Source organism: Dactylosporangium sp. CA-233914, from assembly GCF_050942935.1.
Taxonomy (GTDB): domain Bacteria; phylum Actinomycetota; class Actinomycetes; order Mycobacteriales; family Micromonosporaceae; genus Dactylosporangium.
In genome coordinates this window covers 4,154,391-4,209,821 of the sequence record NZ_CP192030.1, presented here as the reverse complement: position 1 = coordinate 4,209,821, position 55,431 = coordinate 4,154,391, and the positions used below count along the sequence as shown (strand labels likewise).

The following is a 55,431-nucleotide window of genomic DNA, read 5'->3' as shown; positions in this document are numbered from 1 at the left end:
CGCCCTGGGCAGGCCGCCGCCACTGCTGCGGTCCTCCTCACTGCGACGCCGTCGCCGTCGCGGCAGGCGGCGGTCGAGCCACGGACCTTGTTGAAGCCGCGAGGCGGGCACTCACCGACACGACCACCCCGAGCAGCCGCCTGCCGGTGACCCGTTGCCTGTCGCAGCGCGAATGCTCCGTGATGCCATCGCCGTGGCGACCTCCCAGGAGGTCGTCACGCCCTTCGTCATCGCGACCTTCTCAACCCTCGCCGACACCGACAAGGACATCGTCGCCAGAGCAGTACTTACCTACTTCACCCGGCCGTTCGGCAGCGAGCGACGCCTTGGTACACGACCTTGGACAGTGACGAGGTGAAATGCGGCGCGATCAGTCCTGACTGGCACCTCAGAGGCAACCCGTTCTCCCGGGACCTGGCACGACTCGTTCCTAGCGCAGGCAGATCTCGCCGCACAACTGCGACGGTCCGAGTTGACCAAGACACTCCTGCGGCCGAGTGGAGCCGCACGCCCCGGATCGATGAGCACCCGATCATGGGCGGAGCATTGTGGCTGCATCCCGGAAGATCGCCATCGCATCGGCAAGTAGCCCGTCGAGCGTCATGCGTAGGTCCGGGTCGCCGGGTTCAAACGGCACGAATCTGGTGAGCAGGGTGTGCTGCCGCTGCTCAGTCATCACCGCAATCATCAGCGTGACTGCGAGAGCCTCAACGTTCTTGGCCGGCCAGGCCCGATGACTGATGCCGATCCGGCTTCCAGCCAGACTTCGTCGTTGTCGCGGCGCTGCCATCGCGGGCAGCTCGCGCCTCCGCTGTATCCGGGCGGCGGCGCCCCGGCGAGTGATCGCTGCGCTCGCTCGGTTGAAAGTTCGAGTCCGAGGACCTTCGCCCGATCGTGGAGCGGCTCGCCGAGTCGTTCGTACAGCAACCGGGACGCCTCGTTGATCGCCTCCGATGCCTGTTCCTCTGTCAAGCGCGGTGTGGGAACCGACCGGTCGGCGAGTTTCAGGACTTCGGTCCGGTAGCCGGCCAGGTCACCCGAATCGCTCTTGATGAAGGTACGCGCAATGAACTCCTCGGCGGTCGGCTCGATGTCGATAGCCAGAATGGCCGTGCTGTTCGTTTCCAGGGCAACGGTAAGGACACCTGCACCGTCGGTCGCCTGGGCCAACCCGCCTACCGGAAGCCGCGATGTCAGTGCGCCGGCATCAGCAGTTCTGCCGGTTACTGCATCACAGAGCCAGAACGCTCCGCGGTTGCTGACGGTCATCATCGTAGAACCGTCGAGCGGCACCAGCCCGACGCAACCGCCGGCGTTGAACCGGCGATAGCCCACGATGCCGTCGCCTAGGCTAGACCCTGTCGACGAAGGTCGCAACGTGCTCTGGTAGGCCGCGAGGGCTCCCGCCAGGTCACTGGGATTGCGGTTGATCTCGCCCGCGAGGACATAGGCGCCGACCAGGGCGGCGGAGGTTCCCATCCCGAAGTAGGGCGTGGAGCAGTGCGCAGCGTCGCCGAGCAGTACCACGCGGCCCCGGTACCAGGTGTCCGTGATCACCTGGAGGCTTCCTGGGAGTAGAAGAAGTCTGCGTCCTGCATCCCCTGGATGAACCGGTCGCTCTGCCAGCCGGCATCGTGGTAGCGCCGGGACCAGAACGTCTTCTGCTGCTCGATCGGTTGCCGGTGCACGGCGGTGGCCTCTGCGGAGTTTTCCCGCAACGCGAAATAGACCTGAGTCTGGCTCGGGTTGTGGCTACGCCGCATGATCACACGGCCGCCGGGGGCACAGTAGGTTTCGCGCAGGCTGCTGTCGGAGGCGATCCGTGGAACGAACCAATACGCCAGATGGATCCCGACCGGACGATACGGATTCTCGGCTGGGGGTAGCAGGGATGTACGGATGTGCGAGCCTTGGCCGTCGGCAGCGATCAAAAGGTCGAATGCTCCGGTGGTACCGTCGCAGAAGCGTGCCCTGACCCGGTGCGCGTCCTGCTCGAAGCCGTCGACGCCGGCGCCGAACTGGAAACGTGCATGGTGCCGGGTCGCCTCGTACAGCACACGTACCAGGTCACCACGCATGATCTCGTATTCCGAGGTCATGGTCTGCCGGCCTTTGCCGGAGGTGTTGGCCATGACTGTGCCCCATCGTCGGCCGCGCGCGTCCACGAACGCGACGCCGGGCCCGTCGACACGGATGCCGCGCACGGCGTCGAGCAGGCCCATCCGGTCGATGGCGTCGATGCCCTGCCCGCGCAGATCGATCTGGGCACCGGCGGCTCGCAGGTGTGGCGTGTGTTCGGCGACCAGGACCTCGTGTCCGCCGTATTGCAGCCAGTAGGCCGCGGCGAGACCGGCGATCCCGCCGCCGCAGATGAGAATCTTCATCGCCGTGGTTTCCTTTCGATCGTTCGGCGGGTTCAGGAGACGGAGAGGGATTCGCGATCCGGGGCCGCCGGCTCGTTCGTCAGTGGTGACGGCTCGACGCGCAGCAGCCGTGCCACGTTCGCCGGGAGCCACCAGTTGTACTTGCCAAGCAGCGACACCAGGGCGGGGACGAGTAGCGCGCGCACGATGGTCGCGTCGAGCAGGATGCCGGCGCCGAGGGCCGTCGCGAGGATCTTGATGTCGGCGCCGGGGGCGGAGGCCAGCGCGGTGAAGGCGAAGAACAGGATCAGGGCGGCCGAGGTGACCAGTCGTCCCGTGCGGCCGAGTCCCTGTTCGATGGCGGTGGTGGTGGAACCGGTGCGGTCGTACTCCTCTCGTAGCCGGGCGAGGATGAACACCTCGTAGTCCATGGACAGGCCGAACAGGAACGCGAAGATCAGCACCGGAAGCCAGAAGGTGATCGCCCTGGTGGCCTGGATGTCGAACAGCAACGCCGAGCCGTGTCCGTCCTGCCAGAACCAGGTGGTGAGGCCGAAGACCGCGGCGACGCTGAGCAGGTTGAGCAGGACGGCTTTGAGCGGCAGCAGCAGTGACCGGAAGGTGCGGACCAGCAGGATGTAGGTGACCGCGGCGATGAGCACCAGGACCCAGGGGAAGATCTTGTAGACGGCGTTCTGCCAGTCGAGCACGGCCGCGCCGGTACCGGTCACGCCTCCGTATCCCGGCAGTTCGCGGGTCGCGTCGCGTACGGCGGTCACCACCTGGATGCTGGTGATGTCGACGGTTTCCCGCTCGGGAACAACGATGATCTGGCGTACCCCGCCGTCACCGGGCGGCATGACCACCGCCATCCGCACCCCCTCCGCCTGGCTCGCCGCGGTGGCGAGGGCCTGGACGTCCCTACCGGGATCGACCAGCAGTGACATGGGGGTGAGCACGCCGCTGCCGATACCGCCGTCGGTCAATGTGGTCAGGGCGTCGTGAGCGGCTCCGCGGCTGGCGAGAGCGCTGGAATCGGGTTGGCCGACCTGGATGCCGAAGACGGGTGCGACGGCCAGCGCCAGTGCCGTGAGGGCGACGCCGGCGGCGATCCAGCGGAAGCGTACGACGCCGCGCGCCCAGGCCGTCCAGCCGCGGGACGCGGTCGCCTCCTTGCGCAGCGTGGGCCAGTCGAGCCGGGGTCCGGCCAGGCTGAGCAGTGCCGGCAGCAGGGTCAGGACGACGAGGGTGCTGACCAGCGGGATCAGCATGCCGCCGTAGCCGATGCTGCGCACGGCGGGCATGTCGACCACGAGCAGGGCGAGCAGGCTGATTGCGACGGTGGCGCCCGAGGTGACGACGGCGTGCCCGGCGGTGCGGACGGCCGTGGCCACGGCTTCGTCGTTGGTGGCGCCGTGGGCGCGTTCCTCGCGCCAGCGGGTCACCACCAGCAGGGAGTAGTCGATGGCGACGCCGAGACCGACCAGGGCGATCAGGAAGTCCACCACGAAGGACACGTCGGCGAACGTGGTGACGGCGAGCACGGCCAGGAAGGTGGCCAGGATCGCCACCGCCGCGACCATCAGGGGTACGAGGGCGAGGAGCGACGCGAACACGAACAGCAGGACCAGCAGCGCGCCGCCCGCGCCGAGCAGGGTTTCGGTCAGCAGGTTGAGGCCTTCGCCGTCGTCTGCGTTGCCGGCGGCGAGCTGGTTCATCCCGGTGATCGAGGAGGTGAGACCGTGTTCGGCGGCGGCCTCGCGCACGGCGGTGGCGATCACGGGGTCGGCCCCTTCCTCGCCGGGTGCGGCTTCCGGGGCGTAGACGAGCAGAAAGGTGCTGCGCCCGTCGGTGGTCAGGAACCCGGCGTCACCGGTGCTGGCGTAGTCGACGACGTGGGTGCCGGGCACGGCACGGATCCGGTCGGCGACTGCGGCGATGTCCGCGCGGTGATCGGCGATCCGCTGCCCGGCCGGAGCGGTGAGCACGGGTACGGATTGCGGTTCGGGGCCGACGCCGTAGGTTTCGATGAGTTTCGTCTCGGCTCGCGAACCTTCCTGTCCGGGCAGGGAGAAGTCGCTGGAGAGGCGGTCCTGGACCAGCGCTGCGGCGACGCCACCGGCCATCATGACGACGATCCAGAAGCCGATGATCAATTTGCGATGTTTCAGCACGAATCGTGCGATGGTGTCCATCATCAATCCTTGACGGCAGAGGGGGAGAACGACACCGATCACGATGGCGTTCAGGGTCGGCCCGGGGCATCGGGCCGGGGAATGCCGTTCCGCTACGGCTCGGGAATGAGCGACACGGTCCTCGGATACTTCGCCAGCACGACGCGGGCCGCCGGAGCACGTCCGTAGGCTCATGGTCATGAATCTGGGGCGGGTGCGGGCCGGGGTACGCGACTTCGCGCGCGGTCATCCGGTACTGGCCGATGCAGGCTTGGCGGTGGTCAGCCTGATCGCGGTGGTGGCCGCCGACGCGGTGCTCGAGTTCGGCGATCCGCCGTTGCGTCAGGCGGGTCTGCCGGGCCTGGCCGCGATCGTGCTCGCCGTTGCCGCGATCGTCGTTCGTCGTCGGTTCACGACGGCCGCCGTGGTCACCTGCGTCGCCGCGGGTCACCTTTCGCTGGTCCTCGGTTTCGGTCAGCAGCCGGTACTGGTGGCGGCGTTGGGGGTGTTGTTCTACACCTTCGCGATGCGCACCGACCGGCGTCGGGCCTGGCTCGTCGCGCTCGCTGCCATGGCCGTGCTCGTGGCGGGTGGGTTGATCGGGCATGCGACACCCCCGGAGGCGTTCGGCGCGGTCTCCTGGATCGTGATCGGGGCCGCGATCGGAGACGCCACCCGCAACCGGCAGGCGTACGCCGCCGAGGCCGAGCGGCGGCTGCGGCAGGCCGAGCAGGCACACGACGAGGAGATCCGGCTGCGTATCGCCCGGGAACGGCTGGGCATCGCCCGCGACCTGCATGATCTGATCGCGCATCACATAGCCGCCGTCAAGGTCCAGGCGACCGGCGCCCAGCACGTCCTGCGTACCTTCCCGGAGCAGGTCGAACCCGCACTGGAGCACATCGTCCGGTCCACGGACACGATCCTGCGGGAGATGGGCGCGGTCGTCGCGCTGCTGCGGACCGATGACGGCGGGAACCGGGCGCCGTCTCCCGGCCTGGCGCAGTTGACGGGGCTCCTCGACGATGTCGAGGCGACCGGGCTGCACATCGAGCGCCGGCAGATCGGCGCGGCTCGTCAGCTACCCGAGCTGATCGACCTGGCGGCCTACCGGATCGTGCAGGAAGGGCTCACCAACGCCCGCAAACACGGTGACGGCTCTGCCGCGCTGACACTGACGTTCAGCCCCGACGCCCTGCGCATCGATGTCGTGAACCGTCCGGGCGTCAAGCCATCGCCGACCGGCACCGGCTACGGCATCATCGGCATGGGGGAACGGGTGGCCGCACACGGCGGCCGGTTCGAGGCGGGCACCACCCCGGACGGGCGGTTCGCCGTGCATGTCATGCTGCCGGTGCCCGCCGCCGAGGTGACGCGATGACCGTACGCGTCGTGCTCGCTGACGACCAGGAGCTGATCCGCGCCGGGTTCCGGATGTTCCTGCTGACCGAGCCCGACATCGAGGTCGTCGGCGAGGCGAGCACCGGCCGGGAGGCCGTCGAGCAGGCCCGGAAGCTGCGCGCCGATGTCGTCCTGATGGACCTGCGCATGCCCGGCATGGACGGCATCGAGGCCACCCGCGTGATTGCGGGATCCGAGGACCTGCGCAACGTGCGGGTGCTGGTGCTCACCACCTTCGAAAGCGATGAGAACGTCGTGTTCGCGCTGCGTGCCGGCGCCAGCGGCTTTCTCGGCAAACACGTCTCGCCCGCCCAACTGACCCACGCCGTGCGGGTGGTGGCCACGGGTGACGCCCTGCTGTCGCCCAGGGCCACGCGTGGCCTGATCACCCAGTTTCTCGGCCAGCCGGCATCCGCCGAGCTTCCGGCCGCTCCGGGCCTCGACGAACTCACCACCCGCGAGCGGGAGATCCTCGTGCTGGTCGCGCACGGGCTGTCCAACGACGAACTGGCCGCCCGGCTGCAGCTGTCACCGTTCACGGTGAAGACCCACATCAGTCGTACCCTGACCAAACTCGGTGCCCGCGACCGCACCCAGCTGGTGGTCATCGCGTACCAGAGTGGCGTCGTCCGACCACATGATCATCTTCTCTGAGGGCTGTCTGCAGTCCCCGGAGGCGGGTGAAGCTGTCGCTGAAGCGGGACCGGTAGGTGGAGGCGCTCAGGCCGTAGTGCGCCTTGAAGCGGCGGGCGAAGTTGTTCGCGTCGGGCCAGCCGACCGTCTCGCCGATGTGGGTCACCAAATCGCCGGTGCGCAGCAGCATGCCGGCCGCCATCTCGATCCGGAACCGTGACAGGTACGCCATCGGCTGCATGCCCGTCGCGGCCTTGAACAGCCGCACCAGGTAGCCGCGGGTCAGGTGCAGCCCGGCGGCCAGGTCGGCCAGCGTCCAGGCGCGGGCCGGCGCGGCCTCCAGCAACTGCATCGCACGCAGGACGGCCGGATGGCTGACGCCGTTGGTGAGGCCGGCCGGATCGGCGTCGTCGGACGCGAGCGCACGGGCCAGGCAGCCCAGGAACAGCGTCAGGCGGCCGATCACGTCGCCGCGGTGCAGCTCCAGCGGCTCGGCGCGCAGGCGGTCGAGCGCGTCCAGGTGCTCGCTGCACTCGGCCAGCGCCGCCGGTGTGAGGGAGGTGGTCAGGATGCCGCGGCGCTACAGGGAGTGCGGGCCGGTCCACAGCAGGTAGCTCGGCAGCGGGTCCTCGCGGGTCCAGGCCAGCTCGCGCTGCAGGAGCTCAACGGAGAAGCAGCAGTTGTACAGGTCGAGGCCCTGGCAGTCCTCGTAGCCGTGCCACACGCCGGGGCGCAGCAGCAGCACGTCACCCACCGACAGCTGCCGGCGGCCGGCGTAGGACAACGGCCTAGTCATGACCCTCCGAGCGCCCGGGGCGGGGACCGCCAGGTGCGTTTCGTGCTAGCGCCCGCGCATCACGGCCTATCCGCGGGCGCCGGTCGAGGCAAAAGATCACCGTCGATCGCTCCGCACACCCCGGCGTCAGACCCGGATCCGTGGATAGCGGCGGCGTGATTGACGCATATCGCTGATGGGCGATGGGTGATGCGGTGTTTCTGCCGGTGGGTATGGTTGTGGCCCGGTGGCGCCGGGTTCGCTGGTCTCGGTGGGGTGTTCGGGCCGGTCGGGCCTGGTGGTCAGGTCCAGATCGGTAGTCGGCGCAGTCGGGGCAGAACTTCGGCGAGACCTTGTTGGTCTGGGGGTAGTCGCAGGGTGAGCTGCCCGGCGTGGCGGACCAGCCGGGCCGGGACCGTCAGCAGCCGATGCCGCAGGGTGCCCAGATGGGCCCGGCCGCGTCCGTCACCGCCGTCCAGACCGGCCAGTTCCTGCAGCCAGGCGGACAGGTTCACGGCCAGCAGCGCACCCCACATCCACACCGTGTTCGCTGCCCGGCTGGCTGAGGGCAGGTGCCGCAGCGCGGCGCCGTGCTTGGCGTCGCGGATGCGGTCTTCGATGTCGGTGCGCATCCGGTGCCACGCCTCGACCGCGACCGCCCTGGCTGGGGTGGACACGTCCAGGTTGGTGGCGATGAACGAGTACGCGTACACGTGGCCGACGAGGCCGTCCAGAGCCAGGGCGAGTTGGTCCTTGGGGATGGTGCGCCGGCGACGGGCCCGTGGATCGGTCGAGACGTCGGCGGCGCGGACCTTGACCCGCCGCACCACGCACGTGGTGCCCGGTGGCCACCCGGCCGGCGCGTAGTCGCAGACGGCAACCTGGGCACCCTTCATCCGCTTTGCCGTGTGCCACGCCGTGTCCGGGACCGCGGCGGCGGCCCGCCAGACCGCCGGGTTGCGGGTCACCCCCAGGGAGAAGTCGCAACCAGCCGCCACTGCGGCGGCCGCGATGTCCTTGGCGAAGTAGCCCACATCGCCGCGCACCTTCGGCCGCACGCTGACCCCGGCCACGCGCAGGGTGGCCACGCTGCGTTCGATCAGCGATCCCGCCCCCGGGCGCGGGTCCTCGTCCCCTGCGAGCAGGTCCGCCGCGGTGACCAGGCCGGCCTCCGCCCACGTGGCCACGTGCGGACGCCCGGCCCGGGCACCCTTGTAGCTGTAGGCGATCCCTTCCTTCTTGGCCCCGTAGCACTCCACATCGGTGCCGTCCAGGTCGATGGTGGCCCCACCCGTACGCAGCACCGCGCGCCGTCTGGCCGGCAGCAGTCCCACCACCCGGCCCACGATCTCCCCGATGCCTTCCTCTACCCCGGCCACCTGGGCCGGGCCGAACCGGTCAGCAAGCTGCACCGCGGTGGTCGAGGCCGGTGTGGCCACCGCCGACAGCGCCTCCCCGGCCGGATCGGCACGGCGGCGGTCCAGCCCGGTCCAGAACTGCGCACCGCACATCTGCGCCTGCGCCACCGCGACCAGGAATTGCCCCGCGGACAGGCCCCGGTCCCGCTGCTTGATCGCACCGACTGCGTCGTCCAACGCGGCGGTCACGCCCAACCGGCCGACCAACTCGGCCACCGCGACCACACCCGACACCGGCGTCAACGACGCGTCCGGTGCGCCGACACGCACCCGACCTGCCAAACCAGGTATCCTCTGCACCGAACGGGTGTCCTTCTCACAGCGACGGATTGGTCCCTAGACAAGTCCAATCATCCCTGCTGACAAGGCATCCGTTCATCTATGCCACGCCGTGTTGTATCCCTATCCACGGATCCGGGTCAGAGGAGTCGTTCATGCGCCCCGTAGTGCAACGTTCGTTACTCGCCTCGGCGATCGTCGCCGCCACGCTCGCCGCCGGGTCGGCGGCGGTCGCGGTCGCGCCGGCCGACGCCAGCGGGTTTCCCGCCGGATGCCCCTGGATGGACACCGGCAAGAGCCCCGACCAGCACGCCCGCCTCCTGCTCGACGCCAGCTCGCTGCAGCAGAAGCCGCGCTGGCTCGACGAGTAGGCCGCCAACTCACCCACCCAGACCACGTTCGGCAACGTGACGTACCCGGTCCAGGTGCCGTGCACGCCCACGGTCGTCTACACCGACGGGCCCGACTACGTGCGCGGCTCGGCCGGCGTCACCGTCTTCCCGGCGCAGCTCGCGCCGGCCGCCACCTGGAGCCCGAGCACCGCCTTCGCCAAGGGCAAGGCCGAGGCCGACGAGGCGTTCAGCGCCCGCAAGAACGTCATTCTCGGCCCGGGTGTGGCCAGCGGCCGCACACCGCTGTCCGGGCGTACGCCCGAGTACCTCGGCGAGGACTCGCTGCTGAGCGGTTCGATGGCCGCCGCCCACATCAACGGCATCCAGAAGGGCGACCCGGCCCGGCCGGTGATGGCCGCGCTTAAGCACTACGTCGCCAACGAGCAGGAGCTCGACCGGCAGACCAGCTCGTCCAATGTGGACGGCCGCACACTACGGGAGGTCTACGACCTGCCGAACGCGATCGCCGTGGCCGACGGCAAGCCGGGCAGCGTGATGTGCTCCTTCAACCAGATCAACGGGGTGTTCGGCTGCGAGCACGCGATCCTGCGCAACCTGCTCAAGGACGCCGGCGCGTTCGACCGGTACGTCATGAGCGACTTCGGCGCCGTGCACTCCACCGGCCCGGTGCTGACCGCCGGGCTCGACCAGGAACTCAACCGGCCTCGGTTCTTCAGTCCGGCCAACCTGGAGGCCGCCATCGACGCCGGCGCGGTCAGCGTCACGCAGGTCGACGAGGCCGCCCTGCGGGTCGTGCGGGCCTACATCCGGACCGACCTGTTCGACCACCCGCTGCCGGCCACCGCCGGTGTGAGCCCCAACGCCGCCGCCAACCGGGCGGTCGCCCAGACGATCGCCGAACAGGGCTCGGCACTGCTCAAGCAGCAGGGCGCCGCCCTGGCCCGGCTGCTCTACGGCGACACCAACTTCACCGGCAAACTGCCGATGACGTTCCCGGTCTCGCTGGCCGACACCCCGACCGCCACCGCGGCCCAGTACCCCGGCGTCTTCGCCGACGGCAGCACGACCCGCCCGGCCGGCAGCACCGCCATCCGCCAGCTCAACTACAGCGAGTCCCTGAAGGTCGGGTACAAGTGGTACGACAGCCAGAACATCCAGCCGCGGTACCCCTTCGGCTTCGGCCTGTCCTACACCACCTTCGCCTACAGCAACCTGCGCATCGAGGTCGACGGCAGCCGTGACCGCACGAACGCCAGCATCAGCTTCGACGTCCGCAACACCGGCTCCGTGGCCGGCACCAAGACGCCGCAGGTGTACCTGACGCTGCCGGCCACGACCGGCGAGCCCGGCAAACGCCTGGTCGGCTACGACCAGGTCAGCCTCCGGCCCGGCCAGAGCCGCACAGTGAGGATCACGGCCAGTCGGCCGCGAGCGACCACCCGCTCGGCTACTGGAGCACCGCGAACCACGCCTGGACGATCGATCCCGGCACCTACGCGGTGCAGGCCGGCGGCTCGTCCCGCGACCTACCGGTGAGCGGCTCGTTCAGCCTCTCGTAATCCGGGGCCTCGCCCCGCGCGCCGCTCCGAGCCTCGGCTCGGAGCGCCGCGCGGGCAGGGCCTGAGGGCCGCGGGGCGGGAGTCCTGTCCCTCGGTGGTGGGAGACTGAGGCCGACTACGCGCCACCGCGGGCCGGTCCGCCTGCCGATCACCACCTGAGCGCGGCGCCCAGTACACCTCGGCCGAGTTCCGCACCACCCTGTCCAGACTGCGGATGCGGGCGTCGATGGGTAGGGTCGGGTCGTGTTACGACGACGCCGTCGCCGAGTCGTTCTTCGCCAGTCTGAAGGCTGAGATCGGCACCAAGGTGTGGGCCACCCGCGCCGAGGCCCGCCGGGCTGTGTTCGCCCACATCAACTACTACAACGGCAACCGTCTACATTCGACAGTCAGGCTGCGGACCCCATACGAGGCCCGTGTCTGCTACCGTCCACCTGTCGCCCTCGCGGCATGAAACCCCGGTGTCCGATCCTGGGGTGGAACCCAACCGATCCCATAGACGGCAGGATCCCGTTGTCTGACAAGCGTTGCACGAACTTGAACGACGTGTAGTTCGAACCGCGGTCGCTGTGATGGACGGGTTGCTGGTCGCGGACGTCGCGGGCCGAGGTGGGCTACCGGCAGGTATGGCACAAGCTGACCGCCGGCCTGGCGGGACTGGCGGTGGCCGACCCGAGCGAGAACGCGCTGTGGCAGGCTCGCGCCCGTCTCGGTGTGGCGCCGCTGCGGTGGCTGTTCGGCCTGCTGCGCGGTCCGGCCGCGACGAAGCCTGCGGGTGGGGTGCGCTGGTGCGGGTTGCTGGTGTGCGCCATCGACGGCACCACCATGGCCATCCCGGACGGGGCCCGCAACCTCGCGGTCTACACCAAGCAGGCCGGCAATCACGGCAGATCCGGGTACCCGCTGCTGCGCCTCGTCGCCCTGGTCGCCTGCGGCACCCGCACCGTCATCGACGTGGTGTTCGGCCCCACCAGCCGCGGCGAACTGGACTACACCCACCGGCTGGCCCGCAGCCTGCACGCCGGGATGCTGGTCCTGCTGGACCGGCACTTCGACGCCGCCGCGCTCATCAGCCACCTCGCCGCGACCGACGCGCACCTGCTGGTCCGGGTCAAAGCCAACCGCAGACTGCGGGTGCTGCGCCGCTACCCCGACGGCTCATACCTGTCCCAGATCGGCACCACCCGGGTGCGGGTGGTCGAGTGCGAGATCACCATCGCCACCACCGTAGGCCGGCACACCGGCGTCTACCGCCTCGCGGGCCGATCGCGGTGGTGGCCCGGTCGTCGTCACGCGGCCCTTTCGCGGCTTCGCTGGCGGGCATCTGCAATCATGCTCGGCCATGGACTATCACGGACAATTTCGTCGTGCCGCAATGGAGCGGGGCATTCCGGCGGATGCGGTGGACGGGTTCGCCGAGCAGCTACGGTTCTCGATCTGGGCCTCCGCCGGCGGTGACGGCGAACTCGTCGGGCGCAGCGGTGGCCTGCCCCGGCTGCCGGTGGGCATGGACTGGCCGTCCACCACCGCGTGCCGCAGTGCCGACGCCCCGCCGATGCCCCTACCGTTCATCGCCTCGTTCGACTGCGCGGCGCTGCCGCGGATCGGCGGGTTCGATCTGCCGGCCGAGGGCTCGCTGCTGTTCTTCCTGGACCACGAGGCCGATTTCGACGACTGCGACTGCAGTGACGAGGAGCAGCCGTTCGCGCGGGTCCTGTACGTGCCGGCGGGCACCGACACAACGCCGCCGGACGGGCCGCCGGAGGAGACGCTCGCCTACGAGGAACCGTTCCTGCGCCCCGAGCAGGACCTCTTCGCCACGGTCCGACCGGTCGTGCCACCCTGGCTCACGTGCGACGAGGAGTCGATGGGGTACGTGTCCGCGATCCAGGAGTGGATCAGCCCGCTGACCCACACCGACGAACTCGTCGCCGTCGTCGAGGAACTCTGGCCGTCGCCGGGCAGCGACACCGGCTTCTGCCGGGTTGGCTACCCGACATCGTTGGGCTCCGTCGACACGCCCGACTTCCTGATCGGCGGCTACTCGCTGGAGTTGGACAGCGGCGTCACTCCCGAGTACCACATCGCGGCCGATGACGTGACGGCCCGGCAGGAGTCCGGCGAACTCGACGTCACGCCGGCCGAACGGGACCAGCTGGTGGCGACGGAGAACCCACGGATCATCCGCGAGTGGGTGCCGCTCGCCCAGTTCGCGACGAGTCACGACCTCTACTACGGCTGCTTCATGATCCGCTGGGACGACCTCGCGGCGGGGCGCTTCGATCGTGCGCTCTCGTTCACCATGTTCTCCGGGTAGCCGGTTGACCTCAAACCCCGGTGACACTTGGTGATCCACCTGTGCTGTGAAGCGGGTCGGCGCCGTGGGCGATCATGTATCGGCATGGCGCCACGGTACGCCTCATCGCCGTGTGCGTCCGTGTTGGTGCTACCCGGACTTGGCTGTAAGCCGGAATCGGTCAATGATTGCAGGCACGCCGGGGATGAGGGTCAGGAGTTGAAAGAGCCCGTATCCGAGTGCTCCACCGACGGTGTTGAAGGTGAGATCGTTGATGTCCGCGATGTGGCCGCCTGCCGACAGGCCCTGCACGGCGACTCGGGGCGCGGCGGTGCCACGCTCCGATCGACGATCAGCAGCCCGAAAGCCGCCAACATGACCAGCGCGTCTTCACACATGCGGACCGTGCAGTCACGCCAAGAGGAGCGAGGGAGAGCGAGGCACCTGGTTGGCGTGTTGAGGGTTGCAGCTTGCTCGATGCGCGGCCGGGCCTTCTCGGCGAGGGTCTGCTGTGCTGCGAACAGGGGTCGGGTCAGCGCCCCGTGCACAGGGCTCTTGCGCTCCCCCGGCTCGGCGATGACCGCCACGTTGACCGGCTCCCGCCATCCGGGCTTGGCCTCCACGTCGAGGCGCCCGCCCGCGCACGCAGACAACACGGCCAGAGCGACCGTGCCCGCCATCGCCGTGTCGGTCTGAGTGAACTCGGCGATGCCCGACACCATCGCGGCCAGCCACCCGGGGTACACGTCGACCGGGAACGGCGGCGGCGCCGCCCGGCCGCCGAGCGGCACGGGCACGTCCCACAGCGCCGGGGACAGCTCGGGCGGCGGCGCGTCGCCGGTGATGAGGTGCAGGCGAGGTGCGGTCATGCGGCGATTCCTTCCGTGTGGGGCGCAACCGTGGTTGTCGCCGTGCGCGCCAGCTCGGCCAGCGCGCGCATCTGCGGGCCGATGCCCCGGGTCGTGTCGAGCGGGCGGCGGGCGTGTGGCCAGACCGCCGAGGCGGCGTCGGCGTACTCCCTGCCGCCGAGCACCGTCACCGTTGCGGCCGTGTCGAGGCCCAGGCGGCGTGCTTGCGCGCGCAGCGTCGCCACGGTGACCGCACCGGGCTGGCCCATGCGCTGCTCGTACGGTGCGATCACCGTGTGCGGCATGAGGAGCCCGTAGCGGGCGGAGAGGAGACCAACCGCCCGCCGAGGCGCTCGGCCGCGCGGCGGCACGCCTGGTGGTAGCTGCCGACGTACAGGTCAGCTGCCGGGGCGGGCCGGTCGAGCTTGGCGCCGCCGCACGCCACGATGACCAGGGCGGTATCGCGGCGGCGGATGTTGTGGCGCATACGCTGCTCCACCGGGGCGGCGTAGGCCTTGCTCGCGGCCTGCCGGGTGACGCCCAGGGCGCGGCCTAGCTCGGCGAACGACCAGCCGTCGTTGAGGACCAGTTCGTCCGGCGCGGCGCGGTCGACGGGTTCAACATCTCGCCGTACCTCGTGCCGCACGGCCTTGACGACATCGTCGAAGTGCTCGTGCCCGTACTGCAGGAGCGCGGCGTCTACCGGACGGAGTAAACGGGCACGACGCTGCGAGAGTACCTCGCCTGTCGGGCGGCCGCGCGGCGTCTGACCCAGCAGCGCCGGCTTCCGGTGCGGACCGGATCGGCAGCCCGCTGCGTCAGGCAGCTACCTGCTCCAGCGTGGCGCGTTGGAGCATGCCTACCACCCTATCAATTTAATATGAATAGGCCCGGCGGTCACCGGGTGGTGTCGGCGCCGCCGTTTACGTGCAAGGTCTGCCGGTGATGTGGCGGGCGCCGCGCGAGGCGAGGAACCAGCGATGGATCGATGCGTCCAGAACGGGGCTAACCAGCGCTCGACGATGACGGGACGATCGCTCACGGTGGGTTTCCCGGAAGCGCGTCGGCGAGGAGTTCCGCCAGGTGCCGGCCGCGCGTGGCCGCCAGGTCGGCCAGCTGGGTGCGGCACGAGAAGCCGTCGGCGAGCACGGCCGTGCCCGGGACTGCGGCGCGGACCGCAGGCAGCAGGTGCTGCTCGGCGACCGCTGTCGAGACCTCTCGGTGCTCCTCGACGACTCCGAAATTTCCGGCGAGGCCGCAGCACCCACCGAGCACAGTGGCGTCCACGCCGGCCCGGCGGAGCAGCTCACGGTCAGCGTCGAAGCCCAGCACGGCATGGTGGTGGCAGTGCGGCTGGACGACGGCCGGCTCAGTCAGTGTCGGCGGCTCCCACCCCGGCGTGCCCAGCAGGAGCTCGGCGAGCGTCCGGACCCCGCCGGCGACCCGGCGGGCGGCATCGGACGCGAGCAGCTCAGGGGCGTCGCTGCGGAGGGTCGCCGTGCACGACGGCTCCAGGCCGACCACCGGTACGCCCGCGGTGACTGCGGCGTCGAGCACGGCGATCGTCCTGCCGAGGATGCGGCGGGCGGCATCGAGCTGGCCGGTGGAGATCCAGGTGAGGCCGCAGCACACGGCCCTGTCCGGCAGGGTCGGCCGGTAGCCGGCCGCCTCGAGGACCCGTACGGTTGCGCGGCCTACCTGGGGCGCGAAGTACTCGGTGAACGAATCGACGAAGATGACGACGGGACGCCCGTTTGCCGGTCGTTGCGGTGCCGTGCGCCGGAACCACTGGGTGAAGGTCTCGTCGGCGAACGTCGGCAGTGATCGCTGCGGGTCGACGCCGGCCAGTCGCAGAGCCCACCGTCCGACCCGCGGGCGGGCCAGCAGGCGGTTGGCCACCCCGGCGACCGGCTGCGCAAGCCGTGCCCAGCGGGGCAGCCAGCCGAGCGTGTAGTGCGTCCGCGGCCGGAGCCGGCGCCGGTAGGTCTGGTGCAGGACCTCGGCCTTGTAGGTCGCCATGTCGATGCCGGTGGGGCAGTCGGAGGCGCACCCTTTGCAGGCGAGGCAGAGGTCCAAGGCGTCGTGCACCTCCGGCGCGTCCCAGCCGCGCACGCTGGACTCGCCGTTGACCATCTCCTGCAGCACCCGGGCCCGTCCTCGGGTGGAGTCTTTCTCGGCCCGGGTGGCCGCAAAGGACGGGCACATGACCCCGCCCGTCGTGCGGGTGTCGGCCCGGCACTTGCCGACGCCGGTGCAGCGGTGGATCGCTTGGCCGAAGTCACCACCGTCGGCCTCGTAGGCGAACGCGAGCGATCGGCGCTGTGGCGCAGCGCCGGCAACCCGGACCCGGGCAACGGCCGGCTCCGGATCGACGAGGACGCCCGGGTTCAGCAGGTTGTCCGGGTCGAAGAGGTGCTTGACTGCTGCGAAGGTGGCGAGCACCTCTGGTCCGTACATCAACGGCAGCAGCTCACTGCGGGCTCGCCCGTCCCCGTGCTCGCCGGAGAGCGACCCGCCGTACCGGGCGACCAGCCGGGCCGCGTCCAGCAGGAAGCGGTGCATCACGTCGGTCCCGCCGGGACGGTCCAGGGGGAAGTCGAGGCGGACGTGCACGCAGCCGTCGCCGAAGTGCCCGAACGGCATCCCGGTCAGCCCGTACTGGTCGGTGAGCTCGTCGAAGTCGCGCAGGTAGTCGCCGAGGCGCTCCGGCGGTACCGCCGCGTCCTCCCACCCGGCGTGCGTCGGCAGACCCGACGGGGTGCGACCGGCGAGTCCGGCACCGTCCTCGCGGATCCGCCACAGCGGCGCGATCTCGTCCGGGTCGGTGACCAGACGGTGGTCGACCGGCTCCACCGCGGCAGCGAGCCGTCGGGCGCGCGCGGCGAGCTCGGCGGGGTGTGTACCACTGAGCTCCACGAAGAGCCATGCCGCACCTCCCGGCAGCGCGGGCACGGCAGCTGGCCCTTTGCGCCGCACGATGGTGTCGACGATCCGGCGGTCGAGACCCTCGCAGGCCGTCGGGTGGTGCTCGAGCACGGCGGGCGCGGCGTCGCCCGCCATGCCCATGTCGGGGAAGCCGAGGACCAGCAGCACGCGGTGCGCGGGGTCCTCGACGAGCCGGACCGTCGCCTCGGTGACCACAGCCAGGGTGCCCTCGCTGCCGACGAGTGCCCGGGTGAGGTCGAAGCCGCGTTCGGGCAGCAGGTGCTCGAGCGCGTAGCCGGAGACCTGCCGGCCGAACCGGCCGAGCTCGGTGCGGAGCACGGCCAGGTGATCGCCGACCAGAGCCCGCAGGTCGTCCACGAGTCGGCGGGCCGGATCCGCTGGGACCAGCGCGTCCAGGCCGCCGGTGTCGAGGCTCGTCCCGGCGGCGGTGAGCACCCGCAGGCTGGTGACGTTGTCGCTGGTCCGTCCGTAGGCGAGGCTCCGGGAGCCGCACGCGTTGTTGCCGATCATCCCGCCGATCGTGCACCGCGAGTGCGTCGACGGGTCGGGGCCGAAGCGCAGTCCGTAGCGCCGGGTCTGGCCCTGCAGCGTTGCGTGTACGACTCCCGGCTGCACCGTGGCGGTCTTCGCTTCGGGGTCGATCTCGAGCACGTTGTCCAGGTGTCTGCTGAGGTCGAGCACCACGCCGTCCCCAACGGCGTTTCCGGCCACCGAGGTGCCCGCGCCGCGTGGAGTCAGCGGGACGCCCTCGGCGCGGCAGGCGTCCAGGACCGCGTGCACCTCGTCGGTGTGCCGGGGCTGAACGACGAGCAGCGGCGGCACCCGGTAGACAGACGCGTCGGAGGAGTACGCCGCCCGCGTCGTCGGGTCGTCCAGGACGTGCCGGACGCCCGCCGCACGCAGGCGCGCCGCGATGGGATGGTGAGGCACGCCGCTACCGGCCGAGGAACGGCATGGCAAGCGGGCGCATCGGTGCGGCCGTCGCGCCTCGCAGCTTGATACCGGCCCCGATGAAGCAGAACTCGTACATCTTCTCGGCGGCGATCTGCTCCATGTCGACCACCTCCATGATCGGCACACCGGCCTCGGCGAAGAGGTAGGTGTGCACCGGCAGCCAGTTGCCCTCCTCGGTGGACGGGATCTGCTCGAAGGACAGGTTGTCGGCGCATACGAGGGCCGCCCCGCTCCTGGCCAGGAACTCCGCGCCGTCGCGGGTCACGCCGGCCTCGTTGGTGATGTAGGCCCGCGGGTCGTCCCACAGCGTCATCTGGCCGCTGCGGACCAGGACCACGTCGCCCGGCCGGAGCTCGACCTGCTGACGTCGTCCCGCCTCAGCGAGATCGTCCCCGGTGATGCCGTAGCTCTGCGGGAGCACGTCCACGCCCTTGAGGGCGGCGACGTCGAGCAGGATCCCGCGAGCGATGATCGGTGGCTGCTTCTCGGCGCCGGCGCACATCCAGTGCCGTGCGCCGAGGTACTCGTCGGCGTCGAAGTTGTTCCAGATCTTGCGCCCGTAGCCGAAGTGGTTGAGGGTGTCGATGTGCGTCCCACAATGGGTGTACATCGAGATGGCATCCCCGGAGTAGCCGACCAGCTGGTTCTGCTCACCGAAGCCGGTGGAGTCGTCGAGCGCGGTCCCGCGCGGGGTGTTGGTCATCCAGATCTGGTAGGGCGGCTGGCCGGCGGCCGTGAATGACGGCATACCCAGGAAGTAGTCGACGCTCAGGTCGATGGTGTGCCCCGCATCGGCGCGCGAGAGAACGGACCGCATCGACTCCGGGGTGATGAGGTTGAGCATGCCGATCTCGTCGTCGTCACCGAAGGGGCTCGTCGTGATCTGGCGGAAGGTGGCCGCCGCGGCGGCGATCTTGGCCGCGGTGGCCTCGTCGACAAAGTTGGTTCCACACATGGCTCAGACCTTTCCGTTCGGGTGGAGCTCGGTGCTCGCGGGGACGGGCGCAGCGGGGACGTCGTCGTCGGTCGCGACCCGCGTCAGGGCGTCGTACAGATGCGGGCGCCGCCCACCGAACAGCGAGATCGCGAAGTCGGCCTCGGGCACGCTGATGTCCTTGTTCCGGGCCGTCAGCGGGTCGATGTCGGCGACCACGAGGGCGTCGCCGCGCTCGCTGCTCGCCAGGACGGTGCCGACCGGGTCGATGATCTGGCTGCGGCCGATGAACGGGACCCCGCGCTCCTCGTCCCCGCGGTTGGCTGCGATGACGAAGACGTGGTTCTCGGCGGCGCGTACCCGGGTGTAGAGCTCCGCGACCCGCTGCGCCGGCTCGGGCCAGTTGGTCGGGTTGACGATGATGTCGGCACCGCCGAGCGCCAGGCAACGTGCCCACTCCGGAAACCGGAGGTCGTAGCAGATGCTGAGGCCGACGACCCCGAAGCTGGTCTCTACCAGCACCGGCTCGTTCTCCCCCGGGGTGACGAACCGGTCGGCGCCGAGCGACGGCAGGTGCGTCTTGCGGTAGTCGGCCCGCCGGCCGCCGGGCTGGAGGAGCGTCGCCGTGTTGAACACGTCGTCGCCGGCCGCTTCGAGGAAGCCGAGCACGACGATGAGGTCCAGGTCGTCGGCGAGCGCCGCCACCCGCGCGATCTCCGGCGCGTCACGATCGAGCGCGACCTTCCGTACTTCCTCCCGCGTGTGGAAGACGTAGCCGGTCAGGCCGCACTCAGGCAGCACCAGGAGATCGATGCCGCGGGCACGTGCGGTGCGCATCGCCTCCATTGTGCTCTCGACGTTGGCGGTGACGTCACCGAGGACGCTGCCGAACTGTCCCGCGGCCACGCGGAGGGTGGCCGGGACGGGCGTGGGACTACTCATCGGGCCTTTCGCTTTCGGTCCCAGGCGCCGTTCGCCACGATGGCGGCGATCAGCACGATCCCGTAGGCCACCTGCAGCACGAACGACGATGCCTCTGTCAGGGTCAGGTAGTTCTGGATCAGGAAGAGGAGCGCGGCGCCCGCTGTGGCCCCCACGAGCCCGCCCCGGCCGCCGGCGAGGCTGATACCACCGAGAGCCACCGCGGCGACCGCCTTGAGGGTGTACGTAGGCCCGACCGTGGCGTCCGCACCGCCGAGCACCGCGGTCAGCACGAGACCGGCGATCCCCGTCATGATGCCGGTCACCACATAGGCGAGGAACCGGACCGCGGTGACGTTCACGCCGGCGGTGAACGCCGCCCGGTCGTTGGAGCCCACGAGCATCAGGTTGCGGCCGTAGGCGGTCCGGGTCAGCAGCCACCACAGGCCCCCCACGCCGACCAGCACCCACAGCACGTTGGGCACCGGCCCGTCGGTGCCTGTGAACCAGGACATCCAGGCCGGCAGGAAGCCGGTCGGCGCGCCGAGGATCTGCGTCGCGAGACCGGCGAACACAAGGTACGTCGCCAGGGTCGCGATGATCGGAGGGATTCGGACCAAGGTCACCAGGGTCCCGTTCAGTGCGCCGATCGCGGCGCCGAGCAGCACGGTGCTCGCCACCACGAACCAGGCGACCGAGAGCTGGTGCGGCACCAGGACGGCCGCGATCACCACGCTCACCAGACCGGCCGCCGGTCCGACCGAGAGGTCGAGCCCACCGCCCCCGCTCAGGACCACGGGGGTCTGGGCCATGGCGAGCAAGAGGAGCGGCGAGGCGTAGACCAGGACGAGCTTCCACCCACTGTGGAGGAAGTCGGTGCTCTCGCCGACCGTCAGCACGAGCATGACGACGACGGCGAGGGTCGCCGGGACGTAGTACGGCACGCGTCGCGCGAGCGTCTGCAGCGCCGAGCCGGCATCGAGCCGGGGCACGGGTTGGGTCGGGATGCTCACAGCGTCACCTCCTCCGGGGTCGTGGTCGCGGCCGGCTCAGGGTCACGGCCGAACATGGCGGCGAGTACGCCGTCGTAGGTGAACTCGTCGCCCTCGAGCACCCGGTGGACCCGGTGCGCGTGGCAGACGGCCACGCGGTCGCACGACACGAGCAGCTCCTCGATCTCCGTGGAGAGCATCACCACCGTCATGCCGTCAGCGGTAAGCTCACGCAGCAGCTGGTAGAAGTCCTGCTTGGTCCCGATGTCGACCCCGCGCAGCGGGTCGTTGAGCACGAGGACGTCGGGGCGGGTCGCGAGCCAACGGCCGATCAGCACCTTCTGGGCGTTGCCACCACTGAGCCCGGTGATCGGATACGTCGGGTCGTTCGGCACCACGCCAAGCTTCCGCATCTCGGCGATGACCGTCTCCAGCACGCTGCCGCTGCGGAAGAAACCGAGGCGCGAGTGCCGTCCGAACGTCGCCATCGCGAGGTTGTCGCGTACGGGCAGGGTGCGGAACAGGCCCTCCTCCTGCCGCTTCCCCGGGACGTAGGCGATGCCGGCGCGAGCGGCGTCGCGGTAGCCGGAAACGCGCCGCCACTGCTGATCCCGGCGCAGCTCGAGCCGGCCACGGGCCGGCGGCGTCCGGCCGGCCAGCAGCTCGACGAGGCCGCCGCCGCCCTGTCCGTCCAGAGCCGCGACGCCGAGGATCTCGCCCTGGCGCACCGCGAGCTCGTACCCGGGCGCGGCCTTGCCGCCGGCCAGGTCGCGAGCGCGGAGGATCGGCGCTCCGTCGCGGGCACGGTCAGCGACATGCCGGGTAGCGGCCACCGCGGTCTCGACGTCGCGGTCACTCATCATCGACAGCAGCCGGGACGGCGTGGCTTCCTCGCGCGAGACCGTTCCCACCGTCCGCCCGGACCGCTGCACGGTCGCGCGGTCGATGAGGATCGCGAGCTCGTCCATGCGGTGGGACACGAACAGGACACTGCGCCCCTGCTCCCGCGCCGCGATGAGCAGCTCGAACAGCCGGTCGCGGGTCGCCAGGTCGAGCGCGGAGGTCGCCTCGTCCAGGATGAGCACCCGCCAGGGGCGTACGAGTGCGCGGGTCAGCGTCAGGACCTGTCGATCCGCGAGGGAGAGCTGGTACGGCGACGCGCCCAGGATCATCGAGTCCGCACCGAGCGCCTCGAGGACCTCCTCGGCAGCCTTCCGCTCCGCCTTGGCCGTGCGGGCACGGCGCAGCAGGCCGTCACCGCCGCCGAAGACGTTGTCGATGCCGGTGCACTCGTCGGCCACCAGGGTTTCCTGGAAGACCGTGACGATGCCGTGGCGCTGTGCGTGTGACGGGCTGCGCAGGTCGACCTGCCGGCCGTCCACCAGTACCCGCCCCGCGGTCGGCAGCATGATGCCGCTGAGCAGCTTGACCACGGTGCTCTTGCCGGAGCCGTTCTCTCCGACGAGGCCGTGGATCTCTCCCGGTGCGATCTCGAGTCCGCAGCCTTGGAGCGCGACCGTCGGGCCGTAACGGTGTGTGATGTGGTCGAGCTCGACCACGTTCGTCTCGGTCATCACAGCCTCTGGGCGACGTGACGGTCACGGCCGTAGACCGTGATGAGGACGAGGATCGCCACGCCGAGCATCACCTGCTGCATGTTCGCACCGACCTTCAGGCCGACCAGCAGGGTGGTGAACATCGTGGTGACGAGGACGCCGGCGACGGTGCGGCTGTAGCTGCCCGCGCCCCCGAGGAGCGAGGTCCCTCCCACCACGACCGCCGTGATCGTCGAGAACAGGTACGGGTTGCCGATGTCCATCGACGCCCCACCGCTGAAGCCCGCAAGAAGGAGGCCCGACAAGGCGGCGAACACGGCGCTGGCGCCGTACACGGTGACCCGTACCAGCAGGGGGCGCACCAACGCCAGACGCGCCGCGGTCTCGTTGGCGCCGACTGCGAACAGGTGGCGCCCGAGGACGGTGCGCCGCTCGGTGAGCAGCACGATCGCCGACACCGCCACCCAGAGCAGGAGCGCGGCCGGGACCGGGGCCCCCAGGGTGGAGCCGACCGGCGAGACGGCGTCGGTGATGAAGCCCGGCACCCTACCGCCCGTGTTGCCGTTGGTGGCGACCAGCACCGAGCCGGTGACCAGTGACCCCATGCCGAGCGTCACGACCAGGGGATGCAAGCCGAAGAGGCTCGACACCAGGCCGTTGGCCGCCCCGATCGTGACGGCGGCGAGCAGCACCACCCCGAGGATGCTGACGAACGACCAGCCGTCGGCGTACAAGGTGGTCAGCGCGACGTTGGCCATCCCGATCGTGGCCGGGATGGATAGGTCGATGCCCCCGATCATGACCGCCCAGGTCTGCCCGACCGAGGCCAGGCCGAGGACGGCGGCGAGGATCAGCAACGACATGATGCCGGTTCTGGACAGCACCCCGGACGTCGTCGCGGCGAGCACGACGAACATCGCGACCGGGGCCAGGTAGACCAGCGAGCCGAGCGGCACACGGCGGCCGGCGCGGGTGGCGGCATCCGCGGCGTCCGGCCCGGCGGTTCTCGCACCGCCGGGGCTGGCGAATGTGGACATCGACCTCTCTCCGATCCGCTACTTGACAGGGAGCTTGTCGAGCCCCGAGGTGAACGTCGCGGGCTGGTTGCCGCCCTTGAACAGATCGTCGTAGTAGGACGCCGGCACGACCTCGCCGCCGGTCGGCTGCGCGTTGCAGGCGCTGTTCAGGGTCATCGCCGGGTTGTAGTACTGGTCGACGTTGGACCCGTCGATCGTCTGAAGCGGGTAGAGCAGCGTGTTGAACTCCGGCTTCTGCCCGGCGAGCATCCGCAGCGCGATCTTGAACGCCTCGACGACGCCCTGACCGGCACCCTGCGTGAAGCCGATCGAGTCCTTCCCGGTCTTCTTCCAGTTCGCCAGCCACGCGCAGGCTCCCTCGAAGCCCGTGATCCACGGCAGGTTGCGACCCGCCTGCTCGAACGCCTCGGTGACCGGAACCGCGCACACGCCGCCGTCCCAGACACCCGCCACGTCACCCGGGTTGGTGCTGAGGTACTGCAGCATCTGCGACTTGATCGTCGAGGGTGTCCACTGCCCGGTGATGTGGTCGACCTTGAGACCGGCCTCCTTGAAGACAGCAGCAGCGCCGGCCTGGCGGGCCTCGCCTGCGGCCACGCCCGGGATCCCGTCACACATGACGACGGTGCCCTTGCCGCCGGTCTTCTTCACCAGCCACGCGGCCGAGGTCTGCCCGGCGTGGTAGGCACCGAAGTCGGACTGCATCACGTTGGTGCAGTCGGTGCCGGTCTGCATCACCACGACCAGAGCACCGGCCTTGCGTGCGCCCTCGAACGCGTTGCACAGGCCCACGGTGGGCGGCTGCATCACGAAGATGACGTTGCAGCCTTTCTGCACCATGGTGTTGATCTGCGTCGCCTGGAGGCTGGCGTTGTTGTTCGCGTCGGAGACGATCAGCTTGCCCTTCACCAGGCCCTGCCCGGTCAGCTGGTCGACGATGCCCTGCGCGACGGTCAGCCCTTCCTGCCGCCACGAGTTGCCCTGGTAGGCGCTGGAGTAGCAGAACTGCCAGGGCGCCTTCGGTGCCGACCAGTCGGCGTAGGGGTTCGGTCCCAGGCGCGTCGACTGCCAGAAGCCGGCGTACGCGTCGCGGGCCGAAGCAGGCACCTTCTGCAGCGCCGCCTCGTCGGCGGCCGACGCTGCCGAGCCGGTCGCGAGCTCGGTGTAGGCGGCGGCCGACGAGCTGGACTCGTCGCCGGGACTGGCGGCCAAGCCGCCGCACGCCGTCAGGGCGAGGGCCAGACCCGCCGCCATGGCGGCGGCGACGGTGCAACGGACGCGTCGGCGCGGCGTGGGGCCTGAGGACGTTGGGTTCACGGTGTCTCCTCGGTAGGTCGTTCACTGAATCCGAGAGTGGTGCGGGTCACGCCGCTAGTGGCCTGTAACATACAACATGCAACGTGATACGTGTCAACGGCGAGGAACCGACGAAACGGGACCGTTACGATGCGCACGCGTCCTCCGGCGCGACCGCCGCGGGCCCGGCCTCGGACCCACAGATGGGAGCTGCATGAAACCCCTGGCCAATGCAGGAACGATGACCGACCGCGCGACGTCCGAACTGCGCTCGGCGATCCTGCGTGGTGAGTTCGAGCCAGGCACACTGCACGCGGTGCACACCGTGGCGGAGCGGCTCGGGGTGTCCCGGACACCCGTCCGCGAAGCGGTGATCCGGCTGGCCGGCGAGGGCCTGGTGCGGGTGCAGCGCAACAAGGGGTTCGTCGTGCTCGGTCACTCCCCTGACGACCTGTGCGAGATCTTCTCGCTACGCCTGCTGCTCGAGGTTCCCGCCACCAGGGTGGCGGCGGCGATAGCCACCGCCGAGGACATCGCCGCGCTCGAGGCCGACATCCAACGCATGCGCGAGGCCATGGACGCCGGCGACGCCGAGCGGTTCCTCCGCGAGGACCGTCAATTCCACCGCACGCTGCTGACGATCAGCGGCAACGAACGGCTGGCCGAGTTCGTCGACAGCCTGCGCAACGTGGTGCTGAGCAGCGGGGTCTCCACCGCGAACCGCACAGAGTCGATCGAGGAGATCCTCGATCCGCACCTGGACCTGCTCCGCCTCGTGGCGGCTCACCAGCCCGAGGAGGCTGCGTCGTCGATGCGGCAGCACCTCGTGCAGACCGGCGAGAAGCTCCTGGGCCAGGAGTTCGGCCCGGACGCCACCACCCAGTTCCAGGCCATCCTCAAACGGCTCGAGATAGCACGCTGAAGCGCGACCCGGGGATCAGGACCTCCGGGAAGGGAGTCTGTCAAGTTCTCTGTTTCCCAGTCACGAAAGTCTGGAGGACGCCGTCCGGGCGACGTCGCGCAACCCCATCCCGTGGTCCAGCGGAGCATCGGCGACGCTCAGACGTCGGACGGCGAGACGGACCGCCATCATCGGCTATCGGGCCAGCCGCGCCGCGGGCAACCGGTCAGTCAGGCCCGCGGAACCGCCAACCAGGCCGACGGCAGGTCAACGCGTTGGGCAATGGTGCGTGTCAGACCTGCGCCAACACCCCTTCACGAGGTGGGGCCGACCTAGCACTCGCAGACTGAGGGGCCCTCCGCCGTGAGGACCACGAATGGAAGATGCGAGACGACTGCGACGAAACGGCCGGCCGACTTCGCCGGCTGGCTCGAGCCCGCTGCGCTCATCCGGGCCGTGGCGACCGACGAGATCAGGACTCGCCCCTCCGAGGGCCGCACCCACGAAACCTCGGGATCCTGACCGGCTGTAACCCATGGGCATTGGACAGTGGCGCCGGCGACCGGCCAGCTGCCAGAGTCTAGCCATGCAGCCGCCGACCGGGGCCATCGGCCAGCTCCTCCACCCCGCCGACACCGTCGACATCCCGGTGTTCCTCCGCGTCAGCACACCCCTCGCGCCAAGTCGCCGGCCGAGCCCCACCGCCGTTGACGCGGCAGTAGCACCGTGACCCGGGTGGCCGTGGCCGCGAACCGGTAACTACCTCGTACGCACGACCTGGCGGGACATCCTCGACGCCGCCACCCGCGTCGGCCGCGACCCGGCTGGCTGGCTGGCTGCTGTTCCCGGCCTCGCCGCTGCCGAGATCATGGCCCGGTGCACCCGCTGCTGGCGCACCTCGGCCATCACCAATCGGCCACCGCGCACCACCTGCGGCCCAACGTCGTCTACACCCACGGCACCGAAGTCACCGCCCAGACCGTCTTCGGATACCGGTTGGGGATGACCATGGCCCAATGGGCCAGTCACGCGCTGCTGCGTCTCGGCCCGACCGTCTATGCGGAAGCCGCCGCCCCACAGCAGGCCGGACCGCACTCCCCTCCACGACGGCCCGTCGACCTACGTTCCCCAAGCCGAGATAGCTGGGTGTTGGAGGTCAGACCTGCAGGGCTGTCGCAGCGGCTGTGGTGTCGGGATGCGCGGGGCCGAGGATTCGTTGACGGTCGGCGAGGACCTGCTCCTGGATGGTGATGGCGTCGGTCGTGCGACCGGCCTGCTGCTAGGAGGCGGCGCGGCTGGCGCGAGCAAGGATCGTGTCGGGATCCTCGGCACCCGCGCAACTCGACGGCGCCCCTTTCGGTTACACGCACACCGCCGCGCACGCCACCCGGCTGCTCGCCGGCGCGGAACGCCTCGGCATCGACGACACCAGCCTGGCCGCAGTCGCGCACGCGGACCGCGACGGTTCCTGTGCCTCGGTACGGGACCGGCTCACCGAGGTCGCCGCTGCCCGGCGCACGGTGATGGAGAGCCGCCTCGCCGAGCAGCTCGGTTTGAGCAGGAAAAACATGGCCGTCGATCACCCTATGTGGATGATCGACTGTTAGCGCCGCTCACCATGATCCATAGAGCAAAATGGGCGAAAGTGCTCAAATCGGGCGCTCGAATGCCCCGTTATGCCGCGAATTAGCCGGCGGCCACTTGACGAAAATCAAGTGCGCGCCGTGTTGACTGGTGGTTCACCCTCCCCCGCCGGGGGTGCGGGTAGACACCGCGGGCGTGCAGCGTCAGCAGACCACCACGCTGGTCGCCGCGCTTGCCGAAAGCCTCGTCCACGCAGGTCACGCAGCATGCCGGTACTCGCGGAGGATTCCACCCAGGCGATCGCGTCTTCGTACATCAAATCGGTCAATCTTGTTCGGGTCGGCGACCGGCACGGGTAACGGGTACAACGGGCGCGTGTTGGCGATGCCTTGGTGTGGCCGGTGGGAACTGTAGAAGTCCTCGAACTCCCTCAGGGCGTGGAGGAGATGCCGCCGATTCCAGATCAGGGTGCGGTCCGACAGTTCACGCCGGCAGGTCTGTACCCAGCGTTCCATGATCGAATTCATGCGGGGCATCCGGACGCCGCTGAGTACGACGTCGACGCCCGCGTCCTGCAGGATGGCGTCGAACAGGGCAGGGAACTTTCCGTCACGGTCCCGGATCATGAACCGCGCCCGACAGCCGGCGTCCTCGAGGTCCATGACCAGGTTCTTCGCCGCATGCGAGGATCTGTGTGATCGCCTCGGTCAGGACACGGATGTAATCCGCGACGGAGTGTGTCACGAACCTCAGCGGTCGAGGTCGCGGTCTGGTCGCGGCTCCTCCGGTTCGGGCCCGGGGGCTGGCGAGCGGCTCGGCCAGCGCGGTGATACCGACCAGCTCGGGGCGCCCCTGCAGGTCGGCCGCGACTGCAACCCGTTGTGACCGGACCGCATGCTGGTCGTCAGGCGGTCCTGGAGCCGGTTGGTCGCCTGCAGGTTCAATGCGACCCGGTTCGCTCAATGCGCGACGACGTCCTCGGCTTCATGGACGCGTTGGACCTCCGGCGTGCCGCGCTCGTCGGCCACTCCATGGGCGGCATGGTCGCCTACCTGGTCGCCGCCGAGCGCCCCGACCTCCTGGAACACCTGGTGCTCGAGGAGACACCGGCGCCGTTGCCGTCGAACCCTCCCCGAACCGTGCCGGACCGGCCCGAGCATTCGCCGTTCGACTGGGCCGTCGTGGAGGCGGTGTCCGCACAGCGCAACCGGCCCGACCCGACCTGGTGGGAACGCCTTGCCCAGCTCCCGGTGCCGGTGCTGGTGGTGGCCGGTGGCCAGGCAAGCCACCTGCCACAGGAGGAACAACGCGCGCTCGCCGAGCGGTTTCCCGCGGCCCGGCTGGTGACGATCGACGCCGGGCACCTCGTGCACGAGACGCGCCCCGGCACCTTCACCGCCGTGGTGACCCGGTTCCTGGACGGCTGAGCGGCGTCATCCCGCTGGGTCCTGCTGGCAGATCTTGGACCGAGTGAACGCGAGCAGGCCCTGATCCCCGCCCTCGTACCCGTATCCGCTGGCCAGACGGCCACCCAGCGGAGCGTCGGGCGCGGCACCCGGCGCGCTGTTGATCGAGACACTGCCGGCGTTCAGGCGCCGACCAAGCGCTGTCGCTTGGCGGGTCTCGCCGAACACATAGGCGGCGAGGCCGCATTCGGTGGCGTTGGCCAGGTCGACCGCGTGCGCGTCGTCGTCGTAGGCGCAGATCGGCGCGATCGGCCCGAACGGCTCCTCGGTCATGATCCGCGCGAGTGGGTCGACGGCCGTCAGGACGGTTGCCGGGTAGTAGTACCCGGGTCCGTCCGGTTCGGCGCCACCGAGACGCACCACGCGGACTTCCTGATCCTGCTGGCCGCCGCCGGCGAGGAGAAAGCGCCGACGCTCTTCCTGGTCGACAAGGACACCCCGGGCGTCGCGGTGCAGCGGGTGCCGCGCTTCATGCACACCTTCGTCTACGAGCACCCCGAGTTCACCTTCACCGACGTCTTCGTGCCCGAGGACGCGGTGCTGGGCGGGCTCGGCAACGGCTACGACATCACCCGCTCCTGGTTCACCGAGGAGCGCCTAATGATCGCGGCCCGCACCATCGGCGCGGCGGAACGCGGCCTGGAGCTGTCCCGCGACTGGGCGGTGGAACGCGAGCAGTTCGGACAGCCGATCGCCTCCTTTCAGCTGGTCCAGGGCATGCTCGCGGACTCCGCCGCGGACATCGCGGTCCACCGCGCCTACACCCACCAGGTCGCCTGGGAGGCCGACCAGCCCGACACCGACCGGAAGACCCTGCACGCCAAGGCCGCCATCGCCAAGCTCTCCGCCAGCGAGGCCTCCGGCCGCGTCATCGACCGCTGCGTCCAGATCTTCGGCGGCCGCGGCTACGACCGGAGCTACGCCGTCGAGCGCCTCTACCGCGAGCTACGCGTCGACCGGATCTGGGAGGGCACCTCCGAGATCCAGCGCCTGATCATCGCGGGCGAAATCATCAAGCGCGGCACGGGAGTTCTCCAACTTCCCACGGTAGATTGATAGCGGGAATCGATTGACAGTCGTTCGCACCGCCGCCACATCGCCATCATTCCCAGGAGCGCGGAGATGTGGCGGTGTTACCTGCTTCGCCGAAGGTGAGCCGGACGACGGCGGAGATGAACCGCGGCGTGGCTTGCCCTCGGCGGTGGGGTGTTCGATGATGTCGGTCAGCCACAGCCGGTTCGGGGGATCGGCGGTGAACACCTTGCGCACCAGGTCGTCGTGCACCGGTGACCCGGCTCGCCGGGTCAGGCCCTTCTTCTTGGCGAACACCGACCAGATCCGCTGCTGGGAGCACAGCCGCGCGACCCGGTTCGCGCCGGCGCTGGTGCCGGGCACGGGCAGTTCTCGGCGATGAACCGGTAGCCGAGTGCCGGGTCGTCGTGGTGAATGTCGAGCGCGGCGTCACCGGGCCGGGCCAGCGTCACCCCAGCGGCGGGCTCCAGAGGTCCTTGCGGCCGGTCGCCGGGTCGTTCCGCAACTCCCTGCCGTCGTCGGACACGAGCGGGCCCGGGAAGGGCGCGATGAACTCGAACCGGATCCCGTCGAGGTCATCTTTTTTGGTGAACCACAGATGCACCCGGCCGTCCTCGGTCAGGGACTTGCCGTCGGCGCCGATGCCGAGCGCGGCGAGCTCGGCGATCCGGCCGGGGACGTCCTCGGTCCCGGGGAAGCCGAAGTGGTGGACACCGAGCTGGGCGGCGCCGTGCGTCCCGTTGCCGGTCACCTCCATCAGCTCGATGCGCGGGGGCCCCTCCTTCGAGAAGGAGATCCGGGCGTCGTGGAAGTGCGGCTCCGGGTCGCTGCTGTCGCAGTACCGCTGCGTGCGGTAGCGCGCGATCGGGCTGAACGTGTACCCGGTCGCGGCGGACCATCGCTCGATGGCGTCCTCGAGGTTGGGCACGAGGATGCCGATGTGCTCGATGAGCGGGGCTGACATGGGACGGTCCTTTCTGGACGGGCTGGTCACCCGGCGGTCAGGCAGTGCCTGATCGTGGGCAGCATGGCGAGCAGCGCCACGCTCGCACCGGACATCGCCGGGAAGACGTTGGTGGTGAAGCCGACCGCGACGCCGTAATCGTCGTCGGCGAAGGCCACGGATCCGCCGGCGGCCTCGTGGCCGTACGACCTCGGACCGAGCAACGGCAGCTGGGGGAACGCCAGCTGGACTCCGGAGCCGAAGTGGGTGTCGATGCCGAGCACCGCGTCGATCCCGCGCGATAAGCCGGCGCGCATCCGCTCGCCAGCCTGCGGACCGAGCAGGCGCACCCCGTCCACGGTGGCCATGGTGGCGTACATCAGCCGGGCCAGGTCCCGCGCGCCCGCCACGCCGCTCGTCGAGGGCCACTCGGCCAGCGCGACCTCCGGCAGGTTGAACAGGTCCATGGTCTGGGCGAGCTGACCGGTCGTGCCGGCGGGAATCGTGCTCTGTGCCGCGAACGCCGCCCGGCCGGGCGTCAGCGCGGTGGGCGTGAACCGGATGCGTTCGAGCCGCTTGATCTGCTCCGGCGGTGTGCCGATCCACAGGTCGAGGCCGAGCCGCGAGGAGACGCGCTCGGCAACGAACGAGCCGACGCCGCGGCCAACGGTACGACGGAAAGCGCCGTTGAGCAGGGTGCCGTAGGTGAACGCGTGGTACCCGTGCCGGGCTCCCGGCTCCCAGTACGGCTCCTGCTGCTCGACCGCTTCCTCGTCCCGGCCCGCGAGGAGGTCCTCCAGCGTGAGCCTCCGGTCGACCGCGGCGAGACCGGAACGATGGGACAGCACCGAGCGGGCGGTGACGGCCGCGGTCGCCGGGCGGCGGAACGCCGGCCAGTAGTCGGCGAGCGGCGCGTCGAGGTCGATCAGACCCTCGTCGTGCGCCATCGCGGCGGCCACCGCGGTGACGGCCTTGCTGACCGAGAAGAGCAGTTGCACAGAGTCGGGCCGGTAGTCGCCGCCGACCAGGTCGACGACCGGGCGGCCGTCGCGGACGACGGCGAGCGCCGCGCCGCCTCCGCCCTGGGCGGCGACGGCGCGGGCGAACACGTCCGCCAGCGGCTCGAACGGCGGCAGCGCGAACCCCTGCACGGCAATCACCGGCGGCTGGATAGGGTCGTCCATGCCACTCGTGCCTAGCTGTAGATCGGGGCGAGCGCGGTGCGGAAGTACTCCAGGCCCTGCCGGAGCTCCCCCACCGGGTCGGGCGACATGTCGATCTCCTCGATCGCCCAGCCGCGCCACCGGTTGTCCCGGAGGATCCGCATCCACTCGGACCAGTCGACCTTGCCGGAGCCGAGGATCCGGAAGTGGGTCAGCATCGTGGCGTGCCGCTCCTTCTGGTCGCCGCGCAGGACGTGGCCGGAGAGCGGCTGGGCGCAGTCCTTCCAGTGCATCGTGGGGATGCGGCCGAGGTGGCGGCGCAGGACCTCCACTGCGTCCCCGCCGTCCAGCGTGATGTGCCCGGCGTCCGGGCAGAGCATGACGTTCTTCGGATCGGTCAGTTCCAGTACCGTCGCGATGTCCTCGTTGCGGGAGCAGACGGAGTACGCGTCGGTGTGGATGGCGATCCGCACGCCGTACCGTGCCACGACGGCACCGAGACGGTTCACCTGCTCGGCGAACCGCTCGTGGATCTCGCGCGGCACCGGCTCGGCGAAGTCCTCCGCGGTCGCGGTGTCGTCCGGGCTGTTGTTGCCGAAGCGCGAGCGGGCGATGTTGCCCATCGTGATGGTGTCGGCGCCCAGTTCGGCCAGGAACTCGGCGTGCTGCGCCATGTACGTGTCCGCGTGCGCCTCCCGGTCCGGGTCGTCCAGCGCGTCGCCGATCAGCTGCCGGCCGGGCGCGTAGCTGGAGGCCAGCACGAGCCCGCGCTCGCTCAGTGCGCGCTTGACACCGGCCGCGTTCCCGTACGCCTTGAGCGCGGTCGTCCAGCCGCCCGGTTCGGGTGCGAGCTCGACGCCCTCGAGCCCGGCGTCGCGGACGCCGTCGAGCATCCGGTCGAAGTAGGACCTGGGGTCGCGGCCGACCGCCGCCGCCCAGTCGGGGTACGGCAGCTCCTCGCCGAGTCCCCAGTAGGCGGTGTTGAAGAAGGTGATGATGTCGGTACCGAATCGGATGTTCGCTGCGTTGCCCATTTAGCGTGCGCCTCCTGTCCGCGCTTCGATGCCGATCCACTGGCCGGACACGGCGGAGGTGTAGACGGCCTCCACGATCCGCTGCACCCGCGCCGCGTCGTCGAAGTCCGGGCGGGCCCGCTCCCCCCGCACGATCGCCCGGACGAACTCCTGGAACTGGATCGCCGACACCTCGACGTATCCGGTGCCGATCCCGGCCAGCCGCCACCACCCGTTGGGGTGCTGGTTGTTGGTATGCACGGTCCGGAAGCCCTGGTGGTCGGCGTCCTCGTCCACATAGGACACTCGGAACTCTTCCCGGTTGTTCCAGTTGAATTCGACGGCGCCCTTGCTGGCGTCGAGCTCGAAGTGGAACCGGTTCTTGCGGCCGGAGGCGAAGGAGTTGACGGCGAACGTGCCGATGGCGCCGTTGGCGAACTCGGCGATCCAGACGCCGCCGTCGTCGATGAGGTCCTGCCCGAGCCGATCCTCCTCGGCGACCCAGCCGCCGTCGCCGGGGGCCTTGGCCCGGACCCGGGCTGTCACCCTGGTGATGTCGCCGAACAGCCACTCCGCGGCGTCGATGATGTGGGAACCGATGTCGCCGACGGTGCCCGAGCCACCAGTGGACTTCTTCGCCCGCCAGCGGTTCGGGTCCGCGTTGAAGCTGGTCTCCTGGAGGTACGAGGCCCGGAACTGCAGTGGTACGCCGAGCCTGCCGCTGTCGAGGAGCTGCTTGGTGAACGAGATCGCCGGCGTGTGCCGGTAGTTGAAGCCGACCTGCGCGACGACACCGGCGGCGCGGGCCCGATCCGCCATGCGCTGCGCCTCGTCGGCGCGGTTGGTGATGGGCTTCTCGCAGAACACGTGCTTGCCGGCCGCCATGGCGGCCAGCGCGATCGGCTCGTGCAGGTCGGGCGGGGTACAGATGTCGATGACGTCGATGTCGGGACGGGCGACGACCGCTTCCCAGTCGGTCGCGCTGGACCTCCACCCGAGCTGCTCGGCCCCCTCCTCCGCCAGCTCCGGCGTGACGTCGACGAGCACCTCCTTGTGCAGCGTCACGCCCAGGTCCTGCGCGATCGGCGCCAGCGCGTAGGCAAGACTGTGCGCCTTCCCCATGAACCCGCCGCCGATCAGCGCGACCCTCAACTCCGTCACCGTTGTCTCCCGCTCATTCATTGCCGTGATCTGTCCCGGCCTGCTTGCAGCCTCGCCCATCCTCGGCCGCACCGTCTTGCGTCTGCCTGACCGGTGGTTGCGCGTGCCCGCCCGCTTCGACCGGATGTGCCCGAACCGAGCCGGATCAGCCCGGAGCCGGGACTCAGCCGCCGGACGTGCGCCGTTCCACGGCCTCGTCGAGCACCGACTCCAGCGCCGCCGGGTTGTGTGCGAAGCGGCCCAGAAAAAGGCCGGACACCGCCGTGCCGAGCTGGGCCAGCAGCCCCGGGCCGGCGCTACCGCCATAGATGACGCGGGTGCCGGTGGCGCCTTCGAGCGCCGCGCACACCGTCCGGATGTGGTCCGCGGAGGCCGCCTGCTCCGCGCCGATCGCCCATTGCGGCTCGTACGCGACGATCGCCCCGCCGGGCCGGCCCGGGCCACCGAACGCCCGGTCGAGCTGCTCGAGGCAGAAGGCGATGGCCTGCTGCGGTGAGATGCGCTCGGTCTCCCCGACGCAGACGACCGGGCAGAGGCCGGCGTCCACCGCGGCCCGTACCTTCGCCGCCACGATCTCGTCTGTCTCGCCGAACAGGCGCCGGCGCTCGGCGTGGCCGACCTCGACGTAGCGGCAGCCCATCTCGGCGAGCATGGCGCCGCCCACCTCACCGGTGAACGGGCCGGCGTCCGCCCAGGACAGGTTCTGCGCCCCGACACCGACCCCGGAGCCGTCGAGCTCGGCGAGCACCGGCGCCAGCGCCGGGAACGACGGCAGGACGAACAGTTCCACGGCACCGGACGTCACCGCGGGGTGGCGGCGGGCGAGCGCACCGACCCGGCCGCACCAGTCGAGCGTCTGCCGGTAGCCGAAATACATCTTCAGGCTCACGCCGACGCAGGTGCCTGCCGACGGCTCCCCTACCGGCACGGTGCGGCCGCTTCCGTAGCCGGGCCGCCGTCATAGGCATTGAGGATCCGGACCTTCTCCGCGGAGGCCGAGGACTCGTCGAAGCGGTACCCCAGCCACTCCCGGGCGAGCCGCCGGGCCAGCTCGAGGCCCACGACCCGCTGCCCGAACGCGAGCACCTGGGCGTTGTTGCTCAGCACGGCGCGCTCGACCGAAAAGCTGTCGTGCGCGGTGACCGCCCGGATGCCGGGCACCTTGTTGGCCGCGATGGCGACCCCGAGGCCGGTACCGCAGATCAGCAGCGCGCGGTCGGCCTTGCCCTCGGCGACGAGCCGGGCGGCGTGGACGGCCACGTGGGGGTAGGCGGCCGTGCTGTCGGCGTCCACCCCCACGTCCTGCACCGACTCCACCAGCTTGCTGGCCTCGAGGTCGGCCTTGAGAACTTCCTTGTAGTCGAATCCGGCGTCGTCGGACCCGATGACGATGCGGAGCTTGTTGCTCACCGTGCCTTCTCTCGTGGTAGGCGGACAGCAATCGGTGGACGGCGGTCCGGTGGCTGTTATGCGGACAGCGCGGTGTGTACCGCGGCGGCGACGAGGGCCAGGGAGACGGCTCCGGCGTCGGGTGTGCCGAGGCTCTTCTCGGCGTGGGGCCGGGCCCGGCCCTTCCTCGGCAGGAGGGATGCGGTCGAGTCGGCCGCCTCCTGGGCGATCGCCGACGCGTGTCGCCAGGCGTCAGCGAGGGGCCGGCCCGCGTCGGTCTCGTGGCGCAGCGCGCCGCTGAAGGGCAGCAGGGCGTCGACCATCGTCTTGTCGCCGAGTTCGGCCTTGCCGTAGTGGACGACCGCCTCCGCGGCCCGCTCCACGCCGAGCACGACCTGGGCGCGGCTCGGCTCGGCCGTGTCGCTGAACACGCCGGCCATGGCCCGCAGCGCCGCGCCCCACAGCGCGCCTGAGGTGCCACCCGCCCGGTCGGCCCAGGCGTCGGCGGCGCGCAGCAGCGTGGTGCGGGCGCCGGCCCCCTGCTCCTCGGCATGGTCCGCGGCCAGGAGCGCGGCAGTGGCGCCGCGTTGCATCCCGATGCCGTGGTCGCCGTCGCCGGCGACGGCGTCGATCCGGCCCAGTTCGTCGGCATGCTCATCGATCACCGTCCGGACGGACCGCAGGATAGCGCACACCTGCCGCGCGGCCGCCTGCGACGCCGCAGTGGCGGTGGGGACCGCGACGGTGCCGGCCGCGTCGGCGCGGAGAGGCTCTGCGCCGGTCACGGCGGGTGCGGCGGGTGCGGTCCGGCCCTTGTGGTAGGCCGGCGTGTCCGCCGGGGCGCGCCAGAACTGTTCGAGCTCGTCGTCCAGCCAGGTCAGGGTCAGGGAGGAGCCGGCCATGTCGAAGCTGGTGACGAACTCGCCGACCTCCGGTTCGACCACGTCGAGCCCGGCGCTGGCGAGCAGCTGCGCCACCCGCCGGTAGACGACGAACAGCTCCTCGTACTTGACCGAGCCCAGCCCGTTGAGGATCACCGCCACGCGGCTGCCCTCAACGGAGGTGACGCTGCCGGGGACCTCACCGAGGAGAGTCGTCACGAACAGCTCGGCCAACTGGTCGGCGGTCGGGACGTCCTGCTCGCCGATGCCGGGCTCGCCGTGGATTCCCATCCCGACCGCCATCCGCCCCTGCGGCACGGTGAACAGAGGTGTGTCCGCGCCGGGCAGGGTGCAACCTGTGAACGCGACCCCGAACGACCTGGTCCGCTCGTTCGCCTGCCGGGCTACCCGGGCGACCTCGTCGAGCGGGTACCCGGCCTCCGCGGCGGCCGCGGCCGCCTTGAACACCACCAGGTCGCCGGCGATGCCGCGCCGCTGCTCGATCTGGTCGGCGGTGGCGCTGGAGACGTCGTCGGTGACCACCACGGTGCGGCAGGGGACGCCCTCGGCGATCAGCCGTTCCTGGGCCTGGTCGAAGTGCAGCACGTCGCCGGCGTAGTTGCCGTAGGTCAGCAGGACCCCGGCCCCAGTGTTGGCGTGCTTCGCCACGGTGTAGACCTGCTGCGCCGACGGCGAGGCGAACAGGTTGCCCAGCGCGGCGCCGTGGGCCAGGCCGGGCCCCACGAGGCCGCCGAAGGCCGGGAAGTGGCCGGAACCGCCGCCGATGACAACCGCCACGGTGCCGGCCGGCGGGCGGGACCTCCTGATCACCCCACCGGTGACCGGTCGTACCCACCGTTCGCTCGCCGCGGCGAACCCCTCGATCATCTCGTCGGCGAAGGCCGCCGGATCGTTGAACAGCCGAGTCATGGTCTACGCGATCTCCGCCCGGGGGTAGCTGAACGCGGTACGGTCGTTGCGGTCGGCCCGGTCCCGGCCGTGCACGAGCCGGTAGGCGCGCGGCGACAGCCCGTACGACGACTTGAACAGCCGGCTGAAGTGGGCGGCGTCGTAGAGGCCCCACTTCGCGCCGATGCTGCTGATGGACAGCTCCTGCAACACGCGGTCGGCGAGGTCCATCCGGCAGTGCTCGAGGCGCCGCAGCCTGATCCAGCCGCTGATGGTGAGTCCCTCGCTCTCGAACAGGCGGTGCAGCGTCCTGGTCGAGACGTTCTGGGCCACCGCGACCCGGTCCGGGGTCAGGTCGATGTCGCCGAGGTGCCGCTCGATGTACTCCTTGGCGTTCTCGAGCGTCCTGGCCTTGACCGAGCCGATGCACGTGGTGCCGCCCTCGTCGCACATGAGCGCCATGAGGCCGACGAGGTAGTACGCGAAGCGGCTGGGGTTGCCGGGGCGGTAGTCGTCGAGCTGCGCGGCGAGACCGTCGAGCAGGCGGGCGACCAGGCTCGCCGTCCCGCTGCTGGTGGACCACCGGTATCCGTCGGCGGCGTCGAGCGCCTGCCGGTACGGACCGACGGCCTCGGCCGGGACCCGGATGATCAGGAGCTCAGCGCCCGCCGTGGTGCGGACGTCGAGCACGCCGCGGTTGCGTACGACGCAGAAGTCGCCGTGGTTCAGGTCGATCGCGCGTTCGCCCAGGGTGACGAAGGCGCTGCCGGACCGGGCGTAGACGGCGAGGTACGGCCGGGCTGTCGCCTCAGCGTGCCGCGGCGCGGGGAAGACCCACTGCCCGGGGAGAACCTTGGCCACCTGGAGCCGGTCGTACGCCCGGTGGACGAACTGCCGCTCCGCCTCCGGTACGCCGGTGGGGCCGGGCGCGGCCGGAGCAGAGTGCGGATCGGCGGTGGCGGAAAGTTGCGGTGCCAATCTCTACCTCCTTGAAATCTCTCTGGAAGTTACACGTGTAATCTCCGCCGGTCTACACGTGTAACCCGTCTGCAATCAGGGAGTTTGCAGCAGGGGCGTCGAAGGTTCCAGCCGGGCACGAATGCCGCTGTCCGGGCGAATCCGGACAGCACCGTGCCGCAGGACGGCATGGTGCACCGTTCGGCGGCAGGGGTGGTGACGGCCCCGGCCGTCAGGCGGTGTCGCGGACGATGAGCCGCAGCAGTTCCCGCTCCCGCGGCTCGGCGGTGCGGTCGTCCAGCGCGTCGAGTACCGACTCCACGATCTGCTCGGCGAAACCGTCCACGTCGATCTCGACGGTGGTGATGCCGATCCTGGCCATCGGTATGTTGTCGACGCCGATGAGGGCGAGGTCCGTCCCGGCGCGCAGGCCGCGGGCGGAAAGGCCGGACGAGAGCATGATGGCGATCTCGTCGTTGTGCGCGCACACCGCGGTGATGGGCTCCGCCGCCGCGGCCCAGCCGTCCAGCGCGGCGAACACCGAGCCGGCGTTGTTGAGGTCGACGACCTGGACGTCGGGCTGCGGAATCCCGAGCCGCTCGCAGGCACGGCGGGCGCCCGTGAGCCGCTCCGACGCGATCAGCTCGACGCCGGGATTGGCCGGGAAGGCGTAGCCGATCCGGCGGTGGCCGCGCGAGTGCAGGTACTCGACCTGCATCTCGCCGGCCCGCTCGTGCGGGAACACACCCTGCACGCCGACCAGCTTGGCGCGGGAGTCGTGAATGGACGACATCTCCGGCACCGAGAGGCCGCCCATCGAGACGACGAGCGCCGGTGCCACCATCGGCCACAGCTCCGACAGCGGGCGCACCTGCTCGGAGTAGCGGTGGATGAGCAGGACGAAGCCGCGCCGCGCCAGGGTCACGTCGAGCCCTTCGAGCACGCGGTCCGCGATGTAGCCGAACGTGAACTCCCGCACCAGCGCGAGCACGATGTCGCTGCGTCCCAGCCGCAGCGACCTGGCCGGCGCGTACGGGATGTGGCCCAGACGCTGAGCGGTCTCCAGCACGAGCTGCCGGGTGCTCTCCGAGACCGAGCGGTTGGGCACGTTGTTGAGCACGTAGCTGACGGTCGCCCGGGACACTCCCGAGGCCCGCGCCACGTCGGCGCTCGTCACCCGTCGTCCGGGCTGCGGCCGGGCACGGCCCTCGTCGCCAGCCATCTGATTGATCCTCTCGTACTGCTACAGCCGCGGTCGACGCTCGCCGCATCGAGCTCAATTGTCACGCAGGCCACGGCGTACGCCGTGGCCTGCGGGCCACCGCGTGGCGTCTCAGCGGCGCTGGTACTCGGCGTCCATGGCGCTGAGCACGGCGGCGGGCGAGCCGCTGCCGGCGATCATCGCCTGGATCGCGGAGTACATCGCCTGCTCGACGCGCGCGTTCGGCCAGCTCTGGTTCAGGAACGGCACGGTCTTGCCGGAGTCGACATACTGGACGATCATGGCGAGATTCTCGTCGCTCACCGTCTCGCCCGTCGAGATCGACGGGACGGCACCCATGAGCGCGTTGTTGTAGATTTTCATGACCTTCGCCGAGGCGAGGTAGTCGACGAACTCGAGCGCGAGCTGCTTGTTCTTGGCCTTGCTGTTCACCGCCGCGCCACCGGCGCTGGAGGCGGCCAGCAGCAGGCTGCCGGGGTCGTTTGTGGCGGTCAGCGGCTGGAAGACGAACTTGGCGTTCGGCGCGGCCTTGACCAGGGCGCCCAGCTGGTAGGCGATGGTGAACATGCCCAGCGACTTGCCCGAGGCCACCAGCTGGATCTGCTGGTCGGTCGTGGTGCCGGTGGAGTTGTCGTTGAAGCAGCCGGCGTCGACCATGTCCTTGTACTTCTGCATGGCCTCCTTCCAGCCCGCGTTCCTGGCGAACGAGGTCTGTCCGCCCTTGAGCTGCTCGTCGAAGTTGCGGTCAGCGCCGTAGACGAGTGAGGGCACCAGCGAGTACAGCGGGTTCTGGGTGTTGTTGAGCGCGGCCGCGCCCAGCGCAAACGCGGACTTCCCGGCCGCCCTGGCCGCCTTGCAGAAGGGGATGACCTCGTCCCAGACCTTCGGCGCGGTGGCCTTGACCTCCTTGAGCGCGGCGTCGTTGTAGAACGGGCCGAATGCGGTCACGGTGGGCGCCATGAGGTAGGTCTTGCCGTCGACCTCGGTCAGCGGCTTCAGCGAGGCGGGGTACTTCTTGACCCAGTCGTGGCCGGACAGGTCCTCGAGGAAACCGCCCGGGGCGATCTGCCGGATCGCACCGGGGTTGCCGTCACCCGGCCAGACGAAGACCACGTCGGCCGCCGTGCCAGCGCTGATCTGGGTCCGCAGGGTCGCCTGGTACTGCTCGACGTCCGCGGTCGTCACAACGACCTCGCGGCCCGGGAAGTCCTTCTTGTACTGCTCGACAACCGCGTCAATACCGAGCTTCTCCGAACCCTTCCAGGCAATGGTCAGCTTGTTGCCGGACTGGCCGGAGGACCCGGCGTCGGTGCTGCACCCGGCCAGCAACAGCGCCATCGCGCCGAGCGCCGCGACGCCACCGGTCAGCCCTTTGAACACACCTCTCACATCGATTCCTTTCATCATGCGTGGAAAGCATTGCGCGACGGCGGGTCGCGTCAGCCTTTGATCCCGCTGGAGAATCCCTGAATCAGCGATTTCTGCAGGAAGAAGAATGCGACGAGCACCGGCAGCGCCCCGAGCAGCAGTGCGGCGAAGATGAGTTCCCATTGAGAGTCGTACTCGCCGACGAAGGTGTAGATCGCCACCGGAATCGTCTGGTTGCTGGTCCCGCTCAGGTAGAGCAGCGGCTTGAGGAAGTCGTTCCAGATGAACAGTCCGTTGAGAATGACGACCGTGCCAGTCACCGGGCGCAGCAGCGGGAAGACCACGCGGAAGAATGCCTGGACCGGGGAACAGCCGTCGATCGCCGCGGCTTCCTCGTAGTCGAGCGGGATCTGGCGGAGGAACTGCGTGTAGAGGAACAACGAGAATGGGATGCGCAGTCCGACGTAGATGATGATCAGCGGGAAGATCGTGCCCAGCAAGCCGATGTCGCGCATCATCTTGTACAGCGGGATGAGCCCCAGCTGGAACGGCACCAGCAGGCCGACCATGAAGCCGTAGAACGCCAGGCTGGACCACTTCGAGGTGAGCCGGGCCAGCGGATACGCGGCCATCGACGACAGCACGACGAGCAGCACCACGCTGACCACCGTGATGATCATGCTGTTGGCCATCGCGCCGCCGACACTGGCCTGGTTCCAGGCGTCGGCGAAGTTGCCAAACGTCGGGTGCTTCGTCGGCGCGACGGGCGAGGAAAGGTCGTCCGGCTTGCGGATGGCCAGGTTGACCAGGATGTAGATCGGGAAGAGGAAGATCAGCGCCACCACGAACATGACGCCCTCGAGCGACCTGGTACGCCAGGTGTAGCGGTTCACTTGTTCCCCCCGCGCAACACGAAGCGGTACTGGACGACAGCCACCACGCCGATGAACACCGTCAGCACGACGGCCAGCGCGGCGCTGTAGCCGAACTCCCCATACTGGAACGCGTTGCGGTACAGCAGCGTCGACAGCGAATCGGTGGACTGCGCCGGGCCGCCCTGCGTCGTGACCCAGATCTGGTCGAAGATCATGAAACCGCGGACCAGCGACAGCATCAGGTTGACGGTGATCGCCGGAGCCAGGAGCGGCCTGATGATGTACCAGAACCGGGTCACCGGCCCTGCACCGTCGAGCGCCGCCGCCTCCAACTGCTCCTCCGGCACGGACTGCAGACCGGCCAGGAAGATGACCATCGAGTATCCGGCGAACTGCCAGACGACGATGACCGCGATCGCCCACAGTGCAAGCTTCGGGTCACCGAGCCAGTTGCTCGCCAGACTGCCCAACCCGACGCCACGCAGCACCTCGTTGACCGGGCCGTCCGGCGTATAGATGAACTGCCACAGGAATGCCACGACGACGGAGATCACGACGACCGGCGTGAAGAAGATGAGCCGCAGCACATTCCGGCTCTTCAGCTTGCCGTTCAGCGCGAGCGCCAGCAGGAGCCCGATGCCGTTCTCCAGCAGCGTCACCGTGACCACGAGCGTGAGCGTGTTCCGCAACGCCCGCATCGCCTGCGGGTCGTCGAACAGCCGCGCAAAGTTGTCCAGCCCCACGAAGGACCAGTCAGGGTTGAGCCCGTCCCAGTCGGTGAAAGCGAACCCGGTGCCCTGCACGCTGGGAATCACCACCACGAACAGGTAGGGAACGGCCGCGGGAAGCATGAACAGCCACAGCCACGACCGCCGCGGTTTGCTCCGTCCCGCATCCGACCGGGGTGTCGACGTCGGGCGGGCAGTCACGGCAGGGGCGACTGAATTCACCGCATTGGTCCCCAGGTGGTTCATGTCTTCGACTTCCATGAGACTCGGTTCACGCTCATTACCGGGTCAACTGTCCTGCTACGGCCCGCGCACGTCTTGCACGAGAGGGACGGGCTCTTGGTGTTGCCGGTCACAACGGCACGGAAGTCGTCGGCGCGACGCCTTGGGGACAGGGGTCGACCACCGGTCGGGCTGCGCAACGCTCCCGGCCACCCGATGTGAAAGGCCGAGGGCGGGGTTCACACAGGCTCGACGTTCGCGCGGCTACTGCCGGTTCGCGGCCTGGTACCGGTCGTCGCTGACGGGCTCCAGCCGGGTGGCACATGAAGTCGGTGCGGTGGGGACGTTGGGGGGACCGATACGACGGTTACTGATCTGCGGCGTCTTGGGCAGGCCAACGCGCTTTTGGACCGCGGGCGCGGAGGAGTGGCGTCCCTGGTAGTGGTGTAACGCGGTTGGCGTGATCGTCGGACAGTTCGTCCGGCATAGAGCGCGGCCATCGCGTGATCCTTCGAGTGAACCTTCCACAGCACTCTCGAAAGGGTGCGGCGCCACGGCCTGCCTCTGGCCGACGGACTTCCGGGGCGGTCCGATCCGGATCTCAGAAGAGGTGCGGACCGGGACGCCCGCCTCTTTCCACGCCTTCGCCATCCCATCAAGTCGTCGCAGGAAATCCGGCATTTCCTGCGACGGATCGTCCCTGCGCCTGCTGCGGGTTCCGCGCCGCCTCGACCGACTGCGCGACTCCGCTCCGGCCGGCCGCCCCCGCTGATCGCGGCCGCCGCAGGCGCACGTCGTCGCGGCGACGTTGGTCAGGTGCGCCGGGGCGAGCCGCTGGGAGCCCGAGTTTGGGCACGGCGGCCGCCGTGATGGCGGCGCTGAGCTCGTAGGCGGCCGTCGGATCGGCCGGCCCGGGCAGCCGCTCGGCCGCGTGCACCGCCTGCCCGATGTCGGACGGGCCGAGCGAGCCGTCCACGTTGAGCACTGGCCGGCCTTCAGCGAGGGCGGCGGGAGCCGATGGGTGGGCGGCTGATCCGGAGGAGGCCGCCCACCCATCGCAGGTCGCTTCCCGGACCAGGCAAAGGACGGCGCGCTCCCGAAACCCTGCGAACGGACGACAATCCGCGACAAGGCCAGAGCCGTCGCCATGAGCATTTGGCAGGTCAGCGTCAAGTAGCGAAACAACCGAAGCGGGCGCGAGCCCACAACCTACCGATCAAAGGTGTCGGACTTCCCCGGCCAGCCGTACCCTTTCCCTAGATATCGATGGTCTCCGATAGATTCACAGGAAGGAGCAAGGGAATGTCCATGCCTCAGCGAGGCCGCCGGTGGTCCGGCGCCGCCGCGGCGGCCGCGGCGGTGTGCCTGACGGCCGTGTTCGGTAGCGGCCCGGCCGCGTCGGCGTTCAGCCCGGCGTCGCGCACCGGCAGCTGCGCCAGCCCCGGGCAGAAGCTGGCCAACGCCGACTTCGAGCTCGGCAGGGTAGCCTGGACCGACAGTACCGGCGTGATCGGGCAGTGGGCCCAGGAGCCGGCCCTCTCGGGCACCTGGAACGCGTTCCTGGACGGCCACGGCACCGTGCACACCGACACCCTCAGCCAGACCGTGACCCTGCCAGCCGGGTGCTCCGTCGCCACGCTGCGCTTCTGGCTGCACATCGACACGTTCGAGACGACCACCGTCAACGCCTACGACAAGCTGACCGTACAGGTCAACACGACCACGCTGGCGACCTACAGCAACCTGAACAAGGCCACCGGCTACGCCCAGAAGACCTTCAACCTGGCCGCGTTCGCCGGGCAGACGGTCACCGTCCGGTTCACCGGCACCGAGGACAGCTCGCTGCAGACGTCGTTCGCCGTCGACGAGACCGCCCTGACCGTCTCCTGACGCGTCGTCGGCGCGTCAGCCGACCCGCCGCCGCCGGCGGCGGGCGAGGTCCGGGCGGGGCGTCGGCGAACGCGCTGGCGAGGTACTTCCTGCCCTCCGGCCTCAGGTTCAGCCGCGTCCGGTACTGCGCGCCGATCCCGGCCACCGCGGCGAGCTGCACCGAGCCCTGCCCGACCGGGGCGCCGGCGGCCGCGGGCGGGGCCGACGCCTCGGGCGATCCCGACGCGGCGTCGACATCACCACTGTGCAGTCCGGCCGCCGTCCGCTCTCGGCCGTCAGCGCGAGCGATTTTCTGCGGTTGTGCGGCCGGCTGTCCCCGCTGGGCGCCCCGACGTCGACAGGTCGCTATCTCCGCGAACAGCTCGATAGGCCAATCCTGTCCCGAAGCCAGCCGTTTGAAATTTACGCGCCGGACGGTTCGGCTCGCACCGCGGACCACACGGTCACCTACCGGTCGATGGACATGAACCTATGGATGCCTGACGATGGAATTTCCGCCGCGTACTCCGAAGGGTGCCGCCGTGAAACGTTTCCTGGCCGTCTCCGTCGCCGTCGTCATCGCCCTCACGCTCGCCCCCGCACCGGCCCACGCGGACACACCGGTGACAGCGCCCTCGCAACTGGAAGCCGTCCACGTCTCCGACACCGGCGCCGACCTGTGGTGGAACCGCAACGGCGCGGCCGCCTACGACGTCGCCGAGGTGCTCGCCGGCAGCCAGTGGTACGAATACCGCCGGAACCTGACTGGTGCGCTCGCGCTGACCGGACTGACCCCGGGCGTCACCTACACGTTCCGGGTCTACTCCGTCCCGAAGCCGGGCCTGGATCTCGCCAACAGCGAGCCGTCGGCACCGGTCACCTTCACGACCCTGCCCGGGCCGGACACCCAGCCGCCCAGCACCCCGGCGGCGCCCACGTTCAGCGCGGTCACGCCCACCTCCTTCACGGTCTCGTGGGCGGCCGCGACCGACAACGTCCAGGTCACCGGCTACCAGCTCCAGCGGCTGTTCGGCACGACCTGGGCCACGGTCGCCACCGTCGCGCCCGGCTCGCGCGCCTACGCCTTCAGCGGACAGACCCCGGGAACGGCCTACACCTTCGCGGTGATCGCCGTTGACGCCCGGAACAACCAGTCCGCGCGCTCCAGCGCCGCCACCGTGACGACGCCGGGCTCCCTCACCTGCCAGGTTGCGCTCAACACCCAGTCGTTTCCCATGATCGCGGTGACCGTCCTTGTGCAGAACACGACGCCGGATCCGGTGACCCCCTGGTCGGTCCAGTTCACCCTGCCGCTGACGATCAGCATCACCGGCGCCTACAACGCCACCGCGACCCGGGTGGGGACGGCCGCCACCCTCACCCCGCTGCCCGGGCTCACGACGATCGCCCCGGCCGGCGGCGTCGCGGTGGTGAGCGTCGGCCTCTACACGGTCACGCCGTACACGCCACCCACCAACTTCAGCGTCAACGGCATCGCCTGCCGGTGAACTCCCAGCCGCGACATCCTGGTCTTCCTACACCCGACCGGCTCGACGCTCGACGCTCGACGGCAGATCAGCATCCGACCCGCCGTCGGGTCCCGGCCGGGAACCCGGCATCGGGGGGCAGGCCGGTCAGTTCGCAGATCTCGGCGCCGTCGCAGGGTTCGCCGTCACTGTCGAGGGCGGGCAGCCACTGGCCATGCTGTTTGCGGCGAGGATCGCCTCCCGGATCGGTTCAGTGATCGCGACACCGACGGAGAAGCGGGTGTCCAGACCGTGTCCGAGCAGCCCGCGGATGTGGGCGAGCAGGCCGTGGGTGCAGCCGGCGGAGTCCGAGCGGATCAGGATCGGGGTGCGGTGCCGGTGCGCATCGGGGATCTGGGCCAGGGCGTCGTCGAGCACGGCGTCCTGGTCGGCGGTGGTGTTCGACCCGGCCCGGCCTTCCGGCAGCATCCCGGACTAACGCGCACTGCCATCTTGACCGCTTGATCACGTTTCCGCACATGCCGCGATCAGCTCGCTACGAACGTCATCGAGAGTTGGTCGTCAGGCTCGCGGACATGCCGAGATGAGTGCGCTGCTGCCCGGTGCGGGCGACGGCTCCGGCGGAGCCGGGTGCTGTCAGGCCTCCGTGCTGCGACCTGACGCTGCGAGGAGCGGCCAGTCCCGATTCCAGCAGGGGACACTGGGTCATAGAACGATAGCCTTATGTTCGTGTCCTTTGCCTGGACGTTCGCGATCTTCATGTTCGTGCTCTCGATTCTCGCGATCACGAGATACTGGGTTCCGGCGAGATGGCGCGGCCGTGAACGCCGGTACACAGCACTCACGGCGGGAACCGGTACAGTCTTCCTGGCGGCCGCGGTGCTCGGCTGGTCCGGCTGGCTCGCGACGTTGATGGGTGCCGGGATGTTGGCGCTGTCTGTCCTCGCGGTCACGCGCATCTGGACGCCGCCAAGACTTCGCGGATTCGAATTGCCCTTCGCGGTGCTGATGGTCGGGTTCGCCGTCGCTCTCATACCCGGCGGCGTGTACCTGCAGACCGACGATGAGATGCGCGGCGCAGTTCCGACCCTGCTGCTCACCGGCCTCGCCGTCATCGTCGCGGGCTGGGTCTTCATGGTGCGTCGTGAGAGGCGACTGCGCCGAGAGAATGGCACCGGCCCGCTCCAGTGACGCTCTGCGGGATCTGGGTGCGGCAGACGGGTTTTCCAGGTCCGCTAGGACCCAACGGCACCGCACTCATCTGCGGCCGACAGCGCGCGCGTCAACGGTCGGCAGCCCGGACGGTGTTGTCGTAGATACCGGCCTGGGGGTGTAGCTGATGCCTCGACGCAGAGGTGTGCTCGGTCCGGCCGTCGCGGCTGCGGACACGACCGATCGCGTCGCGGCATTGGGTAGGTGGACGATGGTGATGTGGACCCGATGCGTGAGGCACCGACGCTGACCGAGCTGCTCGAGTTCGCTGAGCGATTGCCACCCGAGCAGGCCCGGGACTTGATAGCCCGGGCGTATCCCATGCCCGTCGCGCCAGAGCCGGACGTCGACGATGCGGACCGATCGCCGCTGCAGTACGCGTCATGGACGCAGTTCCTGGCATCGACAACCATGCAGCAGCGGTTGCAGTGGTGCCGCCTGAAGGCAAAGACGGCGAATCGTCCCCGCCTGATGTCCGGGCAGGTCGGCGAGCAGCCTGGACGGCATCCGGGTGCCGCGGCTGGACGGCGGCCGGCCCCGCACCCGCCCGGACCGGGTCCTGGACGACAAGGCCTACACGTCGCGGGCGAACCGCCGCTACCTGCGCCGGCGCGGGATCAAGGCGACCATCCCGAGCAAGGCCGACCAGGGCGCCAACCGGCGCAAGCTGGGCTCGAAGGGCGGCCGTCCACCAGCCTTCGACCCCGAACGCTACCGGCAGCGCCACGCGGTGGAGTGCGGCATCAACCGGCTGAAACGCCACCGCGCGATCGCAACCCGCTACGACAAACTCGCCGTGCACTACCAGGCCACAGTTCACATCGCCGCCATCAACGAGTGGCTTTGACTGGCTGATGAAACACGGCCTCGTCGCAGGAAGCCGGTCGATTTCCGGATCAGCTAGAGCGTGCCTGATTGGCGGCGAGGGCCGGGCTGGATAGATGCGGGTGCTCTTGGTACGTCGCCGTGAGCTTGACGCGGTTGAGGCGCCAGCCGTCCGGCGTGCGGACCGCCTCGTTGTCGTAGAAGCCGACCACCAGCCAACGGTTTGGTCCACCGTTGGCGAGTTCGTCGGGGACCCAGTGTTCGGCACGGACGTGCGCGTGGATCGTGGCCGTGTCGCCGTCGATGTTGATGACGTGGCCGGTGATGGCGTGGTGGGTTGCCGTGTAGGGCTCGAAGGAGCCGCGGAGGATCCCGACATACTCGCTCAGCGGCGTGACCATCGGCGGAATGTCGGCGACTGACGAGAAGTCAAGCGTCACCGGGTCGGTCAGGACGAGGCCGGGCAGTTCGGTGAACTCTTTCAGGTCCGCGATGTCGGCATACCGGCTGAGCAGTTCGATGAGATCGGCGCGATCCGCGAGCGCATCCACGAGTAATCCCTCCGTCCAGTTACGACGACGTCAGAGCGGTCACATGCCGCTCGAACGGCGCTCCGTGAAGCCTGTCTTTCCGTGCGACTACCTGTCGTAAAGATTACGACGTTCCGTCGCCAAAAACAAACGAGCGGCAGCGCCGTGTGATGCCGTTCATCCGGCAGGCAGGGCCTACTTGAGGTCAGCGACGGCCGCAAGGCGGGAGGAAGTCCGGGGATGAGCGGGGCGCCGCGGTAGGGCAGGATGGCTGGATGCCGCGTATCCGGGGAGCCAGCATCGGCGAGCACCACGAGAGGGTGTGGGCCAACCTCGCCGAGGCGATGCGCCAGCTACTGCTCGAGCGTGACTACGACTCGATCAACATGGGCCACATCGCAGCCCGGGCCGGGCTTGCGCGCAACACGCTGTATAACTACGCGAGCGACAAGAGCGCGCTCGTTCTGGCGCTGACGCAGCGGGCGGGCCGGCCCGCGGTCGAGCGGGTGGCCGCGATCGCCGCCCGGTCTGCGGACCCGGCCGAGCAACGAATGCGGGAGATCATCGAGACGGTCCTGGAGGCGTTCACCGACCAGACCTTGCAGCTGATGTTCCGGCCCGGCTCTGGCACGCCGGGCGCCGAGGCGCCGAAACGGCCCGCTAACGCGTTCGACGCGGTCGCGGTCGAGGTGAGGAACGTCGTCCGGGACGGCATCGCGCGCGGAGAATTCCGCGACGTCGGGGACGTGCACCTCATGGTGGACTTACTGGCCGGGGTCATTCGGGCGGGAGCTGAACGCATCGGCCGGGATCCGGCCGACTTTGCGGCAACAGCCCGCGAGGCACAGAAGATCATCCTCACCTCCCTCGCCCGCCGCCCGGATTAGGCTCCCTCGACGGGTTTGGAGCCGGTCGCGGCCTCTGGGAACAGCTGCGCCGGCTGTTCCTCATTGCCGGCGGGCAGGACGAGCAATGCCGTCCGCCGTCGCACTGCGAGAGACCCGCCGCGTGGTTGGTGCGCGATTCCTGCTGCACGCGTTCTACGACTTCTCGCTCCAGGCCGGTCAGATCAAGCTAAACGGCGAGCACAATACTCGCATAAAGGGACATAAATTGCCCTTTAGTCGGAAGATTTGGGGGTCCAGTCCCCCGCCGGCTCTGAGGCCGTCAGGACCATTTTCGGTCGTCGCTGGTCGACGTTGCTTGAGCCCAGGTCTGCCAGGCATCGGTCCAGTCGGTCTCGGTGGCCGAGGCGGCAGTGAGGTCGATCGGCGGCATGGGTGCGCCCGCCCGGCGAAGCCACGCCAGTTGGGCCGGGCGGCTGGGGACGTTGACGCGCAGGCCAGTGGTGAACAGCAGCGTTTCGGTGATCGCGCGCTCGCGCAGTTGGCCGTCGGTGCGGAACCAGGCGAACTCGTGCTCGAGGGAGCTCAGGTGGCTCGTGAAGGTCGTCACCGCGCGCTGGGCCATGGGTTCGGTCTGGTCGGCGAGCTCCATCTGACGGCGGACGGTTGCGGCCCACAGCGCCCCCCACGAAGCGGGCAGGCTGGGCACCGGGCCGCCGTCCACGAGCCAGGCCCTGCGGTCGGCGGTGTTGCGCAGGACCACGTCAGCGAGCGGGCGGTGGGGCTCACTGGGAACCACGGGCGGCTGGGGCGGGGCTGGGGGCGGGATTGGTGGACGCCGACGGCCGGCGAGCGCCGGCTCCACGTCGGACCCGAGCCGCACCGTCACTGTGGCAGGCAGCCAGTCGCGGGTGACGACGGTGATCTGCGCGGCGTCATGTTCGCATCTGGTCGCCCGCCAGCGGCCGGCGTGTACCGTCTCGGCCCTCCTTGGCCGGCCGTCGACCACGATCGTGCCGGTGCCGGCGGTCCAGTCGACGTCGGCGAAGCGCACGCCGTCGAGGCGTAAGTAGTGTTCGATCAGCTGTCGTAGCGGTGCGGGCAGCATTCGAGTGTGGGCGAAGCGGGCCGTTTCGACACAGGCCCACGGTCCGTCCGCCGCCGGGTCGCCGTAGTGCAAACGCACCGCGACTACAACGTCGTCCGATTCGTCGTAGCCGCCCACTGCGGGCGCACCGGGCAGGCCCTCGCCGTCAAACGCCGCAAGCGAACCGAATGCGTTCAGTGCTCGTCGGGCGTCGGCGGCATGGACGGCGAGCAGCTCGTCGACGGACTCGCCGAGGTTGAACCGCATGCCACCACCTCCGGAATCAGTGTGCCACCGGACTCGCGGTGCGCGGAACCTTCCAACGGCCCGCGCACCGCGCGCGGTTCAGTAGATGTTCGCGGACGCAACCGGGCCGTTCGACCAGCACACCCAGCCGTGCGTCGTGATCGCGTAGCTCAGCCACGAGCTCACGTTGGCGATCGCGGTGCCGCGGGTCAGGCCCAGGTCCCGCGCGAACGCGGTCCAGCTCAGATAGCCGTAGAAGCCGTCATCCTCGGAGTACGACTGCGACGAACTCCCGCCGTTGTCGGTGATGTTCACCCGCCAGATTACGTCCCACGGACCGCCAGCGTCCGGGTTCATCTGCATGCCGGTAGTCAGCGTCGCACGGGACCCGCCGCGAGCGTCAAGGCCGAGCCACGACATGCCGCAGTTGCCTCCAACCTCGCCGTAGCCCGAGGTGGACGCAATGCCGGTCGGCCGGATGACGCCGGTCGTCGGCACGTAGTCGCCGCGCTGCGCCGCTTCGGCCAGAGCCGCCGGCACCGACGCGCGGGCGCCGTCCGGCAGCGTGACAACCTTGTAGCCGTTCGCCTCGGCCACCGCGGCGTCGAACTTGACCAGGCGCATGCCGGGACTACTTTCGCCAGCCGCCGACGCCTCGGCCGGTGCGGCGACAGCCGACCCGCCGGACGTTGCGATGCTGGCCACCAGGACGCCGACCAGCAGGGCCGCCGCCCTGGCAACCAATCCACGTTGCGAAGACATTCGCTTCCTCCCCGTGTGAAGCGAGCGCCGGACGGCGCCCACCAATGGAGAGATTAATCGATGAATGACGATTAAGCGATCCCGTAGAGGTAAACAATCCATGGCTGAACATGGGGGCGTGACATCGACATAAGCTGATCACCGGATCGCTCAACTAGCCTTAACGCCGCTCAGCGAGGCGGTCCAGGCAGCCGTCAAAGGGTGTGTTGATCAGGAAGTAGGAAGCGGAGTTCCGGTATAGGGATTTGCCACTCCTAGACAACCCCAAGAACCGGGAACTCCGCTTGATCGATCAGATTGCCATAACCCGTACGGTCACGGTAGCCGCGGGCGTGTACGCGCCAGGTCATCTCGGCGAGTTGACCCTGTGGGGTGTCGATATTTCGCTTCAGTGCCTGATCTGGACTTCTATGCGGCTCGTTCGTACTCGTTGAAGGCGGCCGCGTCGAACCGGTCCCGAGTCGCGCTGCAGAGCTCACCGTAGGCGTCCTGCGCGAGGGCGGAGGCCTGGCCGCCAAGGTCCTGCACGACCTCGGCATCAAACCTGGCCGACCACCGCCGCCTGATTGCCCGGCTGCCGCACGCCGCCTGAAGGTTCGGCGCCGGCGGCGAAGGGTCAGCGGATCTTCGGGCAGTACTGCTGCGCGGCCTCGACGGCCTTCTCCAGGCGGGTGACGGCGTCCCCGGAGGAGGGCTTGGTGTACCACGTGTCGACCGCGTCCAGGTACTGCTCCAGGGCCGCCCGCTGGCCGGCGTCCGGCGACTTCGCGACCTCGGCGCGGGCCGCCTTGCTCAGCCGCGGGACCATCTCCTCGAGCTTCGCCTTCAGCTCGGCGGCCTTGGTCGTGTCGCCCTGGTTCGTGGCGGTGACGTACTGTCCCCACGTGCTCGTCAGGATCAGCCGCTCTGGCGCGTAGACGTCGTCGATCGCCTGGCACACCGACGCGACGGTGACGCTGGGCGCGGTGCTCGCGGCGGGCGCCGCGCTCGCGGTGCCGGCCGTGCTCGCGGCGGGCGCGGTGGCGCTGGGGGTACCCTCGCAGCCGGCGGCGAGCGTCGCGGCGGCGGCCAGGGCGAGGGTCAGGGCGGTCAGTCTTCGGCGCGTGTGCAAGGCGGGCTCCCCGTGGTTGTGGATCTCGACAGGAGGAGGATGGCACACACGCCCCGATCGCGGGGCGACGGCTGTCTATACTCCCAAGCCGCGCTCAAGTACATCTATCTGGCCGTCATGGCCCTCGACCCCACCGGCCGTGGCACCAAGCGCTGGATCACCCGCCGGAAACCAGCCCTGAACGCCTTCGACATCGCCTTTGACGGACGCCTGTCCGCCGGCCACAAAGTAGACCCCAAACAAATCCAGTTACACCGTTATCTTGACAGTCCCGCGTGGGGCAGCGCCCCGGGTCAGTCTACGAGAAATGACCGGTGCTCTCGCGTAGCTTGACCGCGTAGGGCACGGTCTGCCCCTGGGGAGGTGCGTCGGGGGCGCCGAGCCGGGCGACCAGGAGGTCAACCGCGACCGCGGCGAGGCGCGCCTTGTCGGGCCCGACCGTGGTGAGCGTCGGCACCGAGAAGCGCGCGTCCTCGATGTCGTCGAAGCCGGCGACGGCGACGTCACCGGGCACGCGGAGCCCGGCGTCGTGGAGCGCCCGGACCGCGCCGAGGGCGAGCGTGTCGTTGAAGCAGAACACGGCGTCGGGCCGCTGGTCGAGCAGCGTCCGCATGGCCGCGGCGCCGTCGGTGCGGTGCCAGTGCGTCGCCGGCGCGATGAGTGCCTCGTCGACGGGGTGGCCGGCCGCACCGAGCGCCTCCGTGTATCCGGCCAGGCGCAGGCGGGCGGTAACGCCCTCGGCCGCGTGCTGCGCGCCGATGGCGGCGATGCGGCGCCGGCCGATCGCGATGAGGTGGGCGGTGACGTCCCGGGCGGCGGCGACGTTGTCGATGGCGACGTGGTCGGCGGGCCCGCCGTGGACGCGCTCGCCGAGCAGCACCATCGGCGTGCGCCCGATCCCGGCGTCGAGGTCGGCGTCGGCGAGCGCGAGCGGGCTGAAGATCAGCCCGTCGATGAGGTGGTCGCGGATGCCGGCGGCGACGAGCCGCTCCTGTTCGCGGTCGCCGTTGGTTTGGTCGATGAGCACGGTCCATTCGTGTCGGGCGGCCGCGGTGACGATGTGCCGGGCGAGCTCGGCGAAGTAGGGGATGTCGAGCTCGGGCACGGCGAGCGCGATGAGGCCCGTGCGGCCGCGGCGGAGGTTTCGGGCGCTGAGGTTGGGCCGGTAGTCCAGCGCGTCGATCGCTTCCAGCACGCGGGCGCGCGTGTCCGGCCGCACGTGCTCGTAGCCGTTGACGACGTTGGAAACCGTCTTCACCGACACCCCGGCGCGCTCGGCGACATCCTTCAGCCTGTGCCGCACGCAGCGCACTCTACCGCGTGTCCGGCACTTTACAACGTTGCCTACAACGTTGTAAATATTTATTACCGTCAACGAAAGGCGACAGGTTTGAACACGACGCGGGTAACCATCGACCCGTCTTTCCGGATCGCCGAGGCGGACCGCCAGCTGTTCGGATCGTTCGTGGAACACATGGGCCGGTGCGTGTACGGCGGGATCTTCGATCCCGGACACCCCGAGGCCGACTCGCTCGGCCTGCGCCAGGATGTGCTGCGGCTGACCCGCGAGCTCGGCGTGACGGTCGTCCGGTACCCGGGCGGCAACTTCGTCTCCGGGTACCGCTGGGAGGACGGCGTCGGCCCGACCGGCGACCGTCCGCGCCGGCTCGACCTCGCATGGAAGAGCATCGAGACCAACGCGTTCGGGCTCAACGAGTTCATGACCTGGGCGCAGGCCGCGGGCGTCGAGCCGATGATGGCGGTCAACCTCGGCACACGCGGCGTGCAGGAGGCCTGCGACCTCCTCGAATACGCCAACCACCCGGGTGGCACCTACTTCGCTGACCTGCGGCGCAAGCACGGCGTCGACGCCCCGTACGGCATCCGGCTCTGGTGTCTGGGCAACGAGCTGGACGGGCCCTGGCAGGTCGGCCACAAGACGGCGACCGAGTACGGACGGCTGGCCGCCGAGACCGCGCGCGCGATGAAGCTGATCGACCCGCGGATCAGCCTCGTGGCCTGCGGCAGCTCCAACCGTTCCATGCCCACGTTCGCCGGGTGGGAGGCGACCGTCCTCGAGCACGTCTACGAACACGTCGACTACATCTCCGCACACACCTACTACGACCCGTCCGACGGCGACCGGGCCAGCATCCTCGCCTCGGCCGTCGACATGGACGCGTTCATCAACGATGTCGTCGCCACCGCCGACCACGTCGCGGCCAAGCACCGCCACCGCCGCCGGCTCAAGATCTCCTTCGACGAGTGGAACGTCTGGTACCAGCAGCGGCTGCAGGGCGACCTCGACCGGCGCGGCTGGGTCGAGGCGCCCGCGCTCATCGAGGATACGTTCACCGCCACCGACGCGGTGGTCGTCGGCGACCTGCTCATCACGCTGCTCCGGCACGCCGACCGGGTCGGTGTCGCATGCCAGGCACAGCTGGTCAACGTCATCGCGCCGATCCGCACCGTCAGCGGACGACCGGCGTGGCGGCAGAGCATCTTCCACCCGTTCGCGCTCACCAGCCGGTACGCCCGCGGTACCGTGCTGCGCACCGAACCCGACGGGCCGACCCACGACACCGCCCGCTACGGCGAAGTGTCCTCAGTGGACCTCGTCGCCGTCCACGACGAGGAGCCGGGCGCCCTCGCCGTGTTCGCCGTCAACCGCGGCGGCGACGACCTCACCCTCGACCTCGACCTTCGGGGCTTCCCGGCTCTCACCGGCGCCGAGCATGTCGCGCTGGACGCCTCCAGCGAGAGCAACACCACCAACCACCCCGACCGGGTCATCCCACAGGCCCGGCCGCGCCCCGTCGTGGACGCCGGCCGCTCGTCCGTCCGGCTGCGCGCGGCGTCCTGGAACCTGATCCGCTACACCCCCTCAAGGAGCGACTGAGATGACATA

General features: G+C 69.8%; 56 protein-coding genes and 4 pseudogenes (1 of these 60 cut by a window edge). 20 read left to right on the top strand and 40 right to left on the bottom strand.

Annotated features, from left to right (window positions below):
* Positions 1 to 172 precede the first annotated feature (172 nt).
* A complete protein-coding gene (locus tag ACQPY0_RS19115; protein WP_432990657.1) occupies positions 173 to 358 on the top strand; it encodes a hypothetical protein in 186 nt (61 codons plus the stop codon).
* A gap of 174 nt (positions 359 to 532) precedes the next feature.
* Here ACQPY0_RS19115 and ACQPY0_RS19110 read toward each other — a convergent pair whose 3' ends face one another.
* The 4 genes from ACQPY0_RS19110 to ACQPY0_RS19095 are packed head-to-tail and all read right to left on the bottom strand — an operon-like array spanning position 533 to position 4,561.
* Entirely contained in the window at positions 533 to 676 is a 144-nt protein-coding gene (locus ACQPY0_RS19110; protein WP_432990655.1) for a hypothetical protein, read from the bottom strand.
* 11 nt (positions 677 to 687) lie between these two features.
* Positions 688 to 1,557 carry an FAD-dependent monooxygenase gene (locus tag ACQPY0_RS19105; protein ID WP_432990653.1) on the bottom strand — a complete coding sequence of 290 codons (870 nt, stop codon included), beginning with the start codon at positions 1,555 to 1,557 and terminating at the stop codon, positions 688 to 690.
* Positions 1,554 to 2,384 carry an FAD-dependent monooxygenase gene (locus ACQPY0_RS19100; protein WP_432990651.1) on the bottom strand — a complete coding sequence of 277 codons (831 nt, stop codon included), beginning with the start codon at positions 2,382 to 2,384 and terminating at the stop codon, positions 1,554 to 1,556. The genes ACQPY0_RS19105 and ACQPY0_RS19100 overlap by 4 nt, the downstream gene beginning before the upstream one ends.
* Positions 2,385 to 2,416: 32 nt before the next feature.
* A complete protein-coding gene (locus ACQPY0_RS19095; RefSeq protein WP_432990649.1) occupies positions 2,417 to 4,561 on the bottom strand; it encodes an MMPL family transporter in 2,145 nt (714 codons plus the stop codon).
* A gap of 175 nt (positions 4,562 to 4,736) precedes the next feature.
* Between ACQPY0_RS19095 and ACQPY0_RS19090 the strand changes: the two genes are divergently transcribed.
* Together ACQPY0_RS19090 and ACQPY0_RS19085 are read left to right on the top strand one after the other, a co-directional pair.
* A complete protein-coding gene (locus ACQPY0_RS19090) occupies positions 4,737 to 5,918 on the top strand; it encodes a sensor histidine kinase (RefSeq protein WP_432990647.1) in 1,182 nt (393 codons plus the stop codon).
* Positions 5,915 to 6,592: a response regulator gene (locus ACQPY0_RS19085; RefSeq protein ID WP_432990645.1), complete on the top strand. Its 678-nt coding sequence runs from the start codon at positions 5,915 to 5,917 to the stop codon at positions 6,590 to 6,592. Before ACQPY0_RS19090 ends, ACQPY0_RS19085 begins: the two co-directional genes overlap by 4 nt.
* Here ACQPY0_RS19085 and ACQPY0_RS19080 read toward each other — a convergent pair.
* The 3 genes from ACQPY0_RS19080 to ACQPY0_RS19070 form a co-directional block, all read right to left on the bottom strand.
* Complete coding sequence (locus ACQPY0_RS19080) at positions 6,543 to 7,037, bottom strand: helix-turn-helix transcriptional regulator (protein WP_432990643.1); 495 nt, start codon at positions 7,035 to 7,037, stop codon at positions 6,543 to 6,545. The two genes, ACQPY0_RS19085 and ACQPY0_RS19080, sit on opposite strands and share 50 nt — an antisense overlap.
* A 114-nt stretch (positions 7,038 to 7,151) precedes the next feature.
* On the bottom strand, positions 7,152 to 7,367 hold the full coding sequence (locus tag ACQPY0_RS19075; protein WP_432990641.1) for an AraC family ligand binding domain-containing protein: 216 nt from the start codon (positions 7,365 to 7,367) through the stop codon (positions 7,152 to 7,154).
* A 281-nt stretch (positions 7,368 to 7,648) separates the two neighbouring features.
* Complete coding sequence (locus tag ACQPY0_RS19070) at positions 7,649 to 9,046, bottom strand: IS1380 family transposase (protein WP_432971092.1); 1,398 nt, start codon at positions 9,044 to 9,046, stop codon at positions 7,649 to 7,651.
* Positions 9,047 to 9,198: 152 nt separating this feature from the next.
* Between ACQPY0_RS19070 and ACQPY0_RS19065 the strand changes: the two genes are divergently transcribed.
* The 5 genes from ACQPY0_RS19065 to ACQPY0_RS19045 all read left to right on the top strand — a co-directional run bounded on the left by ACQPY0_RS19065 (position 9,199) and on the right by ACQPY0_RS19045 (position 13,272).
* A complete protein-coding gene (locus ACQPY0_RS19065; protein ID WP_432990639.1) occupies positions 9,199 to 9,414 on the top strand; it encodes a hypothetical protein in 216 nt (71 codons plus the stop codon).
* A gap of 36 nt (positions 9,415 to 9,450) precedes the next feature.
* A complete protein-coding gene (locus ACQPY0_RS19060) occupies positions 9,451 to 10,932 on the top strand; it encodes a glycoside hydrolase family 3 N-terminal domain-containing protein (protein WP_432990637.1) in 1,482 nt (493 codons plus the stop codon).
* A 249-nt stretch (positions 10,933 to 11,181) separates the two neighbouring features.
* Positions 11,182 to 11,409, top strand: coding sequence for an integrase core domain-containing protein (locus tag ACQPY0_RS19055; RefSeq protein WP_432990635.1), 228 nt, complete (start codon positions 11,182 to 11,184; stop codon positions 11,407 to 11,409).
* Positions 11,410 to 11,564: 155 nt separating this feature from the next.
* Positions 11,565 to 12,413, top strand: a complete 849-nt coding sequence (locus ACQPY0_RS19050) for a transposase (protein WP_432990633.1) — start codon at positions 11,565 to 11,567, stop codon at positions 12,411 to 12,413.
* Positions 12,331 to 13,272, top strand: coding sequence for a DUF1963 domain-containing protein (locus ACQPY0_RS19045; protein WP_432990631.1), 942 nt, complete (start codon positions 12,331 to 12,333; stop codon positions 13,270 to 13,272). The genes ACQPY0_RS19050 and ACQPY0_RS19045 overlap by 83 nt, the downstream gene beginning before the upstream one ends.
* 191 nt (positions 13,273 to 13,463) lie before the next feature.
* On the opposite strand, the gene ACQPY0_RS19040 is transcribed toward ACQPY0_RS19045, so the two are convergent.
* The 10 genes from ACQPY0_RS19040 to ACQPY0_RS18995 form a co-directional block, all read right to left on the bottom strand.
* A complete protein-coding gene (locus tag ACQPY0_RS19040) occupies positions 13,464 to 14,120 on the bottom strand; it encodes a DUF3987 domain-containing protein (RefSeq protein ID WP_432990629.1) in 657 nt (218 codons plus the stop codon).
* Positions 14,117 to 14,392: a hypothetical protein gene (locus tag ACQPY0_RS19035; RefSeq protein WP_432990627.1), complete on the bottom strand. Its 276-nt coding sequence runs from the start codon at positions 14,390 to 14,392 to the stop codon at positions 14,117 to 14,119. Before ACQPY0_RS19035 ends, ACQPY0_RS19040 begins: the two co-directional genes overlap by 4 nt.
* The gene (locus ACQPY0_RS19030) at positions 14,389 to 14,745 is read right to left on the bottom strand and encodes a hypothetical protein (RefSeq protein ID WP_432990625.1); all 357 of its coding nucleotides are present in this window, start codon (positions 14,743 to 14,745) and stop codon (positions 14,389 to 14,391) included. The genes ACQPY0_RS19035 and ACQPY0_RS19030 overlap by 4 nt, the downstream gene beginning before the upstream one ends.
* A 392-nt stretch (positions 14,746 to 15,137) precedes the next feature.
* Positions 15,138 to 17,975 carry an FAD-binding and (Fe-S)-binding domain-containing protein gene (locus ACQPY0_RS19025; protein WP_432990623.1) on the bottom strand — a complete coding sequence of 946 codons (2,838 nt, stop codon included), beginning with the start codon at positions 17,973 to 17,975 and terminating at the stop codon, positions 15,138 to 15,140.
* Positions 17,976 to 17,979: 4 nt separating this feature from the next.
* A complete protein-coding gene (locus ACQPY0_RS19020) occupies positions 17,980 to 18,954 on the bottom strand; it encodes a cyclase family protein (RefSeq protein ID WP_432990621.1) in 975 nt (324 codons plus the stop codon).
* 3 nt (positions 18,955 to 18,957) lie between these two features.
* On the bottom strand, positions 18,958 to 19,875 hold the full coding sequence (locus tag ACQPY0_RS19015; RefSeq protein ID WP_432990619.1) for a carbon-nitrogen hydrolase family protein: 918 nt from the start codon (positions 19,873 to 19,875) through the stop codon (positions 18,958 to 18,960).
* Positions 19,872 to 20,867 (bottom strand): ABC transporter permease, encoded by a 996-nt coding sequence (locus ACQPY0_RS19010; RefSeq protein ID WP_432990617.1) that lies wholly within the window; start codon positions 20,865 to 20,867, stop codon positions 19,872 to 19,874. The genes ACQPY0_RS19015 and ACQPY0_RS19010 overlap by 4 nt, the downstream gene beginning before the upstream one ends.
* A complete protein-coding gene (locus tag ACQPY0_RS19005) occupies positions 20,864 to 22,420 on the bottom strand; it encodes a sugar ABC transporter ATP-binding protein (RefSeq protein WP_432990615.1) in 1,557 nt (518 codons plus the stop codon). Before ACQPY0_RS19005 ends, ACQPY0_RS19010 begins: the two co-directional genes overlap by 4 nt.
* Positions 22,420 to 23,439: an ABC transporter permease gene (locus ACQPY0_RS19000; RefSeq protein ID WP_432990613.1), complete on the bottom strand. Its 1,020-nt coding sequence runs from the start codon at positions 23,437 to 23,439 to the stop codon at positions 22,420 to 22,422. Before ACQPY0_RS19000 ends, ACQPY0_RS19005 begins: the two co-directional genes overlap by 1 nt.
* A gap of 18 nt (positions 23,440 to 23,457) precedes the next feature.
* Positions 23,458 to 24,693 (bottom strand): substrate-binding domain-containing protein, encoded by a 1,236-nt coding sequence (locus tag ACQPY0_RS18995; protein WP_432990611.1) that lies wholly within the window; start codon positions 24,691 to 24,693, stop codon positions 23,458 to 23,460.
* 283 nt (positions 24,694 to 24,976) lie between these two features.
* On the opposite strand from ACQPY0_RS18995, the gene ACQPY0_RS18990 reads away from it, so the two are divergent.
* Positions 24,977 to 25,657: a GntR family transcriptional regulator gene (locus tag ACQPY0_RS18990; RefSeq protein ID WP_432990609.1), complete on the top strand. Its 681-nt coding sequence runs from the start codon at positions 24,977 to 24,979 to the stop codon at positions 25,655 to 25,657.
* 1,135 nt (positions 25,658 to 26,792) lie between these two features.
* Here ACQPY0_RS18990 and ACQPY0_RS18985 read toward each other — a convergent pair.
* The gene (locus tag ACQPY0_RS18985; RefSeq protein ID WP_432995295.1) at positions 26,793 to 26,882 is read right to left on the bottom strand and encodes a hypothetical protein; all 90 of its coding nucleotides are present in this window, start codon (positions 26,880 to 26,882) and stop codon (positions 26,793 to 26,795) included.
* Positions 26,883 to 26,949: 67 nt separating this feature from the next.
* Here ACQPY0_RS18985 and ACQPY0_RS18980 point away from each other — a divergent pair, with 67 nt between their 5' ends.
* The gene (locus ACQPY0_RS18980) at positions 26,950 to 27,243 is read left to right on the top strand and encodes a hypothetical protein (RefSeq protein ID WP_432990607.1); all 294 of its coding nucleotides are present in this window, start codon (positions 26,950 to 26,952) and stop codon (positions 27,241 to 27,243) included.
* 234 nt (positions 27,244 to 27,477) lie between these two features.
* On the opposite strand, the gene ACQPY0_RS18975 is transcribed toward ACQPY0_RS18980, so the two are convergent.
* Positions 27,478 to 27,882 (bottom strand): integrase core domain-containing protein, encoded by a 405-nt coding sequence (locus ACQPY0_RS18975; protein WP_432990605.1) that lies wholly within the window; start codon positions 27,880 to 27,882, stop codon positions 27,478 to 27,480.
* A gap of 300 nt (positions 27,883 to 28,182) precedes the next feature.
* Here ACQPY0_RS18975 and ACQPY0_RS18970 point away from each other — a divergent pair, with 300 nt between their 5' ends.
* Positions 28,183 to 28,647, top strand: a complete 465-nt coding sequence (locus tag ACQPY0_RS18970; protein WP_432990603.1) for an alpha/beta fold hydrolase — start codon at positions 28,183 to 28,185, stop codon at positions 28,645 to 28,647.
* A 6-nt stretch (positions 28,648 to 28,653) separates the two neighbouring features.
* Here ACQPY0_RS18970 and ACQPY0_RS18965 read toward each other — a convergent pair whose 3' ends face one another.
* On the bottom strand, positions 28,654 to 29,181 hold the full coding sequence (locus ACQPY0_RS18965) for an aldehyde dehydrogenase family protein (RefSeq protein ID WP_432990601.1): 528 nt from the start codon (positions 29,179 to 29,181) through the stop codon (positions 28,654 to 28,656).
* Here ACQPY0_RS18965 and ACQPY0_RS18960 point away from each other — a divergent pair.
* Positions 29,158 to 29,742 (top strand): acyl-CoA dehydrogenase family protein, encoded by a 585-nt coding sequence (locus tag ACQPY0_RS18960; protein WP_432990599.1) that lies wholly within the window; start codon positions 29,158 to 29,160, stop codon positions 29,740 to 29,742. The genes ACQPY0_RS18965 and ACQPY0_RS18960 overlap by 24 nt on opposite strands.
* A 132-nt stretch (positions 29,743 to 29,874) precedes the next feature.
* Here the strand turns inward: ACQPY0_RS18960 and ACQPY0_RS18955 are convergent.
* The 14 genes and pseudogenes from ACQPY0_RS18955 to ACQPY0_RS18890 all read right to left on the bottom strand — a co-directional run.
* A pseudogene (locus ACQPY0_RS18955) lies at positions 29,875 to 30,149 on the bottom strand (IS3 family transposase); the annotation flags it as partial.
* A 17-nt stretch (positions 30,150 to 30,166) separates the two neighbouring features.
* Positions 30,167 to 30,682, bottom strand: a complete 516-nt coding sequence (locus ACQPY0_RS18950) for a VOC family protein (RefSeq protein WP_432990597.1) — start codon at positions 30,680 to 30,682, stop codon at positions 30,167 to 30,169.
* Between the two features lie 26 nt (positions 30,683 to 30,708).
* Positions 30,709 to 31,845 (bottom strand): serine hydrolase domain-containing protein, encoded by a 1,137-nt coding sequence (locus tag ACQPY0_RS18945; protein ID WP_432990595.1) that lies wholly within the window; start codon positions 31,843 to 31,845, stop codon positions 30,709 to 30,711.
* 11 nt (positions 31,846 to 31,856) lie between these two features.
* The gene (locus tag ACQPY0_RS18940) at positions 31,857 to 32,858 is read right to left on the bottom strand and encodes a sugar phosphate isomerase/epimerase family protein (protein ID WP_432990593.1); all 1,002 of its coding nucleotides are present in this window, start codon (positions 32,856 to 32,858) and stop codon (positions 31,857 to 31,859) included.
* The gene (locus tag ACQPY0_RS18935; protein ID WP_432990591.1) at positions 32,859 to 33,998 is read right to left on the bottom strand and encodes a Gfo/Idh/MocA family protein; all 1,140 of its coding nucleotides are present in this window, start codon (positions 33,996 to 33,998) and stop codon (positions 32,859 to 32,861) included. It lies immediately after the preceding gene.
* 163 nt (positions 33,999 to 34,161) lie between these two features.
* Positions 34,162 to 34,887, bottom strand: coding sequence for a triose-phosphate isomerase family protein (locus tag ACQPY0_RS18930; protein WP_432990589.1), 726 nt, complete (start codon positions 34,885 to 34,887; stop codon positions 34,162 to 34,164).
* A gap of 29 nt (positions 34,888 to 34,916) precedes the next feature.
* On the bottom strand, positions 34,917 to 35,408 hold the full coding sequence (locus ACQPY0_RS18925) for a ribose-5-phosphate isomerase (RefSeq protein ID WP_432990587.1): 492 nt from the start codon (positions 35,406 to 35,408) through the stop codon (positions 34,917 to 34,919).
* Between the two features lie 56 nt (positions 35,409 to 35,464).
* Entirely contained in the window at positions 35,465 to 37,198 is a 1,734-nt protein-coding gene (locus ACQPY0_RS18920; protein WP_432990585.1) for a dihydroxyacetone kinase family protein, read from the bottom strand.
* 3 nt (positions 37,199 to 37,201) lie between these two features.
* Positions 37,202 to 38,155: a helix-turn-helix domain-containing protein gene (locus ACQPY0_RS18915; RefSeq protein ID WP_432990583.1), complete on the bottom strand. Its 954-nt coding sequence runs from the start codon at positions 38,153 to 38,155 to the stop codon at positions 37,202 to 37,204.
* Between the two features lie 211 nt (positions 38,156 to 38,366).
* A complete protein-coding gene (locus ACQPY0_RS18910; RefSeq protein ID WP_432990581.1) occupies positions 38,367 to 39,356 on the bottom strand; it encodes a LacI family DNA-binding transcriptional regulator in 990 nt (329 codons plus the stop codon).
* Between the two features lie 111 nt (positions 39,357 to 39,467).
* Positions 39,468 to 40,745, bottom strand: coding sequence for an ABC transporter substrate-binding protein (locus ACQPY0_RS18905; RefSeq protein ID WP_432990579.1), 1,278 nt, complete (start codon positions 40,743 to 40,745; stop codon positions 39,468 to 39,470).
* A 50-nt stretch (positions 40,746 to 40,795) separates the two neighbouring features.
* Entirely contained in the window at positions 40,796 to 41,617 is an 822-nt protein-coding gene (locus tag ACQPY0_RS18900) for a carbohydrate ABC transporter permease (protein WP_432990577.1), read from the bottom strand.
* Positions 41,614 to 42,450 carry a carbohydrate ABC transporter permease gene (locus ACQPY0_RS18895; RefSeq protein WP_432990575.1) on the bottom strand — a complete coding sequence of 279 codons (837 nt, stop codon included), beginning with the start codon at positions 42,448 to 42,450 and terminating at the stop codon, positions 41,614 to 41,616. The genes ACQPY0_RS18900 and ACQPY0_RS18895 overlap by 4 nt, the downstream gene beginning before the upstream one ends.
* A 754-nt stretch (positions 42,451 to 43,204) precedes the next feature.
* A complete protein-coding gene (locus ACQPY0_RS18890) occupies positions 43,205 to 43,534 on the bottom strand; it encodes a hypothetical protein (RefSeq protein WP_432990573.1) in 330 nt (109 codons plus the stop codon).
* A 317-nt stretch (positions 43,535 to 43,851) separates the two neighbouring features.
* Between ACQPY0_RS18890 and ACQPY0_RS18885 the strand changes: the two genes are divergently transcribed.
* The gene (locus ACQPY0_RS18885; protein WP_432990571.1) at positions 43,852 to 44,439 is read left to right on the top strand and encodes a hypothetical protein; all 588 of its coding nucleotides are present in this window, start codon (positions 43,852 to 43,854) and stop codon (positions 44,437 to 44,439) included.
* Between the two features lie 521 nt (positions 44,440 to 44,960).
* Positions 44,961 to 45,926 (top strand): fibronectin type III domain-containing protein, encoded by a 966-nt coding sequence (locus tag ACQPY0_RS18880; RefSeq protein ID WP_432990569.1) that lies wholly within the window; start codon positions 44,961 to 44,963, stop codon positions 45,924 to 45,926.
* 85 nt (positions 45,927 to 46,011) lie between these two features.
* Here the strand turns inward: ACQPY0_RS18880 and ACQPY0_RS18875 are convergent.
* Positions 46,012 to 46,379, bottom strand: a pseudogene (locus ACQPY0_RS18875) (IS1380 family transposase); the annotation flags it as partial.
* Between the two features lie 249 nt (positions 46,380 to 46,628).
* Between ACQPY0_RS18875 and ACQPY0_RS18870 the strand changes: the two are divergent.
* Both ACQPY0_RS18870 and ACQPY0_RS18865 read left to right on the top strand, forming a co-directional pair.
* Positions 46,629 to 47,096, top strand: a complete 468-nt coding sequence (locus ACQPY0_RS18870) for a hypothetical protein (RefSeq protein ID WP_432990567.1) — start codon at positions 46,629 to 46,631, stop codon at positions 47,094 to 47,096.
* Positions 47,097 to 47,613: 517 nt separating this feature from the next.
* A pseudogene (locus ACQPY0_RS18865) lies at positions 47,614 to 47,964 on the top strand (transposase); the annotation flags it as partial.
* Between the two features lie 49 nt (positions 47,965 to 48,013).
* Here ACQPY0_RS18865 and ACQPY0_RS18860 read toward each other — a convergent pair.
* Positions 48,014 to 48,493: a nuclear transport factor 2 family protein gene (locus ACQPY0_RS18860; protein ID WP_432990565.1), complete on the bottom strand. Its 480-nt coding sequence runs from the start codon at positions 48,491 to 48,493 to the stop codon at positions 48,014 to 48,016.
* 299 nt (positions 48,494 to 48,792) lie between these two features.
* Here ACQPY0_RS18860 and ACQPY0_RS18855 point away from each other — a divergent pair, with 299 nt between their 5' ends.
* Complete coding sequence (locus tag ACQPY0_RS18855; protein ID WP_432990563.1) at positions 48,793 to 49,359, top strand: TetR/AcrR family transcriptional regulator; 567 nt, start codon at positions 48,793 to 48,795, stop codon at positions 49,357 to 49,359.
* Between the two features lie 280 nt (positions 49,360 to 49,639).
* On the opposite strand, the gene ACQPY0_RS18850 is transcribed toward ACQPY0_RS18855, so the two are convergent.
* The 3 genes from ACQPY0_RS18850 to ACQPY0_RS18840 form a co-directional block, all read right to left on the bottom strand.
* Entirely contained in the window at positions 49,640 to 50,671 is a 1,032-nt protein-coding gene (locus tag ACQPY0_RS18850) for a hypothetical protein (RefSeq protein WP_432990561.1), read from the bottom strand.
* Between the two features lie 78 nt (positions 50,672 to 50,749).
* A complete protein-coding gene (locus tag ACQPY0_RS18845) occupies positions 50,750 to 51,412 on the bottom strand; it encodes a hypothetical protein (protein ID WP_432990559.1) in 663 nt (220 codons plus the stop codon).
* A gap of 616 nt (positions 51,413 to 52,028) precedes the next feature.
* Positions 52,029 to 52,523, bottom strand: coding sequence for a hypothetical protein (locus tag ACQPY0_RS18840; RefSeq protein ID WP_432990557.1), 495 nt, complete (start codon positions 52,521 to 52,523; stop codon positions 52,029 to 52,031).
* 84 nt (positions 52,524 to 52,607) lie between these two features.
* Between ACQPY0_RS18840 and ACQPY0_RS18835 the strand changes: the two are divergent.
* A pseudogene (locus ACQPY0_RS18835) lies at positions 52,608 to 52,745 on the top strand (IS256 family transposase); the annotation flags it as partial.
* A 76-nt stretch (positions 52,746 to 52,821) separates the two neighbouring features.
* Here ACQPY0_RS18835 and ACQPY0_RS18830 read toward each other — a convergent pair.
* The gene (locus ACQPY0_RS18830; protein WP_432990555.1) at positions 52,822 to 53,826 is read right to left on the bottom strand and encodes a LacI family DNA-binding transcriptional regulator; all 1,005 of its coding nucleotides are present in this window, start codon (positions 53,824 to 53,826) and stop codon (positions 52,822 to 52,824) included.
* 87 nt (positions 53,827 to 53,913) lie between these two features.
* Between ACQPY0_RS18830 and ACQPY0_RS18825 the strand changes: the two genes are divergently transcribed.
* Together ACQPY0_RS18825 and ACQPY0_RS18820 are read left to right on the top strand one after the other, a co-directional pair.
* Positions 53,914 to 55,422: an alpha-N-arabinofuranosidase gene (locus ACQPY0_RS18825; RefSeq protein ID WP_432990553.1), complete on the top strand. Its 1,509-nt coding sequence runs from the start codon at positions 53,914 to 53,916 to the stop codon at positions 55,420 to 55,422.
* Between the two features lies 1 nt (position 55,423).
* A protein-coding gene (locus tag ACQPY0_RS18820) for an ABC transporter substrate-binding protein (RefSeq protein ID WP_432990551.1) crosses the window boundary here: on the top strand, positions 55,424 to 55,431 show its 5' end (the start). The gene runs 1,342 nt beyond the window's last position; only the first 8 of its 1,350 coding nucleotides appear in the window; the start codon lies at positions 55,424 to 55,426; its stop codon lies off the right edge, out of view.

Bases quoted from the DNA above. Each gene is read 5' to 3' on its own strand.
- ACQPY0_RS19065 (WP_432990639.1), top strand. From the start codon at position 9,199: ATGCGCCCCGTAGTGCAACGTTCGTTACTCGCCTCGGCGATCGTCGCC.
- ACQPY0_RS18970 (WP_432990603.1), top strand. From the start codon at position 28,183: ATGCGCGACGACGTCCTCGGCTTCATGGACGCGTTGGACCTCCGGCGT.
- ACQPY0_RS18910 (WP_432990581.1), bottom strand. From the start codon at position 39,356: ATGGCTGGCGACGAGGGCCGTGCCCGGCCGCAGCCCGGACGACGGGTG.
- ACQPY0_RS19075 (WP_432990641.1), bottom strand. From the start codon at position 7,367: ATGACTAGGCCGTTGTCCTACGCCGGCCGCCGGCAGCTGTCGGTGGGT.
- ACQPY0_RS19115 (WP_432990657.1), top strand. From the start codon at position 173: ATGCTCCGTGATGCCATCGCCGTGGCGACCTCCCAGGAGGTCGTCACG.
- ACQPY0_RS19000 (WP_432990613.1), bottom strand. From the start codon at position 23,439: ATGTCCACATTCGCCAGCCCCGGCGGTGCGAGAACCGCCGGGCCGGAC.
- ACQPY0_RS18940 (WP_432990593.1), bottom strand. From the start codon at position 32,858: ATGGGCAACGCAGCGAACATCCGATTCGGTACCGACATCATCACCTTC.
- ACQPY0_RS19095 (WP_432990649.1), bottom strand. From the start codon at position 4,561: ATGATGGACACCATCGCACGATTCGTGCTGAAACATCGCAAATTGATC.
- ACQPY0_RS19085 (WP_432990645.1), top strand. From the start codon at position 5,915: ATGACCGTACGCGTCGTGCTCGCTGACGACCAGGAGCTGATCCGCGCC.
- ACQPY0_RS18870 (WP_432990567.1), top strand. From the start codon at position 46,629: ATGTTCGTGTCCTTTGCCTGGACGTTCGCGATCTTCATGTTCGTGCTC.
- ACQPY0_RS18945 (WP_432990595.1), bottom strand. From the start codon at position 31,845: ATGGACGACCCTATCCAGCCGCCGGTGATTGCCGTGCAGGGGTTCGCG.
- ACQPY0_RS18950 (WP_432990597.1), bottom strand. From the start codon at position 30,682: ATGTCAGCCCCGCTCATCGAGCACATCGGCATCCTCGTGCCCAACCTC.
- ACQPY0_RS19020 (WP_432990621.1), bottom strand. From the start codon at position 18,954: ATGTGTGGAACCAACTTTGTCGACGAGGCCACCGCGGCCAAGATCGCC.
- ACQPY0_RS18920 (WP_432990585.1), bottom strand. From the start codon at position 37,198: ATGACTCGGCTGTTCAACGATCCGGCGGCCTTCGCCGACGAGATGATC.
- ACQPY0_RS19040 (WP_432990629.1), bottom strand. From the start codon at position 14,120: ATGACCGCACCTCGCCTGCACCTCATCACCGGCGACGCGCCGCCGCCC.
- ACQPY0_RS19005 (WP_432990615.1), bottom strand. From the start codon at position 22,420: ATGACCGAGACGAACGTGGTCGAGCTCGACCACATCACACACCGTTAC.
- ACQPY0_RS18960 (WP_432990599.1), top strand. From the start codon at position 29,158: ATGCACACCTTCGTCTACGAGCACCCCGAGTTCACCTTCACCGACGTC.
- ACQPY0_RS18885 (WP_432990571.1), top strand. From the start codon at position 43,852: ATGTCCATGCCTCAGCGAGGCCGCCGGTGGTCCGGCGCCGCCGCGGCG.
- ACQPY0_RS19100 (WP_432990651.1), bottom strand. From the start codon at position 2,384: ATGAAGATTCTCATCTGCGGCGGCGGGATCGCCGGTCTCGCCGCGGCC.
- ACQPY0_RS18845 (WP_432990559.1), bottom strand. From the start codon at position 51,412: ATGTCTTCGCAACGTGGATTGGTTGCCAGGGCGGCGGCCCTGCTGGTC.
- ACQPY0_RS19055 (WP_432990635.1), top strand. From the start codon at position 11,182: ATGGGTAGGGTCGGGTCGTGTTACGACGACGCCGTCGCCGAGTCGTTC.
- ACQPY0_RS19090 (WP_432990647.1), top strand. From the start codon at position 4,737: ATGAATCTGGGGCGGGTGCGGGCCGGGGTACGCGACTTCGCGCGCGGT.
- ACQPY0_RS18895 (WP_432990575.1), bottom strand. From the start codon at position 42,450: ATGCTTCCCGCGGCCGTTCCCTACCTGTTCGTGGTGGTGATTCCCAGC.
- ACQPY0_RS19045 (WP_432990631.1), top strand. From the start codon at position 12,331: ATGGAGCGGGGCATTCCGGCGGATGCGGTGGACGGGTTCGCCGAGCAG.
- ACQPY0_RS19110 (WP_432990655.1), bottom strand. From the start codon at position 676: ATGACTGAGCAGCGGCAGCACACCCTGCTCACCAGATTCGTGCCGTTT.
- ACQPY0_RS18995 (WP_432990611.1), bottom strand. From the start codon at position 24,693: ATGGCGGCGGGTCTGGCCCTCGCCCTGACGGCGTGCGGCGGCTTGGCC.
- ACQPY0_RS19015 (WP_432990619.1), bottom strand. From the start codon at position 19,875: ATGAGTAGTCCCACGCCCGTCCCGGCCACCCTCCGCGTGGCCGCGGGA.
- ACQPY0_RS18990 (WP_432990609.1), top strand. From the start codon at position 24,977: ATGACCGACCGCGCGACGTCCGAACTGCGCTCGGCGATCCTGCGTGGT.
- ACQPY0_RS18850 (WP_432990561.1), bottom strand. From the start codon at position 50,671: ATGCGGTTCAACCTCGGCGAGTCCGTCGACGAGCTGCTCGCCGTCCAT.
- ACQPY0_RS18975 (WP_432990605.1), bottom strand. From the start codon at position 27,882: ATGGACCTCGAGGACGCCGGCTGTCGGGCGCGGTTCATGATCCGGGAC.